This window comes from Veillonella sp. CNR 79/14 (genome assembly GCF_003992185.1).
GTDB lineage: Bacteria > Bacillota > Negativicutes > Veillonellales > Veillonellaceae > F0422.
Window position 1 is genome coordinate 1 of the sequence record NZ_RQVH01000004.1, and the last position, 57,671, is coordinate 57,671.

55 protein-coding genes, 1 tRNA gene, 1 other RNA gene, 1 pseudogene and 1 riboswitch (1 of these 59 running past the window's edge) are annotated in these 57,671 nt (G+C 40.3%); of the genes and pseudogenes, 4 read left to right on the plus strand and 54 right to left on the minus strand.

What is annotated here, in order from left to right:
• A pseudogene (locus EO119_RS08140) lies at window positions 1-248 on the plus strand (hypothetical protein); the annotation flags it as partial.
• Between the two features lie 149 nt (window positions 249-397).
• Window positions 398-1,015, plus strand: coding sequence for an ATP-binding protein (locus tag EO119_RS02235; RefSeq protein ID WP_126940524.1), 618 nt, complete (start codon window positions 398-400; stop codon window positions 1,013-1,015).
• A gap of 200 nt (window positions 1,016-1,215) precedes the next feature.
• Here EO119_RS02235 and EO119_RS02240 read toward each other — a convergent pair whose 3' ends face one another.
• The 19 genes from EO119_RS02240 to dat all read right to left on the minus strand — a co-directional run bounded on the left by EO119_RS02240 (window position 1,216) and on the right by dat (window position 15,583).
• A complete protein-coding gene (locus tag EO119_RS02240) occupies window positions 1,216-2,043 on the minus strand; it encodes a thiamine phosphate synthase (RefSeq protein ID WP_164723936.1) in 828 nt (275 codons plus the stop codon).
• The gene (gene thiH, locus EO119_RS02245; protein WP_126940526.1) at window positions 2,030-3,226 is read right to left on the minus strand and encodes a 2-iminoacetate synthase ThiH; all 1,197 of its coding nucleotides are present in this window, start codon (window positions 3,224-3,226) and stop codon (window positions 2,030-2,032) included. Before thiH ends, EO119_RS02240 begins: the two co-directional genes overlap by 14 nt.
• A gap of 16 nt (window positions 3,227-3,242) precedes the next feature.
• On the minus strand, window positions 3,243-4,034 hold the full coding sequence (locus EO119_RS02250; RefSeq protein WP_009352895.1) for a thiazole synthase: 792 nt from the start codon (window positions 4,032-4,034) through the stop codon (window positions 3,243-3,245).
• Window positions 4,035-4,044: 10 nt separating this feature from the next.
• Window positions 4,045-4,620 carry a sulfur carrier protein ThiS adenylyltransferase ThiF gene (gene thiF / locus EO119_RS02255; protein ID WP_126940527.1) on the minus strand — a complete coding sequence of 192 codons (576 nt, stop codon included), beginning with the start codon at window positions 4,618-4,620 and terminating at the stop codon, window positions 4,045-4,047.
• The gene (thiS, locus tag EO119_RS02260) at window positions 4,621-4,812 is read right to left on the minus strand and encodes a sulfur carrier protein ThiS (protein ID WP_009352953.1); all 192 of its coding nucleotides are present in this window, start codon (window positions 4,810-4,812) and stop codon (window positions 4,621-4,623) included. It abuts the gene before it with no gap.
• Window positions 4,813-5,084: 272 nt separating this feature from the next.
• Window positions 5,085-5,184, minus strand: a riboswitch (TPP riboswitch).
• 50 nt (window positions 5,185-5,234) lie between these two features.
• Window positions 5,235-5,891 (minus strand): coenzyme F420-0:L-glutamate ligase, encoded by a 657-nt coding sequence (locus EO119_RS02265; protein ID WP_009352865.1) that lies wholly within the window; start codon window positions 5,889-5,891, stop codon window positions 5,235-5,237.
• Between the two features lie 10 nt (window positions 5,892-5,901).
• Window positions 5,902-6,441 carry a hypothetical protein gene (locus tag EO119_RS02270; protein WP_009352952.1) on the minus strand — a complete coding sequence of 180 codons (540 nt, stop codon included), beginning with the start codon at window positions 6,439-6,441 and terminating at the stop codon, window positions 5,902-5,904.
• Between the two features lie 8 nt (window positions 6,442-6,449).
• Entirely contained in the window at window positions 6,450-7,268 is an 819-nt protein-coding gene (gene murI / locus EO119_RS02275; protein WP_062401321.1) for a glutamate racemase, read from the minus strand.
• A gap of 3 nt (window positions 7,269-7,271) precedes the next feature.
• On the minus strand, window positions 7,272-7,682 hold the full coding sequence (locus tag EO119_RS02280; RefSeq protein WP_062401323.1) for a thioesterase family protein: 411 nt from the start codon (window positions 7,680-7,682) through the stop codon (window positions 7,272-7,274).
• A 52-nt stretch (window positions 7,683-7,734) separates the two neighbouring features.
• Window positions 7,735-8,079: a YkvA family protein gene (locus EO119_RS02285; RefSeq protein ID WP_009352977.1), complete on the minus strand. Its 345-nt coding sequence runs from the start codon at window positions 8,077-8,079 to the stop codon at window positions 7,735-7,737.
• Between the two features lie 17 nt (window positions 8,080-8,096).
• The gene (locus EO119_RS02290; protein ID WP_126940528.1) at window positions 8,097-9,272 is read right to left on the minus strand and encodes a hypothetical protein; all 1,176 of its coding nucleotides are present in this window, start codon (window positions 9,270-9,272) and stop codon (window positions 8,097-8,099) included.
• A gap of 78 nt (window positions 9,273-9,350) precedes the next feature.
• Window positions 9,351-10,121, minus strand: a complete 771-nt coding sequence (locus tag EO119_RS02295; protein ID WP_009352933.1) for an SDR family NAD(P)-dependent oxidoreductase — start codon at window positions 10,119-10,121, stop codon at window positions 9,351-9,353.
• A gap of 11 nt (window positions 10,122-10,132) precedes the next feature.
• The gene (locus tag EO119_RS02300) at window positions 10,133-10,909 is read right to left on the minus strand and encodes a TSUP family transporter (protein WP_126940529.1); all 777 of its coding nucleotides are present in this window, start codon (window positions 10,907-10,909) and stop codon (window positions 10,133-10,135) included.
• 52 nt (window positions 10,910-10,961) lie between these two features.
• Entirely contained in the window at window positions 10,962-11,249 is a 288-nt protein-coding gene (locus tag EO119_RS02305; protein ID WP_009352920.1) for a YerC/YecD family TrpR-related protein, read from the minus strand.
• 175 nt (window positions 11,250-11,424) lie between these two features.
• A complete protein-coding gene (locus EO119_RS02310) occupies window positions 11,425-12,234 on the minus strand; it encodes a MetQ/NlpA family ABC transporter substrate-binding protein (protein ID WP_052847057.1) in 810 nt (269 codons plus the stop codon).
• Window positions 12,235-12,244: 10 nt separating this feature from the next.
• Window positions 12,245-12,898 carry a methionine ABC transporter permease gene (locus EO119_RS02315; protein ID WP_126940530.1) on the minus strand — a complete coding sequence of 218 codons (654 nt, stop codon included), beginning with the start codon at window positions 12,896-12,898 and terminating at the stop codon, window positions 12,245-12,247.
• Complete coding sequence (locus EO119_RS02320) at window positions 12,879-13,925, minus strand: methionine ABC transporter ATP-binding protein (RefSeq protein ID WP_126940531.1); 1,047 nt, start codon at window positions 13,923-13,925, stop codon at window positions 12,879-12,881. The genes EO119_RS02315 and EO119_RS02320 overlap by 20 nt, the downstream gene beginning before the upstream one ends.
• A 282-nt stretch (window positions 13,926-14,207) precedes the next feature.
• Entirely contained in the window at window positions 14,208-14,729 is a 522-nt protein-coding gene (locus tag EO119_RS02325; protein WP_009352874.1) for an ECF transporter S component, read from the minus strand.
• Window positions 14,729-15,583, minus strand: coding sequence for a D-amino-acid transaminase (gene dat, locus EO119_RS02330; RefSeq protein ID WP_009352893.1), 855 nt, complete (start codon window positions 15,581-15,583; stop codon window positions 14,729-14,731). Before dat ends, EO119_RS02325 begins: the two co-directional genes overlap by 1 nt.
• Window positions 15,584-15,625: 42 nt before the next feature.
• On the opposite strand from dat, the gene EO119_RS08250 reads away from it, so the two are divergent.
• Window positions 15,626-15,796: a hypothetical protein gene (locus EO119_RS08250; protein WP_371666317.1), complete on the plus strand. Its 171-nt coding sequence runs from the start codon at window positions 15,626-15,628 to the stop codon at window positions 15,794-15,796.
• A 142-nt stretch (window positions 15,797-15,938) separates the two neighbouring features.
• Here the strand turns inward: EO119_RS08250 and EO119_RS02335 are convergent, their stop codons facing one another.
• The 20 genes from EO119_RS02335 to EO119_RS02430 all read right to left on the minus strand — a co-directional run bounded on the left by EO119_RS02335 (window position 15,939) and on the right by EO119_RS02430 (window position 37,234).
• Entirely contained in the window at window positions 15,939-17,042 is a 1,104-nt protein-coding gene (locus tag EO119_RS02335) for an acyltransferase (RefSeq protein WP_126940532.1), read from the minus strand.
• Between the two features lie 52 nt (window positions 17,043-17,094).
• The gene (locus EO119_RS02340) at window positions 17,095-18,825 is read right to left on the minus strand and encodes a DUF4127 family protein (RefSeq protein ID WP_009352870.1); all 1,731 of its coding nucleotides are present in this window, start codon (window positions 18,823-18,825) and stop codon (window positions 17,095-17,097) included.
• Between the two features lie 62 nt (window positions 18,826-18,887).
• Complete coding sequence (locus EO119_RS02345) at window positions 18,888-19,526, minus strand: trimeric intracellular cation channel family protein (protein ID WP_126940533.1); 639 nt, start codon at window positions 19,524-19,526, stop codon at window positions 18,888-18,890.
• A 212-nt stretch (window positions 19,527-19,738) separates the two neighbouring features.
• Window positions 19,739-19,829 (minus strand) — tRNA-Ser (locus EO119_RS02350).
• A gap of 456 nt (window positions 19,830-20,285) precedes the next feature.
• A complete protein-coding gene (locus EO119_RS02355) occupies window positions 20,286-20,849 on the minus strand; it encodes a manganese efflux pump MntP family protein (protein ID WP_126940534.1) in 564 nt (187 codons plus the stop codon).
• A 112-nt stretch (window positions 20,850-20,961) separates the two neighbouring features.
• The gene (locus tag EO119_RS02360) at window positions 20,962-22,380 is read right to left on the minus strand and encodes an Rne/Rng family ribonuclease (protein ID WP_062401234.1); all 1,419 of its coding nucleotides are present in this window, start codon (window positions 22,378-22,380) and stop codon (window positions 20,962-20,964) included.
• 9 nt (window positions 22,381-22,389) lie between these two features.
• Window positions 22,390-23,079 carry a TIGR03936 family radical SAM-associated protein gene (locus EO119_RS02365; RefSeq protein WP_062401257.1) on the minus strand — a complete coding sequence of 230 codons (690 nt, stop codon included), beginning with the start codon at window positions 23,077-23,079 and terminating at the stop codon, window positions 22,390-22,392.
• The gene (locus EO119_RS02370) at window positions 23,051-24,934 is read right to left on the minus strand and encodes a TIGR03960 family B12-binding radical SAM protein (protein WP_062401236.1); all 1,884 of its coding nucleotides are present in this window, start codon (window positions 24,932-24,934) and stop codon (window positions 23,051-23,053) included. The genes EO119_RS02365 and EO119_RS02370 overlap by 29 nt, the downstream gene beginning before the upstream one ends.
• A gap of 37 nt (window positions 24,935-24,971) precedes the next feature.
• Window positions 24,972-26,075 carry a rod shape-determining protein RodA gene (rodA, locus tag EO119_RS02375; RefSeq protein ID WP_126940535.1) on the minus strand — a complete coding sequence of 368 codons (1,104 nt, stop codon included), beginning with the start codon at window positions 26,073-26,075 and terminating at the stop codon, window positions 24,972-24,974.
• 9 nt (window positions 26,076-26,084) lie between these two features.
• Complete coding sequence (gene mrdA / locus EO119_RS02380) at window positions 26,085-27,983, minus strand: penicillin-binding protein 2 (RefSeq protein ID WP_126940536.1); 1,899 nt, start codon at window positions 27,981-27,983, stop codon at window positions 26,085-26,087.
• A 12-nt stretch (window positions 27,984-27,995) separates the two neighbouring features.
• Window positions 27,996-28,487 carry a rod shape-determining protein MreD gene (mreD, locus tag EO119_RS02385; protein WP_126940537.1) on the minus strand — a complete coding sequence of 164 codons (492 nt, stop codon included), beginning with the start codon at window positions 28,485-28,487 and terminating at the stop codon, window positions 27,996-27,998.
• Entirely contained in the window at window positions 28,484-29,401 is a 918-nt protein-coding gene (mreC, locus tag EO119_RS02390; RefSeq protein WP_126940538.1) for a rod shape-determining protein MreC, read from the minus strand. Before mreC ends, mreD begins: the two co-directional genes overlap by 4 nt.
• Window positions 29,401-30,435, minus strand: coding sequence for a rod shape-determining protein (locus EO119_RS02395; protein WP_126940539.1), 1,035 nt, complete (start codon window positions 30,433-30,435; stop codon window positions 29,401-29,403). Before EO119_RS02395 ends, mreC begins: the two co-directional genes overlap by 1 nt.
• 114 nt (window positions 30,436-30,549) lie before the next feature.
• Complete coding sequence (gene guaA, locus EO119_RS02400; RefSeq protein ID WP_126940540.1) at window positions 30,550-32,085, minus strand: glutamine-hydrolyzing GMP synthase; 1,536 nt, start codon at window positions 32,083-32,085, stop codon at window positions 30,550-30,552.
• Window positions 32,086-32,169: 84 nt separating this feature from the next.
• Window positions 32,170-33,588, minus strand: coding sequence for a [FeFe] hydrogenase H-cluster radical SAM maturase HydG (gene hydG / locus EO119_RS02405; protein WP_126940541.1), 1,419 nt, complete (start codon window positions 33,586-33,588; stop codon window positions 32,170-32,172).
• A gap of 296 nt (window positions 33,589-33,884) precedes the next feature.
• On the minus strand, window positions 33,885-34,172 hold the full coding sequence (gene rpmA, locus EO119_RS02410; RefSeq protein ID WP_009353004.1) for a 50S ribosomal protein L27: 288 nt from the start codon (window positions 34,170-34,172) through the stop codon (window positions 33,885-33,887).
• 12 nt (window positions 34,173-34,184) lie between these two features.
• Entirely contained in the window at window positions 34,185-34,499 is a 315-nt protein-coding gene (locus EO119_RS02415; RefSeq protein WP_126940542.1) for a ribosomal-processing cysteine protease Prp, read from the minus strand.
• Window positions 34,500-34,504: 5 nt separating this feature from the next.
• Window positions 34,505-34,816 carry a 50S ribosomal protein L21 gene (rplU, locus tag EO119_RS02420; protein WP_009352881.1) on the minus strand — a complete coding sequence of 104 codons (312 nt, stop codon included), beginning with the start codon at window positions 34,814-34,816 and terminating at the stop codon, window positions 34,505-34,507.
• A 353-nt stretch (window positions 34,817-35,169) separates the two neighbouring features.
• Window positions 35,170-36,354: a multidrug effflux MFS transporter gene (locus EO119_RS02425; RefSeq protein WP_126940543.1), complete on the minus strand. Its 1,185-nt coding sequence runs from the start codon at window positions 36,352-36,354 to the stop codon at window positions 35,170-35,172.
• A complete protein-coding gene (locus EO119_RS02430) occupies window positions 36,341-37,234 on the minus strand; it encodes an epoxyqueuosine reductase (RefSeq protein WP_126940544.1) in 894 nt (297 codons plus the stop codon). The genes EO119_RS02425 and EO119_RS02430 overlap by 14 nt, the downstream gene beginning before the upstream one ends.
• A 426-nt stretch (window positions 37,235-37,660) precedes the next feature.
• On the opposite strand from EO119_RS02430, the gene EO119_RS02435 reads away from it, so the two are divergent.
• Window positions 37,661-38,608, plus strand: a complete 948-nt coding sequence (locus tag EO119_RS02435; RefSeq protein ID WP_126940595.1) for an L-lactate dehydrogenase — start codon at window positions 37,661-37,663, stop codon at window positions 38,606-38,608.
• 431 nt (window positions 38,609-39,039) lie between these two features.
• On the opposite strand, the gene EO119_RS02440 is transcribed toward EO119_RS02435, so the two are convergent.
• From EO119_RS02440 to aspS, 15 genes are all read right to left on the minus strand, one after another.
• A complete protein-coding gene (locus tag EO119_RS02440) occupies window positions 39,040-39,822 on the minus strand; it encodes a basic amino acid ABC transporter substrate-binding protein (RefSeq protein WP_009352866.1) in 783 nt (260 codons plus the stop codon).
• A gap of 303 nt (window positions 39,823-40,125) precedes the next feature.
• The gene (rpoD, locus tag EO119_RS02445; RefSeq protein ID WP_126940545.1) at window positions 40,126-41,352 is read right to left on the minus strand and encodes an RNA polymerase sigma factor RpoD; all 1,227 of its coding nucleotides are present in this window, start codon (window positions 41,350-41,352) and stop codon (window positions 40,126-40,128) included.
• Window positions 41,353-41,373: 21 nt separating this feature from the next.
• Window positions 41,374-43,137, minus strand: coding sequence for a DNA primase (gene dnaG, locus EO119_RS02450; protein WP_126940546.1), 1,764 nt, complete (start codon window positions 43,135-43,137; stop codon window positions 41,374-41,376).
• A 205-nt stretch (window positions 43,138-43,342) separates the two neighbouring features.
• Window positions 43,343-44,926, minus strand: a complete 1,584-nt coding sequence (gene rny, locus EO119_RS02455) for a ribonuclease Y (protein ID WP_369813333.1) — start codon at window positions 44,924-44,926, stop codon at window positions 43,343-43,345.
• Between the two features lie 106 nt (window positions 44,927-45,032).
• Window positions 45,033-45,536 carry a regulatory protein RecX gene (locus EO119_RS02460; RefSeq protein WP_126940547.1) on the minus strand — a complete coding sequence of 168 codons (504 nt, stop codon included), beginning with the start codon at window positions 45,534-45,536 and terminating at the stop codon, window positions 45,033-45,035.
• Window positions 45,536-46,645, minus strand: coding sequence for a recombinase RecA (gene recA / locus EO119_RS02465; protein ID WP_369813334.1), 1,110 nt, complete (start codon window positions 46,643-46,645; stop codon window positions 45,536-45,538). The genes EO119_RS02460 and recA overlap by 1 nt, the downstream gene beginning before the upstream one ends.
• A 4-nt stretch (window positions 46,646-46,649) precedes the next feature.
• On the minus strand, window positions 46,650-47,885 hold the full coding sequence (locus tag EO119_RS02470) for a competence/damage-inducible protein A (RefSeq protein ID WP_126940548.1): 1,236 nt from the start codon (window positions 47,883-47,885) through the stop codon (window positions 46,650-46,652).
• A gap of 12 nt (window positions 47,886-47,897) precedes the next feature.
• Window positions 47,898-49,238, minus strand: coding sequence for a 30S ribosomal protein S12 methylthiotransferase RimO (rimO, locus tag EO119_RS02475; RefSeq protein WP_126940549.1), 1,341 nt, complete (start codon window positions 49,236-49,238; stop codon window positions 47,898-47,900).
• Complete coding sequence (locus tag EO119_RS02480) at window positions 49,235-50,278, minus strand: ABC transporter substrate-binding protein (RefSeq protein ID WP_126940550.1); 1,044 nt, start codon at window positions 50,276-50,278, stop codon at window positions 49,235-49,237. The genes rimO and EO119_RS02480 overlap by 4 nt, the downstream gene beginning before the upstream one ends.
• A gap of 30 nt (window positions 50,279-50,308) precedes the next feature.
• A complete protein-coding gene (locus EO119_RS02485; protein ID WP_126940551.1) occupies window positions 50,309-52,270 on the minus strand; it encodes a YgiQ family radical SAM protein in 1,962 nt (653 codons plus the stop codon).
• 18 nt (window positions 52,271-52,288) lie between these two features.
• On the minus strand, window positions 52,289-52,735 hold the full coding sequence (locus tag EO119_RS02490) for a helix-turn-helix transcriptional regulator (protein WP_126940552.1): 447 nt from the start codon (window positions 52,733-52,735) through the stop codon (window positions 52,289-52,291).
• 53 nt (window positions 52,736-52,788) lie between these two features.
• Window positions 52,789-55,515, minus strand: coding sequence for a DNA translocase FtsK (locus EO119_RS02495; RefSeq protein WP_126940553.1), 2,727 nt, complete (start codon window positions 55,513-55,515; stop codon window positions 52,789-52,791).
• 115 nt (window positions 55,516-55,630) lie between these two features.
• Window positions 55,631-56,929, minus strand: a complete 1,299-nt coding sequence (locus tag EO119_RS02500) for a replication-associated recombination protein A (protein ID WP_126940554.1) — start codon at window positions 56,927-56,929, stop codon at window positions 55,631-55,633.
• A 279-nt stretch (window positions 56,930-57,208) separates the two neighbouring features.
• A non-coding RNA gene (gene ssrS, locus EO119_RS02505) (6S RNA) lies at window positions 57,209-57,381 on the minus strand.
• Window positions 57,382-57,479: 98 nt separating this feature from the next.
• A protein-coding gene (aspS, locus tag EO119_RS02510) for an aspartate--tRNA ligase (protein WP_126940556.1) crosses the window boundary here: on the minus strand, window positions 57,480-57,671 show its end. The gene runs 1,605 nt beyond the window's last position; only the last 192 of its 1,797 coding nucleotides appear in the window; the start codon falls outside the window, past its right edge — the gene reads right to left on this strand; its stop codon occupies window positions 57,480-57,482.

The window sequence follows — 57,671 nt, forward strand, 5'->3', positions numbered from 1 at the left end:
AATCAATACTATCTAAGAGATATCCCAGTTTAAACTACTCAGAAATGGACAACCAAAGCTTCTTAGAGAATATCGGCGTATTTCGTAAAAATCGAAATACTAATAAGATACACCTAACGGTTGCTGGATTATTATTCTTCGGCAAATACAACTCTATTATCGATCGATTCCCACATTATCATGTAGATTTTTTGATAAACGCGGTAATTCACAAAGATGGAGTTTCCGAATTGAGTCAGGCAATTTAGATTTTCCAGATTTAAATTTATTTAATTATTATCGCTTAGTAAGTGAAAAACTCTTATTATCTGTAAACAGAAATTTTGAACTTGATGAGTACACGATCAGAAAAAACCCTACAGATTTAACAATTGCTTTACGCGAAGCATTTGTCAATATGATAATCCATGCGGACTACTTTTTAAATACAACCGCTTTAATTGCGGAAATTCATGAACCTTTTTATATTTTTATTAATCCCGGAATTATGAAAATCCCTGTAAAAGAATTTTTCACTGGAGGCGCTAGATCCTTGGTCAGAAATCCTCTTCTCGTTAGCTTATTCACTAGAATGGGCGCCTCTGAACATGCTGGTAGCGGCAGTCAAAAAATAATTGATGTTGTAGTAAAAAATAGATTCAAAGTTCCTGAATTAAAAAGCGACTTAGAAAGAACGCACTTAAAATTATGGATAGCAGAACCTCTAGTAGACGTTTCTAATCTAAAAGAGGATGAGAAAAAAGTGTATACATTTATCTGCAATCCTCCAACTTCAAATAAATCATCTATTAAATTTACAAAAAAAGAAATTGCCAATGCTCACCCTGATATAACCTCTGCTCGCTTAACAAGAATACTTAACAAGTTATCTGAACAAAATTTAATTGTAAAGATGGGCGCATACAAAAACAGAACTTATGTTAAAGCAGTTTCTTCAGTAGAAGTGATTCATCATTGGGGAGAAACTTATGATATTATAAAACATCTATTTTATAAAGATAAATCTGATTCATAGCAGATATCTTCTTTTTTTACCCATATGCACTTTTTACTAAAACATTAAATTTCATTATAATCATCTTCTACTTATCATACGGTAGAACATAAAAGAAGGTCTTCTTTACAATAATTTCTATTCACTCATTGTAATAAAAGATGACCTTCTTTTTCTATTTTATTTCTCTCAATAATTTTATACTATTTTTACCTTCGTTCTTATGTGTCGATATTGCTATGCACTCGCTTCATGAAATCAGACATAATAGCTACGCCAGTGAAAGAATGTTGCAAACACGTTTGGTAATTGTGCTCGTGGATACCTCCCAAAGCAATACCTTGTACTTGTGGGTAATGTGTCCGAATTAGTTTCAACAGTTCCTTCCCCCGCTTAACGCCAATGCCAGGGTGTCCTGTTTTGCATTGTGTGGGAAAGATGGGACTGATTAAGACGTACTCCAAATTAGGGATTCCTAGGGATGCTAATAACTTGATGTCATCTTCGTTGTGAACGGTGCTCCACATAGTTATGTCCTGAAAATGTTGTTGCAAGATAATCCATAGTTCTTCTTGTTCGGATTGCCAATAGCGTATTAGATTAGTGGGTAGATGGATTCGTTTTGCTGTTGCCAAAACAATAGCTAATTGCTCTCGATTCGTAATAACTTTTCCATGGTGTACTACGGTATCCCCGATGGCATCGCAGAGTTGGAGATACTCCTCAAAGGGTAAATCAGTGTCACGGCACAGGGTGTACAGACTACTGTGATTTCTCATCCAGTTGTCTGGTTCAGCACTATCTGCCCTCGCATCAGGCAATTTAGTACTATGAAGATTCGCTTTTACTGTAGATCTATATGCTCTACGTATATTATACGTTAAACTGCTTTCTTCTGTATGATTAATACAATGCTTGCCATACTTTTGTATTCTTTCTATCCCTCTAGACAGTGCTACACCATATGTGGCTAAGCTAATGTCATCTTTCAGTAACTGGCGATTTGTAATCAACACTAAGGTGTCTATAGATTGGTTATTTTTCTTCATAGAGCACATCGATATAATCACTCATCACCACTTGCATTCCTAAGGCTTTCACATCTTCCATGGCTTCTGCTACAGTTCTACTGTCAGCAATTTCAAATTGTGCATCCCCTTCTTCTTGTTTCTTTTCTTCTGAGGAATGTTCACCAATACCTGTGCTGACACCTGCTGACAGTTTCGTCGCTGCTAATGGTAGGACCCCGTTGCGGAACCTGGCTGTTTCTCTAGTGGAAATCGTAATATTTGCATAAGGTAGGAATAAGCGATATGCCAAGATGACTTGCAATAATTGAGCTTCTCCTACGTCCCCTGCATTGATGGTATCATCATTGACGATAGGCCGCAGGCGTGGACAGGAAATACTAATTTCTCCATGAGGATACGCACGTTGTAGCATATGGGTATGCAAGGCTGTGGCAAAGGCATCTTTTCGGAAATCATCCAATCCCAATAAGGCTGCTAAACCTACTCCCCGCATACCCCCTCGCAAAGCTCGTTCTTGCGTTTCAAGTCGATAGGGAAATACGCTTTTATTTCCTAACAAATGCAATGTTTTATAATTTTCCCAATTATACGTTTCTTGGAATACGGTCACATAATCACAACCGCATTCTCGTAGGTACGCATAATCGTCTACATTGGCAGGATAAATTTCTACGCCCACTACCTTAAAATATTTTTTTGCTAATTCACAGGCACGCCCAATGTAAGAAATAGGACTATGGCGTTCACTTTCCCCAGTCAAAATTAAAATATCCTGTAATCCTGTTTTGGCAATATTTTTTAACTCTTCTTCAATACCTGCTTCATCTAACTTCGCCCGATGGATCTGATTTTTACAGTTGAAGCCACAATACACGCATAGGTTATCGCAATAGTTTGAAATATATAACGGTGTAAATAAATACACAGAATTGCCAAAGTATCGTGTTCGTACGGCCTTTGCTTTTTCCGCTAGTTCTTCCAAAAATGGTTCTGCTGCAGGAGATAATAAAATTTTCAGTCCTTCTACATCAATGGTATCTTCTTGCAACACACGGTGCACATCATCTGCTGTGTATCGATCGTACGTATATTGCTCACGTTCTCGCAATACCGTCTCTAAAATAGGACTTTCAATTTGATCCATGTGGGGGCGATACTTCCAACATGGATCATCTATATGGTATCTGGTGGTACTAGACATGGCTATTCCTTTCCTATTATCTCAAAAATCCAGTCAACGGAGATGAAGCGCTACCACCGGTTTCAAGAGTAGGCCCTAATTTTGACAAATATGCCAATCTTCCTGCTTGGATGGCTAAACCAAATGCTTTCGCCATACCTCGAATATGGCCCGCAGAAGCTACGGCTGTATTTGCCATGATTGCAGCTACGCCCATTTCCATTGCTTCTGCTGCTTGGGATGGAGCACCAATACCAGCATCTACAATGATAGGCAAATCAATTTCATTCACTAAAATTTTGATAAATTCCTTTGTCTGCAATCCACGATTAGATCCAATTGGCGCCGCTAACGGCATCACCGCAGCGGCTCCAGCATTCACCAAATCACGAGCCACTTCTAAGTCTGGATACATGTATGGCATAACGATGAATCCTTCTTTTGCTAATATTTCTGTAGCTTTAATGGTCTCCCCATTATGTGGCAATAAATATTTTGAATCTTTCATAATTTCTACTTTTACAAAATCTCCACAACCTGTAGCTCGGGATAATCTTGCTATACGCACCGCTTCTTCAGCATCTCGAGCGCCACTCGTATTAGGGATTAAGATAGTATCCTTTGGGATAGCATCTAGGATATTTTCCACTTCTCCACCTACCGCACGACGTAGGGCTAAGGTAATCATTTCTGCACCCGCTTCTTCTAGGACAGCCTCGATTAAGTCGATAGAAAATTTTCCAGACCCCAAGATAAATCGAGAATGTAATGTATGTCCCCCTAAGGTCCATGTATCTTGTGTTTCCATATCTTTTACTGAACGTGTCATAGGTTCCTCCTTAATCAATATCTTCCCCATGTAGTAGTTGAATCACAGCATTTGCCATATGTCCGGCGCACACCATGACACGAGCGGCAGTAATTTTTCCGATAGAATCGATATCGCTCACTCCATCGCCACATAGATACCAACGATGATGTCTTCGTTCACGGCGGATACCATTACTATCCCCCCAACCTGCCATACCTGAACAGCCTACTAATAATGGCTCTGCTGGATGGGTCAAAATAACTTCTGTCATCCACGCTTTTGTGACAGCCTTGTCCACTGCTTCTACAACCATATCATAGCCATCGATTAATTCAGATAATCTTTCTGGTGTGAGGCATTCATTATGAACGATAACTTCACAGTTTGGATTCATCCGATTGAGATGGCCTTTCATAGCCTCCACTTTTAAAACTCCTACATCATTCACCTCATAATATTGACGGCCTAAGTTACTTTCATCCACAACGTCAAAGTCTACGATTTCTAACTGACCAATTCCAGCACGGCACAATGCCACTGCCACATGGGATCCAACACCGCCTACACCGATGATCAGAACTTTTTTATCTTGTAAAGATACCATTTAGCCACCTCCTACAAAGGTTACTACTTCCATTGTGTCTGCAGGACTCACACGAGTCGATTCCCAGTCTGCTTTAGAAAGAATCTTCCCATTATATTCCACTACGATGCGATCCATTCGAAACGCTAGGGCTGCCAGTACTTCTTGCACTGTTTGCCCCTCATAATGATACGTTGCTCCATTTACTTTCATCATATCCTCCTAACTATAGCGTATGCTATATACCTATTTCAAACTAGTATCATACCAATTATCCGTCATGGCTCCTTCACCACATACTAGTATAAAAAAACAGCACGAAAAACCATACCCGCGGTGGTATGCCCCTTCATGCTGTAGCACTCTATCGTCTCACTATTCTGTTCCCCTTGTACATCCACTTAGATACACCTTCCATGCATACTCATATACGATATACCATCCTATAAAAGCACAAAAAAGGACATCCTGTTGGATGTCCTCAGTATGACGAATCAAACTTATCCTACGTTGGCATTATCCAAATCAGGTTATGGGTCAAAACTTTCGTTTACTCTCAGCCACTAGGCTCCCCAAAGTTCTCTTTCAGTATACGCTGATACGCCTCAATTTGCAAGTCTAAGTATCAACAACTTTTATCGTCTCCGTGCAGACACAGAGGCATAATTTTTAATCACAACGATAGGTGTCATTTGGCTATCATTGCCAAATGGATTATCGATTAAAATTTGTGCAATTTGCTGCGGTTTCAATCCACGACTATGTCCTAAGATAGCCGCTCGTTTTAAATCATTCACGTCCGCTACACAAGCCCCATAGGCACCTGTTGCTTTCATAATAGCATCGGCTACTGCATGTGGTTGTTTTGGTCCATATACAATGCATTTATCAAATGGAGGCATAGTCCCTGTCACATCATCTGTTAAGGATGCAGTCCGTGCCATTTGATAGAACACACCAGATTTTTTAAACACTTTAGCTACGGCTCCACAGAGGAAGGCAAACATCATTTTCCATTCCCCTTCTTTATCCATAGCTGCTTGCATACCATACACAGATGCCATAGAACCATCAGGATGGATAAAGCGATTTAAAAATTTAGCTTGCCAAGATACTTTTAAATCTTCTGGTCGTGTAAACTCCCCTTGCGTGATAGCCACGACGGATTCTGCTACGCACACAATATCTTCTGGTCCAATATAAGGACCTGCAAATTCTACGATAGCCTCTACGATATCATCTTTGTTCGTTAAAATGCGCGTAGGGATTGGTAATAGTTCTAATTCTGCCATGATGTACCTCCTATTTACGCATTGCTACTTCTAACTCTTCTGCAGTTAGAGTAATTCTAGTTTTTGAAATACGGTATGCCTCACGACCTACTACTTGATGGTAGATATCGATAGGCATGTCTGGGAATCCCACTAAGTCTTTACGAATATTACCACTATTAGCCGTCATCACTAGACGCAAACGAATGGTACTGCCTTGTCGTTGTTTATAGACTAACGCTTCCCAATAGCCATCATGACGTTCTGCCTTTGCATCGGTTAACCACGATTGAATTCGCACATTGTCAAATTGTTCTTGTGGTAATAAATGACGAGGGAACATATCCATGATGGTTCCGTATTGTTTACCTCTGTTCACAAATGGAATATCCGTAGATAACACTACTTGATCAAAACTAATGTCTTCTACCACAAATGGAGTGCGACGTTTCACCATGATCACAATGTCTTCATTGCCTTGGCGCCATGCAAATATGCGGTAGGCAATATAAATGATAGCAATGATACAGGCTATCCACACTAGGGTATCTATTAATGTGTAAATATACATAGTTCCTCCTATAGAGTAATGAGCTTAGCTGTTAAGCTAGTATCCTTGAAAATATCTTGTACGATAGACGTTACTCGATCCGCATGGCTAGTAACACAAACTTGTATAGAACCTTTTCTACCTGATGTCTGCTCCAAATCTTCTCCGTACAAAATAGCTCCTACAGCATCAGATGTTTCCCACGCAGGGTCTACAAAGCAAATTTGTTCTTTAGCCAACTCACGCAGTATGGGTTCTACTAAGGGATAGTGGGTACATCCTAAAATGGCCACTTCCACATTTGCCTCTACCAAAGGCTGTACATATTCTTTTGCACAATGTCGTAAAACTGCATCATCTAAATGACCTTCTTCAATACAGGCCGCCAAATCTTTACAGCCTTGTTCTACTACTTTTACATGAGGCTTCAAGGTATGGACTGCATCCATATGTTTATGACTATTAATAGTCGCTACCGTAGCCATAATGCCTAAAGGTCCTTTACGTTTCTGTTTAACCTTAATACGCAGAGCATCATGAATCCCCTGTGCCATCCCCACAATAGGTACATCAAATTGTTTGGATAGTTTGTCCAAGGCTACCACAGAAAATGTATTGCAAGCGATGACTATTAGTTTCACTGGTTGGGCCACTAAAAACTCTGCAATTTTCGTAGCAATGCCTTCAATTTCCTCAATCGGCCTATTGCCTACTGGATTGTTTGCACTATCTCCAACATAAATAAAATCTTCTTCCGGAAATTCTTGTGCTAGCACAGATAATACAGACAATCCACCGATTCCAGAGTCGAATACTCCAATAGGTAATTCCTTCTGTATGGGCGTCATTCCCTACTCCTCCTCTGCTACGGCTTTCATGGGTTTAAAAAATATATCTGGCAAGCGAATAATTTTACCTGTTTCTTTAGCAGTAAACACATTTTGTGTTTCCCCTGTACATATCAATGCATTATCACTGTCACGGATAATCCGATATGTGAAAGTACATTGCGCCCGCGACAAAGAGGCTACTGTTAATTCCACCCGCAATACATCATCAAAGCGTGCCACTTCCTTATACTCACAGCTCACTTTTGTAATAGGAAAGACGATGCCCTCTTGCATCATGTCCCATAGACTAATACCACAGCGGCGAAAATATTCAATTCTCCCCATTTCAAACCACCGTAAATGATTCGTATGATGGGCAATCTCCATCATATCCGTTTCATAAAATCGGACACGTAAAGATGTAGAAATCATCGTATACTACCTTTCCTATGCAATAAGAGGCTCCAAAGAGCCCCTTTACTGATTAATCAATTGATCCGATAGGCACAAATTTTTGTGCTTTTTCCTTATGGGAAGCCTTAATATAGCGATTTGCTACTTTCATAGCAATTGCTAATACTGCCACATCATCCACCCAACCAAGACCTGGTACGCTATCTGGGATAAAATCAATAGGCAATATCAAGTATCCTAAAGCGCCTGCAATAACGGCCTTTACAAATGCTGGTGTATCTGTATCACGTAAACAATAATATAACATAACAGCTTTTCGTGCAAACATAATATTACGACCCATGCGATTCACAGTGGACATAAAGGCATCAGATGTAAAGGTTTTTCCATACTTAAGGATTTGTAAGATATTCATAGTTATAACCTCTCTGATTATTGTTTGAACTTGTCTTTTGCTTGTTCTGCTAAGTCGATGGCTTTTTCTTTTGTTTGTTCTGCCAATTCCACTGCTGTTTCCTTCACAACTTCCGCTTTTTCACGAATGTCTTGCACCGCTTCTTGTGCGTGATCAATCGCTTTGGCTGTCAATTCAGAAGCTTTTTCTTCTACTTGCTGTAATGTCGGCTCTACCACCTCTTTTACCTGTTGAAGTTTTGGTTCTACCTTTTCTTTTACTTGTTGTAATTTTGGTTCTACCACTTCTTTTACATCTTGCATAACAGCTGTGGCTTTTTCCACCACTGGTTCTACTTTAGTTTGTAAGGAATCATTTAATGTTTGTCGCACCGTATCTGCTTTTTCATAAGCGGCTTTTGTATATACGCTTGCTTTAGATGCTGATGTACCTGCTACGGCACCAGTTAAAGATAATGCTTCAGTTGCTAAAATTTTAAGCAAAGAGCCTACGCCTTTTGCAGCATGACGAGCATTATCTAGTAATTCTTCATTACCACTTTTCTCTAATGTGTCTTTCACCGTAGCTGCCAAGATGGATACGGTTCCTACTGCTAGATCTTTTACAGCACTTACATTAGCCAACAAATCAGATCCAACAAAAGAACCTGCAAAGCCTTTGGCACTTGCTAAGTAATCATTACCAGACACCTGTACATCATCTAAGAAATCTACAGTTTCATTACCCAACGGCTTATCCCGAAGTGGTGTATTCGCCAATGTGATGACTGTTTCTTTATTATGTTCATAAATATCTACTAAACGTTGACGATATTCTTCATAGTTCGGACATGCTGGCATACCATCTTCAATCCATTTGGCAGCCATTTTACCAATACCATAGGTAATAGCCGCTGCCACAGGGACGCGAAGAATCACTGTTGGCACGACTGTACATACTAACGCTGCTACAGCACTACCACCAAGACCCACTAAAAATCCAGTCACCCCTTCTTTAGCAGGGCATACGCCATATACTTGAGCAATGCGTGATACCATGTACACATCATTAGCCAATAAACCTACATAATTAAATTTTGGTAATGCCGCGATACCAGCTACACGAGCTGCTGCCCAACGGCAAATCATTTCTACTTCTTCTTGTACATTCGTTGCTTGAGGAAGTGTTGCATTATTGTATTCCAACTGCTCCATATTTGTCTCCTATATTGACCACAAAACATTAAATGTAAATGTACTTATTACCCTTATTGTATCAAATTTCTCAATGAATTACCAACTTGTTAGTCCACCGTCTACAGTCCAAGCTGCACCCGTCACGAAAGATGCTTTCTCACTGATAAGAAAAGCAATGACTTCGCCAACTTCTCGCGGTTGAGCAATCCGTCCTAATGGATAGTGTAAAGCCATTTCTTCCTTAGCTTTCACAATATCACCCGATGGTTCATTGGCTAATTGTTTTGCCACTAATGAAGTATCTACATCACCAGGACACACACAATTAACGCGAACACGATGAGGTGCCATTTCTAAGGACAGTGATTTCGTAAAACTCACTACAGCCCCTTTGGATGCTCCGTACACAGTGCACGCCACATTACCTTGTAGTCCTGCATCACTTGATATAGTCACAATACTACCATGCACTTGTTTCAAGTACGGTGCTGCGGCTTGGCATAAAAAAACGGTACCTTTTACATTGGTTCCAAACATCTCATCAAAGTTTTGCTCATCCACATCTTCCAATAGTCGCTCTTCATAATACCCAGCTGCCGTTACTAAGGCATTTAAATTGCCAAACAAACGAATCGTATCTTCCACAATACGACGGCAATTCATAACCTTACTTACATCTCCTTGCACAAATCGTACTTTCGAGGAAATACGGCGCAATTTTACCACCGCTTCTTGTCCATCCCATTCATTGCGGCCGTTAATCACCACACACCAGCCTTGCTTTAACAACAATTCTGCAGTAGCAAAGCCTATACCCGATGTGCCGCCGCTAATTAATGCTACTTGATTATCACTAAATTTTTGCATAGTTACTCCTACTATATAATCCCCTGTGAAAGTAAATAGTCATAGGACAATTTCATTAACATTGTCAGAGACATAGCGATAAACAAAAATCTCACTAGTCCTGCGCCTTTCACCATGGCTAACTTTGATCCCGCAGTAGCGCCAATAATTTGTCCCGCTGCAACTGCTAAACCATAGCCATAGTTCACTTGATCCATATAGATGAACACCATCAAGGACCCAAAGTTACTCACTGTATTTAGTACTTTGGCATTTCCTGATGCGCCTAAGAAATCATAACCCATAAACAAGAAATAGAATATTAAAAACACCCCTGTGCCAGGTCCAAGAAATCCATCATATAAGCCGATAACAATAGCCACTGCTACATAAGCAAGTAATTTCCATCCTGATTTACGTTCCACTTGTGCTATGGTACCCCAATCTTTTTTGGTAAGCACCACAATGAATACTGCCAACAATAATACAATAATCAGGGGTTTTAAAAATGTGCCTGGCACATAGACTGCTATATAGGCGCCTACCATAGAGATAAGCAGAGTGAATGGCATGATCCATTTCACTAATGTCCAATCTACCAATTTGTTTCTGGCGAAGTTAATCATTGCTGTGCCAGATCCAAAGACACTAGATAATTTATTGGTCCCTAAGCACATGGCCACCGGCATATTCGTCAGCATCAAAGCGGGTAACGAAATCAACCCACCTCCACCTACAATAGAATCAATAAACCCCGCTAGGGCTCCTGCAAAAAATAGTATAATACCTATGAGTAAATCACCTTCCATAGTATGAGCCCTCCTCTCTTATATACATCACTTTGATGTCTTATTGTATCTTCTAGTCCTCAATACGAGGCAAAATTTTATTATATCCATCGGCACCATAATTTAAGCACCGTTTCACACGGCTTATGGTCGCCGTGCTAGCTCCTGTTAATTCTACAATTTGCTCATACCCTGTACCTGCTTTTAACAGTCGTGCCACTTCTAAGCGTTGAGAGATAGATTTTAATTCTCCAATGGTACAAATATCTTCAAAAAATTCATAACATTCTTCTAGTGTTTCCAACGACAAGACCGCCCGAAATAACTGGTCATGTATTGGATTCTTAAGTTTTTGATTCAACCTTCTACTCCTTCATAATTCTATTCAGAATGTACTTTACTTCACTACCATTATACCATAGGAAATATCATACATATATCATTAATTCATTGTTCTTGTACAAAAAAACAGAGGGCAGTTGATACTCGTATATCAACTAACCTCTGTTGTATAATTGTTTGCTGATTCTTTTCACTTAGAACGCTGGGATAATAGATCCTTTGAATTCTTCTTGAATGAATTTACGTACTGGTTCAGATTGGTAAATGGACAATAATTTTTTATATGTTTCATTATTTACATCTTCTGTGCGAACAGCAATTACATTAGCATATGGAGAATCTGTGCTTTCCACTACAACAGCATCTTTTTGTGGGTTCAAACCTGCTGGAATTGCATAGTTTGTATTCACTGCTGCTACATCAACATCATTTAGGGAACGAGCAATTTGTGCCGCTTCTAATTCACGAATATCAATGTTTTTAGGATTGCTTGTAATATCTGCTACGGAAGATTTTACAGTGCCACCGTCTTTCAATGTAATCAAACCTGCTTGTTGTAATAATAGCAAGGCACGACCACCATTGGTAGGATCGTTAGGAATCGCTACAGTAGCGCCATTTGGCACATCTTTCAAATCTTTATATTTGTTAGAGTAAATTGCCATTGGTAACAAAATAGTTTTGCCGATAGATTGAATTTTCAAACCTTTATCTTTTACTGTATTATCCAAGAATGGTTGATGTTGGAAAGAGTTCACATTTAATTCTTTTTGATCTAAGGCAATATTCGGCTGAATATAATCGCTGAACTCAACGATTTCGATGTTCAATCCTTGTTTTGCTGCTTCACCTTTTACAAATTCCATAACTTTTGCATGAGGACCTGCTGTTACACCTACTTTAATTGGTGCATCTGCTGCTGGTTTTGCTTCTTCTTTACCGCATCCTGCTAATAGTAACACTAAAGATGCAATGGCTAATAAGCCGACTAAAATACGCTTCATAATATCTCCTTTATTTTTTATTTACTTTACGGGATAAATAGTCACCTACACTTTGGATGACTTGCACTAATACAATTAAGATGATGATAGTGGCTAACATCACATCTCCTTGGAAACGTTGGTATCCATAGCGAATCGCAATATCCCCAAGACCGCCGCCACCGATAGCACCTGCCATAGCAGAATAGCTAATTAAGTTAACGATTAAGACCGTAATATTATCGATTAATGTTGGTAACGCTTCTGGCAACAACACTTTCCAAATAATCTGCAATGGTGTAGCCCCCATGGATTGAGCTGCCTCGATAACACCTCCATTCACTTCTTTAATCGCTGTTTCTACTAAACGAGCCAAGAATGGAATGGCCGCCAATGTCAATGGCACGCAAGCTGCAGTCGTACCAATAGATGTACCTGCTACTAATCGAGTAAATGGAATGATAGCTACCATTAAAATGATGAACGGAATGGAACGTGTGGCATTTACGATAGCACCTAGCACTTTATTCACCGCTTCATTCTGCATGATATGACCACGGCTAGTGATGACTAAAATTACGCCCAATGGAACCCCTAATAGAACGGCTACTACAGTGGAAATCACCGTCATTTGTACGGTTTCTAAGAAACCTTGTAGCAATAAATTAATGATTTGCTGTGACATAACCGATCACCTCGCTTCCAATTGGTAAATTATGTAAGTAGTCGATAGCTGCTTCTGATTTAGCGCGCTCCCCTTTTAATTCTACGATCAAATGACCAAAGCTCATATCTTGAATATAATCTACACCGCCAAACAAGATACTTACATCTGTATCAAATTTACGAATAATGCTTGCCACTACAGGTTCATCTGTTACATTGCCTTTGAAAGTCAATCGTACAATCGGATTAGCTCCTTCTACCCAAGCTTCATTCAACGTCAAGTGAGCTAACGCATCTTCTGGCAAATCACGCCTGATAATAGCAGACACGAATTCTTTCGTTGTGGCTTGTTTTGGTTCTGTAAATACATCCACTACAGGACCTTCTTCAATAATCGTACCACCTTCAATAACAGCTACACGATCACAAATCTCTTTGATAACATTCATTTCATGAGTAATCAAGACGATAGTCAAGTTTAATCGACGATTGATGTCTTTCAATAAGGCTAAAATAGATTTTGTTGTTTGTGGGTCAAGAGCTGACGTAGCTTCATCGCATAATAACACTTTTGGATTACTTGCTAAGGCACGGGCAATACCAACACGTTGTTTTTGACCACCGGACAATTGAGACGGATAGTTGTCTAAACGATCCGACAGTTTCACGATGTCTAGAATTGGTAAAATACGTTCTCTAATTTCTTCTTTTGATAATCCTTGCAATTCCAATGGAAATGCTACATTGTCGTACACTGTGCGGGATGAAAGTAAATTAAAGTGTTGGAAAATCATACCAATGTGTTTACGTTCTTCACGTAATTCTACTGTGTTCAACTTCGTTAAATCTACACCGTCCACAATAACGGATCCAGATGTAGGACGTTCCAACATATTGATACAACGAATCAAGGTAGATTTACCGGCCCCAGATTGACCAATAACGCCAAAAATTTCGCCTTCTTCTATAGTTACATTAATTTCTTTCAAGGCTTCCACGCGGACAGCACCTTCATAGACTTTTCGAATCTGTTTAAGTTCTATCATGAAATCCTCTCCTTTTCAAACTAAATAAAAAAGAGCCCTCAGTTACCTAAGAGCTCTCGGGTATGCATAAATTGTACAATGTGAGTAGACAGACTGTCAATAATTCCCACTATACTACTTGCCTATCGTCTTTTATAACTTAAATCTATAACTCCATATTTAGAGGTGCTTACTCTTTATAACAAACGTGCTCCCGCCTAGGTAGGGGCCCCTATGTTAACTCACTATATACTTATTATATAATGATGAAATACACTCCCTTACATACAATTCACATACTAGCTAGTCTTGTTTCTGTAGCTTAATACCACCACGTTTTGCAATAAAAGCAGCCAAGAAAATGCCGCAACTACCAGTAATCAGCTGTGGCCAGCCCATGCTGAACAAGATGCCTTTTTGCATCGCTTCAGGAATGCCCGGCATCAACTGGAATAAAGCCAAGAATAGTCCATAAAGAACTACACTCTTTACAATGGCCCCTGTAATTGCTGTCATCCATACACGTTTTGTTCCTAATACCTTTACAGTAATTGCATATGCCATGCTACCAATAGCCACCACAGGTACAAATAAAGGTATGGTCAACATACCTTGTAAAAATGCCATGAGAGGCGTTACACAAGCTACAACGAATCCACTCCACAAACCATAGCGCCAGGTAGCCAATGCCGTACAAGCACCTACGATGGAGCCTACTAAAAATTGCACTAAACCGTGCATAGGAATAATCATGCGAAGAAATCCTTGGCTTAGCAAAGCAATAGCTAAGAGCAAGGCACTTCCTGTTATCGTTTTGACTGACATTATGCTAACCCTTCTTCCATTAAATGTTGTAATTGTTCAGCTAATACTTTTGCTGCTTTACCTGGTTTACCATCACCTACAGGTTCACGATTCAAGGTGGTAATCGGAATAATGCCACCAATGGTATCGGTGAAGAAGATTTCGTCTGCATCTTTTAGGAAAGCTTCATCAAATTCACGCTCAATAATCGTAATCCCTGCTGTTGGTGCTACACGAGTTACCACTAACTGACGGGTGATACCCTTTAAAATATGATGGTTGGCTGGATGCGTATAACACACACCATCTTTCATCACAAATACATTAGATGTAGCCCCTTCTGTAACAATGCCATCACGCACTAAAATAGCTGTATAAGCACCTTTTTTCTCGGCTTTTGTTTGTGCCAAAATATTAGGAATTAAGTTTAGTGTTTTGATGTCTACACGAGCCCACCGTTCATCCGGCAAGGTAATGGCTTTTACACCTTCTTGCAAGGCCCCTAAATCCGTTGTAATCGGTTTAATAAACATATACATTTGCGGTTCTAATTTAGAACGCTCAAACGCATGATGACGTGGTGTTACCCCACGAGTAATCTGTAAGTAAATATATCCATCAGTAATTTCACTTTGTTCAATCATGATTTCGTGCAACTCTTGCAACTCATCAGGAGGCATGCGCACAGGAATATCCATTTCACGCATCGAACGATACAAGCGATCTTGATGATAGGAAAAGGCAAAAGCGCGACCATTATACACCCGCACTACCTCGTATACACCATCACCAAAACAATATCCTCTATCATCAAGACTAACCACCTTGGCGCCAGACTCTACCATCTCGCCATTAAAATATGTTAATTCTTTCATAGTAACACCTCATAGTATACATACGAATCAAGTATTATCTTCATTATAGTACAGACAACTATAAAATTCTACACCTTTTACATCAAATCTCCTGTAGAAGCAAACAATCTACCACTGACGCAAACTAAGCAACGCGCAAGTTTGCAAATAACGTCCCTCCACCTGAGGAACGCGTTTACGAGTAGCAACCTTGTGGCGTTCCTTATTACCTAAATCACACAAACACAAGAAGAGCACGACATGTTCCGGAGCAAACCTAACCACTGTATCAGTTTGTGGAGGAATGTGTCGTGCTCTTCCCTTTGCAATATTCAGTAAAGAACAATACAGGCTGCATAGTGTTACAAGAAATGACTTACTTGCCTAACACATAAGCCCGTACTTGTTTCGGCAATGTTTCTAATCCTTTTGTCACGCCAAAAGACAAGATGACTGCGCTCACATACATAAGCACGACTGTCGTTGTTGTATATCCTAATCCGCCGATTTGCAAAACTTTATCTAACAGAATCAACATAAATGGATGTACCAAATAAATCCCATAGGATGCATTTCCCAATTCTGTCCAAAAGGTTTCCACGATGTCACTCATGGATGACACGGTGAAAGCCCATACAAAAAAGATACATCCCATCCCTGTGTATACCAATCCTTGTGGACTTAGCTGATGCACTGTGTAGATAGCCTCTAATCGAGTATATCCCCACTCTGCCATTACATAGTAATAGGAGCCTAACATAGCCACTAAGGATAAAATAAATCCAACCGTGATGCCGAAACCATGGGAGTCAATCCATTCCAACATCGTATCAAAGCGTTCTGCTAATATTCCACCTAATAGGAAAATCCATATATAAAATCCTACAAAATAATTGAGACGCATGCTAAAGATATACTGCAACCATTCTTGCGAAAATTGTACAGAGCCTGCCATATAAGAGGACCAATAATTCACTGCCATTTGCACAAAAAACAATATAGTCATCAGCACTATGGGAGCTTTCAGTATAGACCGTAGGGCCCATCGCCAAAGTGGCATCAAAGCGTAAAACCAAAGAAGTATGACTAGAAAATACAGGTGATACATACCATTTCCAAAAAGTAGAGTCAACCCTAACACATGTGGCATCAGTCCCCATGCGTTATGAGCTAATACCGCATTGTAGGCCGTATATAGGATAGTCCACACAATATAGGGATAGAGCACCACCTGCGTGCGACGGCGCAAAAAGTCAGAATAAGAAAAATCATCCTCCACCGATGTATGATAGAACAACCCGAAGGCAGACAAGAAGAAAAAGGCAGGCACTGTAAAGCGAGACACAATTTCTAACAGTCCTAATAGATGTATATTAATCGTAGGGTTCGCTAATGCATAGGACCCTACATGGATACCGATCACACCTAACATACATAGTCCCCGCATATAGGTAATGGCCGGTATAGCTGGTTTTCTCATAATTCCTCCAAAAAAGAGGGGCTACGCCCCTCTCTCCTTGTATTGTATTACCTTATTGAGCCTTTTGTTTTGCTTTTGCAGCTGCTGCGTCTGCTTTTGCTTTATTAGCTCTTGCCTCTGCTTCCGCTTTTGCTTTTGCCTCAGCTTCTGCTTTAGCTCTTGCTTCTGCTTCACGGCGTAAACGCAACTCTTTTTGTAACGGAGCTACAGGTTCACGATACACGGTAATATCTGTTTCGAATAATCGTCCCCATGGGAATCGAGCGGATACAGTGCGTGGATCCAACTTTAAATAAGTCGCTGCAAAGTCTTGCACTCGCTCACCCATATAACTTTCCAAAGTTTCATTTAAGGTTCCTGTATATTTCACATTATCTGTACGAATGGAATCTTGCATACGATACACATCTTTACGAATATTTGCTTGGTATGCCCAATTATCCAAATATTGTTGTGTCAACATATTTCGATGACTTTGATCATCCATATGCACTCCTAAAATACCCTGTGCTATGGCATAGCCAATAGTATTACTTGCCGTATTCCATCCATTATAAGCACTAACTTTATACAGTAAATCCCGTTGATACAATCCATAGACCAATGTATTATCCGATCCATTGGAATAGGCAATATCTGCAATACTAACAGGTACTCCTTGATTCATAGCTGCTTGAATATGGTCTAAAAATTCATTGGTACTTCTAGAAATCATAGGGAAGTTTTCAAAAGCTTCTGACTCACCTGTCACTGTACCTAATGGCGTATTTACTGCTAGTAACACAGATGGTTTTCCTTTAGTTTTCATCGTGCCACCTACGGCCACTACATGTTCAGCAATTGTTTTTTCTACTTTTTGGTCCTCATAATGTGGTACTGTCTCACCACCACCACCTAATGGATAAATAACCTCAAATGTCGGTGTCAAGTGATTGCGATCCACATGGTCACGAGCGATTAATAACAATCCTAATTGATCTGCTCCTGGGAAACTACCATATTGCGTAGGGGAAAGTCCTTTACTATATTTTTGTAAATAACGACCTTCCATAGCCGATTGAGATAAACTACTAGTATCGTCATGACCTAATGCAAAATATTTAAATACACCTTTTTTAGTGATATCAATTAATTGACGATTAATTTCCATATTTTTTTGACGACGATGGAACCAGTCCTGTAAAAATTCCACTGGCACCGTAGCTTGCAACATGAACAACTCTTTTTGTTCATCTGCCGTCAATTTTTGACTGTCCAATTTATCTTGTAAAGCAGCAATACGGAAAATAGTCGGGCCATATTGATCATAATAGGCTGGCTCCACACCGCCACCACTAGCACGAGGAGAGCGCATCACCGTACCAAATGCATACATTGGTATATTAGGATATTTTTTGTGCAAATCTTCAATATGATGTACTCGATATTCCAAAGTATGTAAATCTAAATTGTGTTTTCTAGAATCTACAAGGCCTCCATAGATTAAGGAGTCTGTACTTAACACAAGCACATCTGCTTTACTAATATTCTCATCAACCCATTTCCAAATCGCTTCTGCATTTCCTTGAAAGTTACGACCTGAAATGTAATATTGAGGTGGTGTTAACACCGTATATCCTGCATCTTGAGCCGTAGCCACCGTATAAGCCAAACTCACTGGGCGGTCATCTTGTGGTACATAGAGTACTGTCGTAGCCTCTGCAGTGATCGCATGGCTCAATACCGCAGTTGCCACCGCTGTAGCCATAATCGCAAACTTATGTCGCCATTGTTGTTTTCTCATGTTTTATATATCTCCTATTTTATAGTATTCTTTGCTTATTATCTTGATTAGTCATATGTAAATTATCGATGAATCCGATCAATACGCGGCAGATTCCAATGATACTCAATGGCTATCATGCGAATGATAAAAACGATAAGGAATGTCACATAGGATGCCACTATTTGATGTCCTATACCATACACTACGAAGTAGGCAATCCCACCTAATAAAGCTGGCAAGGCATACACTTCTTCTTTCAACACACTCGGCGTGCGATGTGCTAAAATATCTCGGATAATACCGCCACCCACAGCTGTAATTCCACCTAACACAACGGTGAGCACCAAGTTAGTTGGATCTGTAGCTATCCCAATAGTCGCTCCTGTCACTGTAAACGAAGCCAAACCTAAAGCATCTGCTATCAGATACACTTTCGTCGCACCTTTACCTTCAATATAACGATTCCAGCCATAACGATACATGATAAACATGATCCCAACCGTAATTAACGTGATAGAAATATATAAGCCCGTTTGCAAAGATGTGGGCGGTATGCGTCCTACCATAACATCTCGTACAATCCCACCGCCAATAGCAGTTACCAGCGCCAAAATCAGTATACCAAAAATATCCATACGCCGTTGAATCCCCAAAAGTGCGCCAGAAATCGCAAAGGCAATTGTTCCAATAATGTCAAATAATAACCATAAAAAATCCATACAAAGCCTCCTCATACGGAATTATTGTACCATTCTTTTGAGCAAGATACTAGACATTTTATAAAGCGAAAAGGACGGTTGTATCCGCCCTTTTTTATTACCCTCATGATGAGGAATTTTACACTCTATTCCAGAGTTATAAGTATCTTGTCACAAAATACAATGATATAACAATAAAAGCGTCTATGCAGTGCATAAACGCTTTTAAACCTTGGCGGAGAGAGAGGGATTTGAACCCTCGGTACGGTATCACCGCACACATGATTTCCAATCATGCTCCTTAAGCCGCTCGGACACCTCTCCAAGTGAATACTTAACTATTATAAACCACTAAATATATTCCGTCAAGCACTTTTTTCTTCCGCGCAGAGGAACACCATGTCGCGTAGAACGTCCCGTGGCACTGTAATTACCTAAATAGCACAAACACTAGAAAAGCGCCGCATGTTCCGAAACAAACCTAACCACTGTATCAGTTTGTGGAGGAATGCCATTAGGTGTAGTAGCCTTGTGGCATTTTTTACACCTAAATCACAAAAATGCAAGAAGAGCACGGTGTACCCCCATCCCGTGAGGAACGCCATGTCGCGTAGAACGTTCCGTGGCACTGTAATTACCTAAATAGCACAAACGCTAGAAAAGCGCCGCATGTTCCGGAACAAACCTAACCACTGTATCAGTTTGTGGAGGAATGTGCGGCGATTTTCCCTTACACTAACAATAAAGAGCCACGGACAGAATAGCAACACAAGAGACGATTTAGCGAGGCAAGTACCCCAAATGCTGCAGCAATATTTTGACTCCAATCAGAATCAATATAACTCCTCCTGCCATTTCGGCTCTTTCACGAAATGCTTTCATCATATGATATCCACTAAATATGCCCACGAGACATACCAAGAAGGTAATCACTCCTATGGTGAGCGATGTAAAATATATATCCACATGCAATAGTGCAATGGTAACCCCTACAGCTAAAGCATCGATACTAGTGGCAATGGACAATGCTAACATCTCTTTCCAATCCACGGAAGATGTATCCTCTTCCTCATCGCTAAGAGAGGTACGAATCATATTAATACCCAAATAGCCTAAAGTCATGAAAATAATCCAATGGTCCCACTCATCAAAATTCTGCGAAAATTGAGCTCCTACAGCTGCCCCTATGATCGGCATTAAGCACTGGAATGCACCAAACAAGAATGCCAAAGTGATTTTTTTCATCTTTGGATCCGCTTTCATCTGCGATGATTTACAAATAGAAACCGCAAAGGCATCCATGGCAAGACCTACCGACAAAATCAATATTTCAAGGTATGACACAAGTCCCTCCTGCAAATAACAACAAAAGTGCTTGGCAATCCCAAGCACTTTTTCTTAAAAACATTACATTTCATATAGAGAACTGTAATTGTTTTTAGTACTAATTTTATTATTATACATCACCTAAGGCTAATAGGGAATAGGCTTCTAATCCCATTGTGGTATCATTTTCAATCTGTATAGTTCGTTGCAACTCTGTACGTAACGATTCCAATACTTGTTTTGTAAAGAATTGCCCCACATCTGGATGCACCACAATGGACACATCCGTTTTTAATCGACCAAAGCGATACAATTCCCGCAGACGTCGTAAGATTTGCAAATACACAGTTTCTCCTTTTAGTACATGTCCAGTACCACCACAACTGGAACAAGTATCAAAGAGGATAGATGGAATACTTTGGCGCTCCCGTTTCCGTGTCAACTCCAACAAACCTAAGGAAGTAATACCACATACCACGGTTTTAATAGGATCCTTTTTCACTAAGTGGTTCATCAACTGTACTAGTTCTTCCATATCCTGTTTAGGCATATCTATAAAATCGCAAATAATGATTCCTCCAAGATTTCGCAATCGCAATTGTCTGGCAATCATATGGGCCGCTTCTTGATTCACTCGTTTTGCCACCTGTCCCACTTGTTCATTCTTACCACTGTAATGAGCAGAGTTTACATCAATCACAGTGAGTGCCTCTGTTTGATCAATCTGTAAGGAGCCACCAGAGGGTAGATCAATGCGATGATTTAAAAGAGCATCAATTTGTTCTTCAATACCATGTGTTTTAAAAATATCTTCCTTTTGATTCCAAAAGCTGACTTCTACAGGCTTACCAAATCGTCCTGCTCCTAATAATTGTTGCAACTCTTCATAAGCAGCTGCATCATCCACCATAATAGAACCTACCGTAGGTCCTACGTAGTCACGAATGACACGATACCATAGGTTGGCATCTCCATAGATTTCCGTTCCATTCTGTGCTACCTTGTAGCGCTTTTGCAAGTGTTCCCAAGTCTGATGTAAATAGGCCATATCACGAGCAATTTCTTCTTCACTAGCCCCCATAGCTGCGGTGCGCAAAATAAATCCTACACCTCGCTCTAAATAAGGTTGTGCCATATCTTTCAAAAACTGACGCAACTCTGGGTCTGTAATCTTTTTAGAAATATGAATCTGTTGATCTTGTGGCAATAATACCATATAATGACCAGCCAAACTAACATCAGTAGTGACACGAGCGCTTTTTCCCAGCATGGCATCCTTCACAACTTGAACTAATAAGACTTCCCCTACATGTACTTTTTTTTGTTTCCCTTGTTCTTGTAGGTTTAGGTACACATTTTGCCCGATGCCAATGTCGAGGAAAGCTGCACTCATGCCAGGCAGAACATTTTTCACTACCCCTTTATACATATGATTTACACGATTTGATTGCTGTGGTCGTTCATATATAATTTGTTGTAAATCCCCTGTCTCATCCACAATGGCAAGACGGGTTTCCTCTTTCATCACATTGGCATATAATCGATTCATAGTCTCTCCTTATTCCACTTCTAGAGGCGTAATACAAGCCCCATCCGTTTCAATCAAAATCGCTTCACGGTGAATAGAATAACTATCTGTTACGGGCCAACCGTATTGCTCTTTGCCCAATTTCCACATATCCCCTGGCTTCATAGTCCCTTCTGGATATACGCCAATAGCCATACGAATTGTTACCATATCTCTGTCTACCTTTGCTACCAAGGGTTCTTTAATGAAATGTTTCACATCAATCATTCTTGTTTTCTTCGGTGTTACCTTTTCATATAATACTTCGTCTGCACTATTAAAAGGTTCCAGCAACTGTTCCCAATTTGCGTATTCTACAGTCGGACCTGTCACCTCATAGACTGCATAATTGCATATGGCCATCATTTTTTTCACTTTATCCGGCATGAATCGTCCATCCAACACTTCTAAGCCTTTTGGTGCTGATTGTGAAAGTCGGCTCATCAATTCTTCTAATGACCCTTCTGCTAACACATCCATATCACAGTATTCAGCACTGGCCGTGATACCCAAGGCAAGGGCAGAGGAAAAGCTAATCTTCATATGTGGATTAAATCCCTCAGAATAAGCCATTTTAATCCCACTACGACGAATCATACGCTCTATGGCGGAAGCATAATCTAAATGGGATAAAAAGCGAAGTTCTTCTCCCTTATGTAAGGCCAAACGTAACTTTCTCAACACGTCCACCCTCCTTATAATCAATAATCGGTGTGCCTAGCTCTGGGCAAGCATTACAGCCATTACATGGCTTACGACGGCAATCCCACGTCAACGTACCTTCTACAGCACGCTCCCATTCACGTTGTAAAAAGGCTTTACTTACGGTGTCATCAATATGTTCCCAAGGCAATGCCTCTTCAAAGCTGCGGTCACGGCGAGCATAATAATCTGGATCAATATTCGTATCTTTGAAAGCCTGCATCCAGGTATCGTATTTAAAATACTCTGTCCAGCCATCAAATTTACAGCCCTGTTTCCAAGCCTCTATGACGGATGGCGCTAATCGTCTATCTCCACGAGCAAAGATAGCCTCTAAATACCCTGTATGTCCATCATGATAATGATAGGAAATATTCCGATTGTTGATAAGGGATTTTAAATATCTCTGTTTACGATGAATTTCCTCTACATCTTGTTGACCATACCATTGGTAAGGGGAGTGTGTTTTCGGTACGAAGAAAGAACAACTCACTGTCACCTTGCCATTGCGTTTGCCTGTAATATCTCGGTGCAAATCTAATACTTTATAAGCTAAGTCAGCAATGCCTGCTACGTCTTCATCGGTTTCCGTCGGTAAGCCCATCATAAAGTATAATTTCACTGTGTTCCAACCAGATTTGAAAGCATTTTCACAAGCTGCCATCAAATCTTCTTCACTAACACCTTTGTTAATCACATCACGCATACGCTGAGAGCCTGCTTCTGGAGCAAAGGTTAAGCCACTTTTACGCACTTGCTGCACTTTTTTTGCAATATCAATAGAAAATGCGTCAATACGCAAAGATGGTAGACTAACACTGACTTGTTTATCTTTAAATTCTTCCATCAGCATATCTACTAATTCTGGCAATTTAGAATAATCTGCAGAACTTAGAGACATTAAAGAAATTTCATTATATCCGGTATTGGCGATAATATCCTTTGCCATTTGTAATAACCGTTCCGGCGTTCTTTCACGAACAGGACGATATAACATACCAGCTTGGCAGAAACGACAGCCTCGCAAACAACCACGGAATAATTCTAATACAGCCCGATCATGGACTACGTCTAAATATGGCACAATAGGTGCTGTCGGATAATAGGAGTGTTCTACATCTTCTACGATACGTTTTTTTACAACTGCCGGCGCTTCCTCTGCCAAAATTTTTAACCCTTTAAAATGACCGTCCTCTGTGTATTCTGGCTCATATAAAGCAGGTACATAGGTCCCTTCAATTAAGGCTGCTTTGCGCAAGAATGCCCCTTTACCGCCTGGAAAACCTTTCGCTTTTTCTGTTTTAAATAGTTCTACAAATTCCACAAGCCATTCTTCCGATTCACCGATAGACACGATGTCAAAAAAATCTGCAATAGGCTCAATATTATATACACAAGGTCCCCCTGCTAATAGCAATGGGAAAGACATATCTCGATCTTTGCTATAGAAAGGGATCTCTGCCATATCCAGCATATTCAAGATGTTGGTATAGCTCATTTCATATTGCAATGTAAATCCCAATAGATCAAATTCGCGAATTGGCGTTTTGGTTTCCAAAGAAAATAAAGGAATCTTACGGTCTCGCATTTCCTTTTCCATGTCGTGCCAAGGCGCAAAGACACGCTCAGCCACCACATCTTGACGTTCATTTAACAAACCATATAAAATTTTTATTCCTAAGTGGCTCATACTTACTTCATATACATCAGGAAATGCCAAGGCCATTGTCACATCCACTGTACTGTGGTCTTTTACAATGCTATTCCATTCCCCTCCGGTATAGCGAGCCGGTTTTTCCACATGTTGTAACCATGATGGATCTAAGTGAATCATACAACCTCACTAGAGGCATAAGCCTCATTTCTAACAATTAAAACATGCGTTTTTTCTGACGCATTACTATATTCAATAATAAACCTATACTCAATAAATTGGTGGTCAAAGCACTAACACCATAACTGATGAAAGGCAATGGGATTCCTGTTACTGGCATAATCCCTGTCGTCATACCTACATTGACTAAGACTTCAAACAAAAACATAGACCCAATACCTGTAGCAATTAGCATACCAAAGGGATCTACTGATCGTTTGGCAATTAAAAAACTACGATATACCACCACTAACAATAATCCTAAGACCACACAACACCCAAAAAGACCCAATTCTTCTCCGACCACGGAGAAAATAAAATCTGTATGGTTTTCTGGCAAAAAGTTCAGTTGACTTTGGGTTCCTTCAAAAAGGCCTTTTCCAAATAGCAAACCTGAACCAATTGCAATTTTAGATTGGATAATATGATATCCTGCTCCAAATGGGTCTACATTGGGATTCAAAAATACCATAATCCGTTGTTTTTGATACTCTTGTAAAACAAACCAACTTAGCGGAGCTAATGCTACCATGGTACCTACCATAATCTGCACTAATCGCATTCGAATACCACTAACAAAAAGCATGCCTGCCAAAATAGCCACATACACTAAGGATGTTCCCAAGTCAGGTTGCTTAAATACTAGTAGTGCTGGAATTCCTAAAAACAAGAATACTGGCAACAGTTCTCTAAAGGAATTTAATTTTTCTACCCGACTTTCCAACATATTGGCAAGGCTAATGATCATCATCAGTTTTGTAAACTCTGATGGTTGGATAGTAATCGGACCAATCTGAATCCAGCGCTGCGCACCCAGTGCTGATGTACCCACGATCATAACAGCCAATAACATGAGGATGGTAGCTGCATAAATCCATTTAGCATAGGGACGCAAACGCTCATAATCTAGCCATTGTAGACCTACAATGGCTATGATATTTAATCCAAAAAATAGTAATTGCTTTGATACCAGTCCCGTTAGTTGTAAACCTTCGCGATTCACATGCGTAGCACTACCAATCACAATGCATCCTATGATGATAAGGCTAATCGTAGACAGCATCAAAATCCAATCCCATTCTCGTATAATTCTCTGCCACATAGTATACTCCTAGTCTACTTTTTGCTCTTTTATAGAAGATGTGCCCGTTTTGGAATCACCTTTTTTCCCGTTCACTGGTGCAACAACCGGTTTAGGAATATGAAAATATTCTTCTAAAATAGGGCGTACAATAGAGCCGGCTGAGCTAGCTCCAAAGCCACCTTGCTCCACAAGAGCTACCACAACAATACGGGGTTTGTCATAAGGTGCATAGGCGACGAACCAACCGTGGTCAGTACCAGTAGCATTCTCTGCAGTTCCTGTTTTACCAGCTACTGCTAGGGATAATCCTTTAAAAATTTCCCCTGCTGTACCGCCTTCCAACGTTACGTCTCTAAGACCATTACGAACAATATCCATAACTGCTTTAGACACTTGTAAAACGCCTAGCTTCTTAGGTCCAAAGATTTCTTCTGGCGTTCCATCTGCATTATCAATGCGGCTCACCACATACGGTTGGTAACGAATCCCTCCATTGGCAATTTCAGACATAACCACTGCCATCTGTATAGGCGTGACTAAGGTAAAAGACTGACCTATAGCAGCATCAAAAGTTTCCCCTAAATACCAATCTTGATTAAATACTTTCCTCTTATATTCTGGACTAGCTAAGTTACCACGACCCTCATCATAGAGCTTAATACCTGTCTTTTCTCCTAATCCAAAGATTTTAGCATATTTATCAATATTTTCTATCCCTAAGCGATTACCCATTTCATAGAAATACACATTATCAGATTTGGCTAAGGCTTTATTAAAATCAAGCCAGCCCAAGGCTTCTCCCTCTGCATTTCGCTTATCAATTAACCAGTGTTTACCACTATCGTAAATCATTTCATTAGGAGTTACTTTTTTTAATTCTAATGCGGCTGCGCCAGTAATAATTTTAAAAGGAGATCCTGGTGGATATTCACCAGTAACTACTTTATTTTCAAAAGGATGATTCGCATCAGTATTGAGTTGATTCCATTGTTCTGTGGTAATCCCTTTGGCAAACCAATTCGGATTAAATCCTGGGGCACTAACCATCGCCAATACAGCTCCTGTGTTAGGATCTAGGGCCACAACGGCAGCACCCTTTGCAGGAATACCTTGCGATCTAAGAGTAGCTAATTGATCATACACAGCTTTTTCAGCCACTTTTTGCAAATTCAAATCAATTGTTAAATGAATATTTCGCCCTGGTACTGTATGTTTACGGCCTACTTCTTCCACAGGTCGTCCGCTGGCATCTACCTCTACTTGACGACCACCATCAACACCGCGCAAGACAGAATCATACATTTTTTCAAGGCCCGATCTTCCTAAAATCGTGCCCGCTCCAATAGGACCTCCAGAGTTTGTTCCTTCCAATTCTGCTTGCTTTACTTTTGCCAATTCTTCTTCGCTCACTTCTCCTACATAGCCCAATAGTTGGGATGCCATTGTATCATAAGGGTAATAGCGAAGTGGTTCTACATCTACTGTAATACCTGGTAATTCGTGGCGATGTTCTTCAATTTTTGTAACCTTATCTAAGGTTACATCACCAGCCAGTCTAATTGGTTCATAGCCACCTTTATGAGCTTCTATTTTGTCTGCTAAGGTTTTCACTGGCACTTGCAAATAAGCAGCCAATTGTTCTAACACTTTTGGATCTGCCTGTTTTCCAGTGGGCAACATAGATACCATATAAGCAGGTCGTGAGCCGACGACAATTTGACCATTTCGATCATACATCAAGCCCCTAGTGGCCGTCATAGATAAGATACGTAACCGGTTCCCCTCTGCTTTTCCACGGTAATAATCACCTTCAATGGCTTGTAAGTAAAATACACGTCCTAATAAAACAGCAAAAACGAGGATGACTATGGTTAACAACACATCAAAGCGTGTAGTTTTTTTCTTTTTATATAGTGCTTTTAACATAGTCTCTCCTTTCTACCACATGTATTCATCTTTTTCTTCCCAGCGCCATACTAGTTTATGCACTAAGATTCCCACTAAGGCATCAATACCTATCGAAGGAATACCATGATTCCAAATATAGGTAGTCAATACGATAGGCTCTTGCACAATCCACAATAAGCCTATTTGTACTAGCATCACTAACGCCGCTCCTAGTCCAATCCACCCAGCACTGGCATACCATTGTTCTTCATAAATAGTCAACTGTATGGACCCTAAGGCATAACTCACTGCGGCATAGGATACCACATGTAATCCAAAATAATTACCAATCATCACATCTTGGACAATACCCCCTACAACAGCTAATAGCAGTCCAGAGGAACGCCCTTTCAGTATAGTAACGACTAAGGCAATATCTAGCAACAAATGAGGTGCCCAAGAGTAGGGAAACCATCTAGGTACGACTAAAGATTGGATAATAATCACACCTACTAACATCAATGTCCAGGCAAATCGCTTCATTGTTGCACCGTCCCTTTAGCACCTTCTACTTGATCTCGTTGCGTGCGAGGAATCAATTTTGGCTCTAATTTTGGCGTTTCTGGTCGCGCTGTAAAGGATTTGGTAATGACGAATACTTCTTCTAAACTTTGAAAGTCTACCGTAGGCTCAATGATTGCATGTTTCACAAAACCTTCTTCATCAGTCACAATATCTTTCACATGACCTAATAATAATCCCTTTGGATACATACCTCCAAATCCTGAAGTTACAATTGTATCGCCTTTTAGCACATCACCATTTAAGGCAATGTTCACCATTTGTGGCTCCATAGGGCGATTCCCATTCCCTTTCAGTATAGATGCAATTCTAGATTCTGGTCGTTGCACGATAACACCAGTAGCAGATCTTGGATCTAATATACTTTGTACCCGTGCAGAATGTTCATATACATCTGACACAAAGCCTACGACCCCACGAGGAGCAATAACTGCCATATTAGGCTCTACCCCATCTACACTGCCTCTACTAATAGTGAATGTATCCGTCCAAGCCCCTCTATCACGAGTCACTACAGAGGCTGCTAATAAAGCAAATTGGGGTTGCTCTCCTTTAAATTGTAACAATTGGCGTAAACGAATATTCTCTGCTACCAATTCATCATAGGCCACTTGCTTTTGCTCTAATTCTGCATTGCGTTCCTCTATATCAGACATATCTTTCACACGTAGAATACCATCATCCATAATCGCAATCCCCGTATGTATTCCTTCTAGGAAACGACTAGCTCCATAAGTAAATGGGGCCATCAAATTTTCTAGAGTTACTGTTACTACTGGAACTTGTGTTCTTTGTTTCCACACATAACCAAAAATACCTAGTACAGTACAAAGAATGACGATCATAGTCAACCATTTGCGTTCAGATTGTTGCATTAAGATCGCCCCTTTCGTAATTTACTTGCCACTAACAATCGTTCTAAACGTTGCACATCTGCGGCAGCTCTTCCTAAACCAAGTGCCACCGTATCGCCTGGCGTATCTGCAATGCGTACAGGAATGCCTAGTTCCTCTTGGATGTGGCGGTCTAACCCTTCAAGTAAGGACGTACCTCCCGTAAGGAGCATGCCACTTTCCATAATATCTGCCACTAATTCAGGTGGTGTTTTTTCCAATATACTGCGTATAACAGCCACCATATCTGCAATAGGTTGTCGCAAAATTTCATAGACTTCGCTTTTACGAATGATACAGCGTTTGGTGAGTCCCGTTTCAGAGTGACGACCTACGATAGTGTATTCCCCTTCGATAGATGGAGCGATCGCACAACCAAGAGTTTGCTTAATGTCTTCCACTGTTTCATCGGATACCATAATAGAAAACTCATTACGTATATAATGGTAAATAGCTTCGTTTAATTCATTACCACCAATCCGTGATGTGCGGCTCGCTACTTTACCCCCCATGGATAAAATAGCTACATCCGTAGTACTACCGCCAATATCGACAGCCATACTACCACGGGCCTCAAAGATAGGAAGCCCTGCACCAATCGCTGCTGCTACTGGACTTTCCAGCAAATGAGCTTCCCGAGCTCCTGCCTGAATGATGGCATCTGTCATCGCTCTTCGCTCTACATCGGTAATCCCACAAGGTACTGCCATGACGACACGAGATCTGCGAACCGCCTTGGACGCTTTGTTCATAAAATACTTTAACATGGACAACACAATGCGATAGTCCACAATAAAGCCCTCTTTCAGAGGACTCATAGGCGCCAATGTTTCTGGATTACGCAATAACAAGCGTTGTGCATCTTCCCCAACGGTGACAATATTCTCTTGCTTTGCATCCGTTGCCACGATGGATGGTTCTGATACAACCACCCCTCGACCTTCCACAAAAATATGCGTGTGAAAGGTACCAATATCTATTCCTAAATCTCTTCCTAATGAAGAAAATAATTTCATCGAATCTCTCCTTATAAAGAATTCCGTATTCTATTAATTGTAACATACTTTAAGGAGATTATAAATAAAAAAGCCAGCAGTTCCTAAGTTCTACTGGCTTTCAGTCTATTTACTTTATTCCCACTCAATGGTTGCTGGTGGTTTACTTGTAATATCGTACACGATACGGTTAATGTGGTTTACTTCGTTCACGATGCGGCGGGAGATAGTATCCAATACGTCATAAGGGATACGTGCCCAATCAGCTGTCATAAAGTCAGTTGTAGTTACACCGCGCAATGCCAATGTGTAATCATAGGTACGGAAGTCACCCATAACACCTACTGTGCGTGTACTTGTTAACACCGCGAAGTATTGATTAATGGAACGATCTAAACCAGCTTTTGCGATTTCATCGCGAAAGATGTAATCCGCGTCACGCAATACATCCAGTTTATCTTTTGTCACTTCACCCATGACACGAATCGCAAGACCTGGTCCTGGGAATGGTTGACGCCATACTAGGTAATCTGCCAAACCAAGTTCAGCACCTAATTGACGAACTTCGTCTTTGAACAAGTTGCGAAGTGGTTCGATTAAACCTTTGAAATCTACTACTGCAGGTAATCCACCTACGTTGTGATGAGACTTAATGACTTCTGCTTCGCCAGTGCCAGACTCGATTACGTCTGGATAAATGGTACCTTGTGCTAAGTAATCAACGGAACCAATTTTGCGACCTTCGTCTTCAAAGACACGGATAAACTCTTCACCGATAGCTTTACGTTTCGCTTCTGGATCTTCAAGTCCTGCTAATTTTGTTAAGAAACGTTCTTCTGCATCCACACGAATGAAGTGCATACCAGAATCTTTGAACGCCGCTTCTACTTCGTCACCTTCGTTTTTACGCATTAAACCATGGTCAACGAAGATACAAGTTAATTGGTCCCCTACAGCTTTGGAGATTAACGCCGCAGCTACGGAGCTATCAACACCACCAGATAATGCCAATAATACTTTGCCATCACCTACTGTATTGCGAATCTCTTCAATAGCAGTTTTTGCATAGTTTGCCATCGTCCATTGGCCTGTGCATCCACATACTTCATACAAGAAGTTGTGCAACATTTCTTTACCATGTTCTGTATGTAATACTTCTGCATGGTATTGCATAGCATATAAACGACGCTCTTCGTTTTGCATAGCTGCTACAGGGCAATCTTTTGTATGTGCCACGATTTTGAAACCTTCTGGCACTTTTGCCACATAATCTACATGGCTCATCCATACGATTTCTTCTTCTGAAAGTCCTTTAAATAATGGTGAGGACACATCTACATGAGTTGGAGTTTTACCAAATTCACGTGTTTCCGCAGACGTTACATGACCACCTAATGTATGTGCCATAAATTGCATACCATAGCACATACCCAATACTGGAATGCCAAGTTCAAATACTTCCGCTTCCATTTTGGGAGCACTGTCTTCGTATACGCTAGCAGGACCACCTGTGAAGATGATACCTTTTGGCTGTAATTCTTTAATTTTTTCTAATGCTTTATTGTACGGATATACCTCACAATACACATTATTTTCACGTACACGACGCGCGATCAGTTGGTTATATTGACCACCAAAGTCAACGACAACAACCATCTCTTTTTGTTCCATTCTGTCCTCCCACAATCTTCTGTTTATAACTTCAATATATAAACACTATATATTAAATATTATACCCTATGCACTAAGTTTTGACTAGAATCGGAAGTCACGTTCTCCCTCTTCCATTTGCGCAATATAAGCTTTGGATTTTTCTTTCACTAGATCATTTTTAATGGAGTCTAATTGCACGTCGATAACAGCCGCACCAACAGCTTTTGTTTCCTCATCTGCATAGTCTAGTAAATACTCTTTCAATGTCATCAACGCATTCGGTTGACAACAGTTAGAAATTTGTCCACTCTTAGCCAGTGCCATAAAGCGGTCACCTGTACGTCCTTCACGGTAGCAAGCCGTACAGAAGCTTGGTACATATCCTAATTGCAATAACCATTCCACAATTTCATCCAAGGAACGGCGGTCGCTCGTATCAAATTGAGCAGAATTTTCTTCTTCTGGTTCTTCTTCTACATAGCCACCGACAGATGTACGAGACCCTCCAGAAATTTGCGAGATACCTAAGGCTAAACCACGCTCACGCATAGCTTGACTTTCACGAGTAGACATAATCATACCTGCATACGGTGCAGACACACGAATCAAAGCTACAATTTTTTCAAAAATATCGTCTGGTACAGCATTACTGAAATCATCTACATCGATATCATCAGCTGGACAAATTCGAGGCACACTGATCGTATGCGGGCCTACACCAAACTTCGCTTCTAAATGTTCTGCATGCATCAACAAGCCTACGAAGTCATATTTGTAGTGTTCCAATCCATAAAGGACGCCAATGCCCACGTCATCAATACCTGCCTCCATAGCGCGATCCATAGCCGTTGTATGGTATGCATAATCGCTCTTAGGGCCTGTTGGATGAAGGGCTTCATAGTTTTCTTTATTATATGTTTCTTGGAACAATGTGTACGTACCAATACCTGCCTCATGTAATTTTCGATAATCTTCTACTTCACACGCCGCAATATTGACATTGACTCGACGTATTTCTCCATTATCTTTTTTGATGGAGTAAATCGTATCAATACATTCCAAAATATATTCCAGTGGATTTTCCAATGGATGTTCGCCAGATTCGATAACAATCCGTTTATGCCCCATGGCTTCTAAGGCCATCACTTCTTCACGGACTTGATCTTGGTTTAACTTTTTGCGAGTGATGGTTTTATTTTTTGCATGGTATGGGCAATAAACACAACCATTGATGCAATAGTTTGATAAATACAAAGGAGCAAATAATACAATTCGATTGCCATAAATCGCTTGTTTAATCTCTTTTGCTAAAGCAAATAATTTTTCCTTATATTCTGGCAAGGGACATTCTAACAGTACCATCGCCTCACGGTGGTTTAATCCTACACGAGTTTTTGCCTTTTCTAATATAGCATCCAATAAAGGACGGTTTTCCTTATTTTCTTCTGCATATTGTAAAGTGGCTAGAATCTCTTCGTGATTAATAAATTCTTCCGCCTTGGAAGAGTGTACATCATACATAGTAAACTCCTTTTCTACTGACTTAGTAGATCTATGATAGCCTACATCTTTCTAGGCTTTGTCCTAACATAAGCGCTATACCGATTTTATTAGATATAGCCTTTCTTTTATTATACTCCACTTATGAATTGATGTATATAAAATTAGTGTACATTATGAAAGCAAATATTAATACTATGTATGCATAAACAGAAATATACATCTATTCATTTGTTCATTTTGAAAGTTTCCTGCCCTATGCAAACAAAAAAGGCCACCAGATATTACTATCTAGTGACCTTTCATATGTGTTATGATTAAGCTTCTACAGGGTATACAGAAACTTTACGGTTATAACGACCAGCACGTTCAAATGCTACACGGCCAGGAACCAATGCAAACAAAGTATCATCTTTGCCGATACCTACGTTAGCGCCTGGATGGAAATGTGTACCACGTTGACGAACTAGGATGTTACCACTTTTTACAGTAGAACCGTCATGGCATTTAACTCCAAGACGTTTGGACTCGGAATCACGACCATTTTTTGTACTGGAAGCACCTTTTTTAGATGCGAATAGTTGTAATTGGATATTGAATAACATGTAGTTCACCTCCTATTGTTCACTCACTCTAACAAAATCACTATATTGATCCGCCACATTCTTGATACCAAGAAGCATCGTTTCTAATATAGTTTGTCCTCTTTCAGTAACAGGTTCTGAAAGTAGGATATGTAACTCACCGTCTTCTATTTGGTACTCCATGGATTGCTTAGCCACCTCATGAAGACCTAAGATCGATGTCTGTGAAAGCATAGATATAGCGGCACATACAACATCTTCTCCGTAAGGACCTGCTTCAGCATGTCCTCGAAAATGACATTCTATAATATGCCCTTCTACATTGCGTTTCACATCAATGTGAGTCATGATACTTACGCCTCGATTTTTTCGATGCGAACTTTAGTGAATGGTTGGCGATGGCCTTGACGACGACGATAGTTGGATTTCGCTTTGTATTTGAAAACCAAGATCTTTTTCGCTTTACCATGTTCAAGTACTGTACCAGTAACTTTTGCACCGTCCACAAGTGGTGTACCAACTTTAACATCACCGTCTTTAACTACAGTTACAACTTCGTCAAAAGAAACAGTTCCTTCAGCTGCTACATCCAATTTTTCAATAGTGATTACATCGCCTTCGGAAACGCGATATTGTTTACCACCAGTTTTAATAATTGCGTACATTATGACACCTCCTTGTATTCGTACTCGCTGAATGCGGTTATCTAGCCGAAGCCAAATATTATTGACCTCTTCATGCGGCTTGCAATAGTTGGGCGTACCCAAACTATGACTCAATTATTATACATGACAAGCACCGCTTATGTCAACGAAAGAAACCTCTTTTCTATCTATATTTTTGAAAGAAACCTTTCCTCTTTACACCTTGCAAGATCTTGCTTAGCCACCAAGCATATACTAATGTAGAATAGCCCGCCTATATACATCTGTAATCGTGTTCTCATTCTTTCCAATACCGATATACATGCTAGCACTAAAGTTATATATTTGTAAGTACTAGTATGATAATGAAATCCCTATATGGTAGGTCGTGCAAATCGATAATAACAGAGCAACGCCGTTAACGAGCAAACCACCATTGTGATTCCCATAGGAATTGCCGTATATGACCCTCCGATCCCCACGATAGGTGACACAACACCCGCAGACATCATGGAGAAAAACCCTAATAAGGCAGATGCACTACCTGCTAGGTGACCGTAATTTGCCATAGCCATAGAAAAACTAGCCGCCCCGAATAGAGACACCGTCCCTACGGTAAAGAATAAAATTGTGGTCACCACTAAGAATGGTATATTCAGTGCCATAGCTCCTAAGAACAAAGTGGATCCTAGGAATAGCACACACAAGCTACCGTGCAACAATTGGTAATCCTTAATAACATTACTCAAACGAGAGCTAATTATACTAAACAAAATGATACCACAACTGTTGATGCCAAATATATAACTAAATTGTTGCGCATCCAACCCAAAAATATTTTGATACACAAAGGATGATCCACTAATGTAACAAAAAAAGGCTCCAAAAGCAAAGCATTGAATACCGCATTGTCCTAAAAAAGCTTTGTCTTTTAATAGCATCTTATAGTTTTTGATGGCCTCTTGAATCCCCCCTGCTACGCGCTGTTCTGTTGGTAAGCTTTCACGGAATAGAATGGACCCCACGAGAAGAAGAATCGCAAAGCCTGCTAAAACGACGAAAATAAATCTCCACGTTTCATATGCCAAAATTTGTCCTCCCACTAATGGAGCGATAACAGGCGCCAAGCCATTGACCATCATCAATGATGCCAGCAACTTAATCAGAGCCGGTCCCGATGCATGGTCACGAGCGATAGCCTTAGAGATAACTACCCCAAAGGAACCCGTCACACCTTGCAAAAATCGACCCAACAAGAGTACTTCAATATTTGGTGCATAAGCGCAAACCATGGTAGCTACTACGCAAAGTAAGTTTCCCACAATGAGCGGTCTCTTGCGACCTAGCACATCGCTGATAGGTCCTGCAAAGAGTTGTCCCACTGCAATACCGATGGTCATAATGCCGATGGTCATTTGAATATTTGATGCCGATGTATCCAATTCTCCAGGCATAATCGGCAAGGCTGGCAAATACATATCCGTCGCCAATGGCGTTACCGCTGTGAGCAATCCTAAGAATATAATTAAAAACAATGAAACAGACTTACTTTCCTTCATGCTTTTCCTTTCTAACAATCTCCGCATTGCGAAGCAACACTTTTTTTCCTCGCCAAGCCCATGCTTTGTGGCCGTACTTCGCTTTAAACTCCTTATTCGTCATTCCTTCTAATTCCTCCACCTCAATGTAGGATGTAACCTGTTGAAACTCTGGTATAGGCGTCATAGGAATATCTCGATTGTGGGGGCACACCTCCTGGCATACATCACACCCAAAAATGAGAGGTGTTTTACCAATAATTCGTTCTTCTTCCTCTGAAAGTTCCCCTTTACATTGGGTAAGATAACTTTTACAGGTTCGATAATCTAAATGATCTCCTTGTAAGGCCTTACCGGGGCAAGCACGCAAACAAGCACCACATTGCAGACAGCTCTGTGCAAGCGGTACAGAAGGAGACAATTCCAACGTCGTCATAATAGTCCCAATAACAGTATAGGAGCCCCACGTAGGGTTGATAAATGTTTGGTTCCACCCATAAAACCCTAAGCCTGCCAAGTATGCCATATACCGATCCGCTAAAGGTGACGTATCACAATGAATCTCGTATATTTCGTCAGGATAGCGCTCACGCAAAATATCCACCAGTCGTTCCAAATACTGTCGTACCACAACATGATAATCATCGCCCCAACAGTACCTAGCTAAATTCGTCACTCCTTCCCTAGGCATATAATAAGGAAACAAACAGACTATCGCGGACTTCGGTGAAGCAATAGTCGTGGACCCCTGCAATCGTTCTTCAATACTTCCATTCGTAAACGGACAAGGATAGGGCGTATCCAAATGTAACGACGCCTCCGCCGGCAAAGGCCAAGACGCCACCCCCACCGCAGGAATATTTAATTGTATCGCTAATTCTTCAAGTTCTAAATTTGTCATGCATTCATTATACTATACAATCCATAGGTTTTATATATAAACAGCCACTCATATATCATACTAATTACGAACAAAGACTATGTATTTCAAGAAACTTTATTTTAACTCACAGTTTTCTATGGAAGTACTACCAAAAAACTCAAAACTAATCCCGCTCACTAAAGAATGCAGTTAAGCGTAGCAGCCTTGCTGCGAGATTTACTGACCGAATCAAAAAACAAGAAGAGCACGGTGTGCTCCGAACAAACATTATGAAATACCGTTTGTGAGGAGTATACCGTGCTCTTCCCATTGCCCTATTCAATTAACACGCTGCAAGCTGCATAGATTAGCAAGTGACGTATTGACTAAATGAACTCAAAAGTTTTATCCTATAACATATTACTAATTACTTTAATTATTCAACACAGGAGGAACAATATGTCTATAGAACTACGTAAAGTTGCCATTATCGGCACTGGTCATGTGGGCTCCCACGTGGCATTTTCCCTTGCTACACAAGGTGAGGTTGACCAATTATACATGGTAGACATCGATAAAGACAAAGCTATTGCTCAAGCCACCGATATTAATGATGCGGTAAGTTACTTACCACATCGTGTAGAAGCTATCCCTTGCGAACCTGAAGATATCGGAGACTGCGATATCCTCGTTATTTCTGCAGGCCCTCTACCATCCCCAGAACAAGATCGACTAGATACACTAGGGTCCACCATAGAAGTATTGCGTGAATTCCTTCCTCGTGTGAAAGCATCGGGATTCAACGGTTTCATCGTGAGCATTTCCAACCCAGCTGACGTAGTAGCGGCCTATGTACAAGAATATCTAAACTACCCAAAACACAAAATCATCTCTTCTGGCACATCCTTAGACTCTGCTCGTTTGCAACGATTAGTAGCTGAACAAATCCACGTACATCGTCGCTCTTTATCTTGCTATGCTATGGGTGAACACGGTGGTAGCGCTATGGTCCCTTGGTCTCACGTCACAGTATCTGGCAAACCTTTAAAAGAACTCCAACAGGAGCTTCCTCACCGCTTCCCAACCTTTGATGAAAATGCCCTAGTAGAACAAATGAAATACGGTGGCTACCTCGTCCTCATCGGAAAAGGATCCACAGAGTTTGGTATCGCTGCATCCGTTACAGAAATCATCCGTGCTTACTTCCACGATGAACAAAAAGTATTACCTCTATCCTGTAAACTAGAAGGCGAATACGGCGAACACAACGTCTTTGCCTCCGTCCCTGCCATCATCGGCAAAAACGGCATCGAAGAAATCTTGGAATTGCACCTAACCGCTGACGAACAAAAAGCCTTCCACAACTCTTGCGAACGCATTCGGGAATATATTAAACTAGCACACACACTATAATTCCCTGAGGAACGCAGTCATGCGTAGTAGCCCTGTGGCGATCCTTTATGAATACTATATTATAAACCTAAAAGACCGCAATATACCTCCGAAGAAACATTATGAAATACCGTTTCTGAGGAGGTGTATTGCGGTCTTTCCTTTCACTACATCGGATAGAACGCCACGAGCTACATAGCTGAACAAGAGACGACACATTATGAAATACCGTTTGTGAGGAGTATACCGTGCTCTTCCACATCCCCCACCCCTGAGCAAGGCCCTTATGCGTAGTAGCCTTTGTGGTATTCCCTATGCCAAAATAAGACAAATGCTAGAAGAGCACGACATATTCCGGAGCAAACCTAACCACTGTATCAGTTTGCGGAGGAATGTGTCGTGCTCTTCCCTTTGCCTACCAGTCTAGGAATACCACAGGCTACATAGCAGAACTATTTTGCGAACCATTTGGAGTAAATTTTTTGATATGTTCCATCTTCACGCATTGCTTTCAAAGCTTCATTAACTTTGTCACGTAATGCTGTGTTAGATTTATTGAACCCTAATACGAATGGAGGTGCATCTGTGCCTTCTCCTACCAATTTAAGATCTTTGTCTGCACCTTGTTTCAAGTAATACATAGCCACTGCTTGGTCAATGATAGCACCATCAATCGTACCTGCTTGTAATGCCATGAAGATATTGCTATTAGAATCCATTTCTTTTACATCTGTACCAGGGATTGCTTTTGCCATTTCCACAGGTACTGTACCAATTTGAACCCCTACACGTTTATTAGTAAGGTCGTCCATTTTTTTGATATCCGTATTATCTTTACGAACGATAGTGATGAAACCGCCTTCTTTGAAGTATGGCTCAGAGAATGCTAATGCTTTTTCACGTTCTGGAGTTGCATTAATACCAGCTGCAATCATATCAATATTGCCAGATTGTGTAGCAGGAATCAACGCATCGAATCCCATGCTGACAAACTCTAATTTTAAGCCTAACCGTTTGGCTACTTCTTCACTTAAATCTACATCAAAACCAATATATTTATTAGTATTTTCTTCTGCAAATTCAAATGGAGGGAATGTGGTTTCAGAACCAACTTTCAACACCCCTGCTGTTTGTGTTAACTGCGCTTCTTTTTTATCACTACCACAACCAGCTAGCAAACCTACACTAAGAACAGCTGTACATAGGATAAGACCTAGTTTTTTCATGCTAATCATAATTACCTCCCAGAATATATTCACTACTTATGATTATTTATACATAAATTATACCACACAATTATTAAATAGCAAGTATTTTTTATAAAGTTTCTCTTTATAAGTATATCACTATTTTTATTTTACTCTACAAAAGATATTTACTATAATACCATCAAATACATCAAAGGAAAGTTGAACAAAACCTATCAACTTTCCTCTAGGTTCATTATTTTAATACGTAAGACTATAACAGCATAATTATTTCACAATTAGTTACAATCCCTACCTACAATACTAACTACTATTACTTAATATTAGGCATTATAAAAAGTCTTTAATTTTATCTCGTTTCCCACGATTCCGCAGTTTTGTTAAAGCTTTTCCTTCAATTTGACGAATCCGTTCCCGTGTCACATTAAAGAATTGACCAACTTCTTCCAATGTACGTGGCTTCCCATCTTTTAAACCAAAGCGTAATTCTAACACTTGTTGTTCTCGATCTGTTAAGCAACTAAATACTTCAACAATTTGTTCTCGCAACAAAATAAAGCTAGCCGCATCATCTGGAGCTACCGCATCTTTATCTTCTAAGAAATCTCCTAAATGGGAATCTTCTTCTTCCCCAATTGGCGTTTCTAAAGAGACTGGCTCTTGAGAAATTTTTTGAATTTCTCGAACACGCTCCACTGTAATGCCCATGCCTTCAGCAATTTCTTCTGGACTTGGTTCACGGCCTAAGTCTTGTAATAATTGACGCTGAATACGTACTAATTTATTAATCGTTTCTACCATATGTACTGGAATACGAATGGTTCTAGCTTGGTCAGCAATCGCTCTTGTAATGGCTTGACGAATCCACCATGTGGCATAGGTAGAAAATTTATATCCCTTTGTATAGTCAAATTTATCTACTGCTTTAATAAGCCCCAAATTGCCTTCTTGAATTAAATCCAAGAACAACATACCACGGCCTACATAGCGTTTTGCAATACTTACCACAAGACGTAAGTTAGCATCAATCAATTTCTGTTTCGCGCTACTACCTAAACGAACTTCTTTATAGGTAGCTCCTTCTTGATTACCTGCCTCAATTTGTTGTGCCAAAATGATTTCTTCATCACCAGATAGCAATGGAACACGTCCAATTTCTTTCAAATACATACGCACTGGATCATCAATATTCATCCCCTCAGGAATAGATAAATCAAGATTAATCTCTTTTTCTTCATCATCTTCTTCCGTAGCAATATCGATATCACTAGTTAAATGTTCCACATCTACATCAACTTCGACTTCTATATCCTTATCTAATAATTCATCATGTAGATGCAAGTCACTTTCAGAAGCATGTTCATCATCAGGAATGACTTCAATATTTAAATTATTAAATATAGCATACATACTATCAAGCTGCTCTGCTGTTACTTCCATTTGCTCTGAAAGTGCATCAGAAATTTTCTTAGCTGTAATGACGCCTTCTCGTTTCGCATCTTCTAATAAAACCGCGATAATTTCTTGCACTTGCGATTCTTTTTTCTTCTTTGCCACTGTGCTCTTCCTTTCACTACATCAAGACCACTGTTTAATCAATTCTTGTAAATCCTGACACATTCGTAACTCTTCTATAAATCTAGGATCATTAGCTCTACTTAATTGGTCTGCCAATCGACTATGTTCCTTATATTGATTGCGAAGGGATTTTAATCGCACACTTCGAATTAAATTGTGCAATAATTCCTCATTCATTTCACGGTCAATTAAGACCGACCATTTGCCAAACATATGCCAAGATTCTGCATCTAAAGCTCCTTCTAAAAGGATGTCCGACAATGTTTCACCTCTAGTTACCAAGTCACCAATCTTTTCATAATAGACGCGATACATAGGATGCGATATATCTTCTACTCCTATATATTGGCTCACTAAGGTATAAATAGTACTATCCTTACCTACCCAGTACAGCAATTCTTCTTCATCTGTGAAATGTTCCTTAGGCACATTAAGATCCTGCTGTTTTAATTCTATATTTCCTTGTCGAAGAAACTGCCTAAAGTAAGTAATGATAGTACTCACATCTAACCACAAAGGTAATGCCATAGCTTTTAAATATTCATCACGGCGCACTTGGCTTTCATGGCCCGCAATAAAGGGGAACATATCTCCCAAAACAGATCGCTTTCCTTCTACCGAATTAGTATCGTGACGACGTAAGCTTTCATTCAGTAAAAACTCAAAATCTCTTGGCGATGTATCCACCAATTCTTGCCATGCTTCAGGACCGTGATTTTTGATAAAATCATCTGGATCCTTTCCATCAGGCATAGATACTACCTTAACAGAAAATTCTGTATTTTGCAATAATTCGATAGCCCGCTTAGCCGCTGTACGACCAGCTCCGTCCATATCATAGGCAAGAACAACTTCCTCTGCTTGACGCATTAATAACCTACCATGGTCTTTCGTATAGGCCGTACCCAACGATGCCACTACATTCGTAATGCCTGCATTATGACAACTCAGTACATCCATATATCCCTCTACAAGGACTGCTTGTTTCTTTTCACGAATGCTACGGTAGGATTGATAAAAGGCAAATAATAAATGTCCTTTATTAAATATTTCCGTTTCCGGGGAGTTCAAATATTTCGGATTACTGTCGTCAAGAACACGACCACCGAAGCCTAACACACGCCCCTTTCCATCCATGATAGGAAACATCACACGTTTTCTAAAATAATCGTATATCTTACCTTGCTCATTTTTACGGCATAGCCCTAACTCTAATAACAAATTAGGGTCCACTCCACGCCCAATAAAGGCACTGTATAACTTATCCCATCCATCAGGAGCAAAACCTAAGCGAAACTTTGTTATAGTCTCCATGGATAGACCTCGTTTTAGTAAATAGTCTAAACCCTGTTTTCCTAACTCTGTTTTTACTAAACAATTATGAAAGAAATTTGTAGCTAGTTCATTCACTTCATACATAGATTCCATACGGGCCATACGTTTTCGTTCTGCTGATGATACGGTCCGCTCTGGCAAAGCAATGTTAGCACGATTAGCTAATCTTTCTATCGCTTCTGGAAACGTTAAATTATCATATTTCATTAAAAAACTGATAACATTCCCCGATTCTCGACAACCAAAACAATAAAAAAAGCCCTTTTCAGGGGTCACACTAAAAGAAGGCGTCTTTTCATTATGAAATGGACAACAACCCCAATAGTTTTTCCCTTTCTTCTTTAATGGAATATGCTCAGAAATGACAGATACAATGTCATTGGCATCTTTGACTTGTTCAATTATATCATCATCGAAAAACTTGCTCATGTCATTCTCCTAAGCTATGTACTACAGTGTATTTACTAAAAAGTATAAATTATATATACGTTCTCTATCTATACTATTCTACACAAACAAAAAAACTCCTACTTACAGATACTTTCTTTTTTTTCACACTATATATGCAATTCATATATAGTGTGAAAAAAAAGAAGTTAGAGCAGCCAAAGGCTGCCCCAACCACTTATGTAGACTATTTTTTCGCGTAATCTACGACTCGTGTTTCACGAATAACCACAACTTTAATTTGTCCTGGATATTCTAATTCATTTTCGATTCGTTTAATGATGTCACGCACCAACAAGTTCGCTTCCACATCATCCACTTTATCTGGTTTTACCATAACGCGAATCTCTCGACCTGCTTGGATAGCAAAGCATTTTTCAACGCCTTCAAAAGATTCAGCGATTTCTTCCAACTTAGATAATCGTTTTAAATAATTTTCTAATGTTTCGCGTCTAGCTCCTGGTCGTGCTGCAGAAATAGCATCTGCTGCCGCTACCAATACAGCCTCTACAGATTTAAACTCTTCATCACCATGATGAGCGCCAATACAATTTTGTACCAATGCGCTTTCATGATATTTTTTAGCAAGATCTACGCCAATTTCCACGTGAGATCCTTCAATTTCATGTGTTAAGGCTTTGCCTAAATCATGTAATAAACCGCCTCGTTTAGCTAGTACTACATCGCAGCCTAATTCCGCTGCCATCATACCTGCTAAATGAGATACTTCTACAGAATGTTTTAGTACATTCTGTCCATAACTAGTACGATATTTTAGTCTACCTAAAATACGAATCACTTCTGGATGTAAGCCATGTACATCTGCTTCAAAAGTAGCTTGCTCGCCCGCTTCTTTTATAGTTGTTTCCACCTCACGGCGTGCTTTTTCAACCATTTCCTCGATACGAGCTGGATGGATACGTCCATCTACAATGAGTTTTTCTAAAGCAATTCGTGCTACTTCGCGACGAATTGGATCAAATCCGGATAAAATAACTGCTTCTGGTGTATCATCAATAATTAAGTCGATACCCGTCAACGTTTCTAAAGCGCGAATATTACGGCCTTCACGACCAATAATACGGCCTTTCATCTCATCATTTGGCAATGTCACCACAGACACTGTAGATTCTGCTACATGGTCAGCTGCACATCGTTGAATGGCCATAGAAATAATTTCTCTGGCATTCTTTTCCGCCTCTTCTTTTGCTTGTTGCTCAAGATCTTTAAGCATCACAGCAGTGTCGTGACGAATCTCTTGTTCTACTTTTGTCAATAAAATTTGTTTTGCTTCATCAAAGGTTAAGCTAGAAATTCGTTCTAACTCTTCCATTTGTTGTTGATGCAATACCTCGATTTTTTCTTCCGCTTTTTCTAGATTGCGTTCCTTGTGGTGCAAGGACTCCTCTTTGCGTTCAATACTGTCTAGTTTTTTGTCTAATTGCTCTTCTTTTTGTAAAATCCGTCGTTCAAGACGTTGTAATTCATTACGTCTATCCCGATTTTCTTTATCAACATCAGCACGCAATTTATGAATTTCTTCTTTTGCTTCCAGTAACGCTTCTTTTTTCTTAGACTCCGCTAAGCGCTCGCCATCAGCAACAATACGTGCAGCTTCTGTTTCCGCTTTGTTTAGCTTACCTTCTGCAATATTGCGGCGCAATAAATAGCCTACTCCAAGACCAATTAATACCATGACTACGGCAATAATGCTGTATTCTAAAATCGTGTTCACCTCCCACTTGCATAAAAAAAGGAGAAGTCGATACATCCGCTTCCCCGGTTTCTCGCCCATTTTGCTTTTAAATTTTATTTTGCTTATTATTAAGGCTATTTTAATTTTAGTTCATACACCGTGGAATGTCAAGACAAAGCCCCTACTCTAAGTAGGGGCCCCATTCATAACAGATAGATTGAATTGTACTCACAGCGAATCCACGATTCTTCAAAAAATAAATTATTTTTTTCTTGCTAAACTTATCTTCTTCACCCTCTTCGATGGCTGCTAACCGCTCCTCATCGGATATGTGAAATCGTTGCTCTAATAGCTTTACCGCTACCGACCATTCATCATAGTCATCTAATACATAAGATACAGCAAGACCTCGTTCGCGCATTTTTTCACGAATGTAATAGGTACTATGCTTTTCTGCCTCCATATAGGCACGCAACGCTTCTTCCGACAATTCTTCATCATCTAAGTACGATAAGGATAGAAGTTTTTCTTCTACATCCTGTATTAGCTCACTAGGCACAGACCGTTGAGACAATTTACGCCGTAGCTCTAAGGTGCTTAAGGACCGTGGCCCTAATAAGCGCAAAGCTTGCTCCATAGCTGATGCAAATGTCCATTCCTGCTCTTTCGATGTACGAAATGCCATTATTCCATATCCACAGTTTCAGTAGTTGCTACTTCATCCACTTCTTCATCATGACCAAGCACATTCAATGGTTCTGCTGCTAATGTATCACGAATAATAGCATCAATTTCTTGAGCAATTTGAGGGTTTTCTTTCAAGAATACTTTGGCAGCCTCTTTACCTTGACCCATACGCTCTCCATTATAGGAATACCAAGCACCAGATTTTTTGATCACTTCAATATTCGCACCGATGTCAATCAATGTACCTTCGTAGGAAACGCCTTCCCCAAACATCAAATCAAATTCTGCTACTTTGAATGGAGGAGCTACTTTATTTTTCACAACTTTTACTTTTGTACGATTACCGACATGTTCTTTAGCTGAAGTCAATGCTTCCCCTTTGCGTACATCTAAACGAATCGTAGAGTAGAATTTTAAAGCACGGCCACCCGTAGTTGTTTCTGGGTTACCAAACATAACGCCTACTTTTTCACGCAATTGGTTAATAAAGATAATAACCGTTCTAGTTTTACTGATGGAGCTTGTTAATTTACGTAATGCTTTACTCATCAAACGCGCATGTACCCCAACGTGAGCATCTGTCATTTCACCATCAATCTCTACTTTAGGTGTTAAGGCCGCTACGGAGTCCACCACAATTAAATCTACCGCACCGGAGCGAACCAAAGCCTCTGTAATCTCTAAACCTTGTTCACCATTATCTGGTTGAGAAATCAACAAGCTATTGATATCTACACCTAATTTTTTCGCATACACTGGATCCAATGCATGTTCCGCATCGATGAAGGCAACAACGCCACCATTACGTTGTGCTTCTGCTGCTGCATGTAAAGCCACCGTAGTTTTACCCGAAGACTCTGGACCATAGATTTCAATAATACGGCCCCGTGGGAATCCACCTACACCGACCGCCAAGTCTAAGGCCAACACACCTGTAGAAATGACTTCAATATTCATTTTATCAGCTGCTTCACCCATGCGCATAATCGCACCTTGACCGAAATCTTTTTCAATTTGTTTTAAAGCCCCTTCTAAGGCCCTCATACGGTCTTCTTGAGATCCACTTTTCATATCAATTGCTGCTTCTTTTGCTTTATCCTTTGCCATTGTTCTACCTTTCTATTAATTCTTTATATACATATTGAATCGCTCGTTCCGCTACACTATTACGGATACTAACACGATCCCCTATAAATATCTCTTTATGTACAGTAATACCTTTCGGCGTGCCAATACCAATATACACAAGACCCACTGGTTTTTCCTGACTACCACCGCCTGGACCGGCTATCCCTGTGGTAGCAATGGCATAGTCTGTACGCAATACACGAAATACACCTTCTACCATTTCTGTAGCTGTTTCTTCACTGACAGCACCATGTGTTGCCAATGTATCTGATGATACACCTAATACTTGTTCTTTCACCGAATTCGCATAGGAAATAATACCGCCTTGATAATAGCCACTGCTACCACCTAAATCAGTCAATGTTTTTCCTACTAGACCTCCTGTACAGGATTCAGCAGTTCCTATGGTAATACCTGCTTCTAGCGCTACCTTGTGAAAGTTTTCCAACACCGATGTATCTAAACTACGGATATTTTCCAAGCGTTCTAAGAGGATAGACCTCCATGGGCCTAGTTTTTCCTGACAGTCTGCTTTTGACTCTCCTTTGGCAGTTAAGCGAATTTCAATGTATCCTGATTTAATCAGTAGTGCTATGGTTGGGTTCTGCTGGTTTTGAATCAAGTCTTGTAATAAACTCTCTAATTGCATTTCACGATATCCATACACAGCATACCGTTCAGAATAAATCACCCCTTGCTGTCCAAAACGTTGTTCTAAAAAGGGGCTGACGCTTTCTTGAAATGTTCCTTGTAATTCTGATGGAGGGCCTGGTAATAAGATATATACCGTCTTATCCTGTTCCACTACTACTGCTGGTGCTACCCCTACTGGATTATGTAGTACCTGTGCCCCTTCTGGTAAATACCGATCTCGGTCAGATTCGTAAGGTTTTACCCGACCTTGGTTCTCATAAAAGGAATCTACCTCACGACCTGCTTCTTCGTGAAATACCAAAGGCAATCCCAAGGCATCTGCCAAAGCTTTTCGAGTAATATCTCCTTGGGTAGCTCCTAAGCCTCCAGAGCTTATCACAATATCGGCTCGTTCCCCTGCTCGTTGAAATACTTCTTTCATACGTTCCGGATTGTCACCTACCGTCGTTTGGTATGATACAGAGTATCCCCGATTGTTCAGTTCTTCGCTAAGCCATTTTACATTTGTATTGACAATATGTCCTAGTAATAATTCTGATCCTGTAGAGATTAATTCTACGATCATGCTATCACCATCCTATACAGTTTCTACTACCACGTCATAGGCAAAACCTTGTGATACTTTTACCGTCACAATATCGCCTTCAGACAGTCCTGTTACATCTTCTACATACATATTACCATCCACATCGGGAGCCTGCATTTGTAGACGACCACGGGCTAGGAATTTTCCCGGTTCCACTTCATCGATAGATTCTATCATACCTTGATGAATCGTTCCCTCCAAGTCACGATTATGCTCCTCTGAAACTTGTGCTTGAATGGCCATCAATGTATGGTATCGTTCTTCTTTCACTTCCTCTGGGATTTGCTCATCCATCATTCCTGCTGGTGTACCATCCTCTTGGGAATACGTAAATACCCCCATGTGATCAAATCGGATGTCTTTTACAAAATCTGCCAATTCTTGGAATTGTTCTTCTGTTTCCCCAGGGAACCCTACGATAAGGGATGTGCGCAGTGTAATATGCTCACTGCGATTACGAATTTTATGCAACAAGGCTACAATATTTTCCCGTGTATCTTTACGATTCATGCGTTGTAACACAGTATTGTTAATATGCTGTAGTGGCATATCGATATATTTACATACCTTTGGTTCTGTCATGATTGTTTCTAACAATTCATCAGAGAAGTGTTTTGGATATAAGTACAACATGCGAATCCATTCGATGCCTTCAATTTTTGCCAATCGTTTCAACAACTCTGAAAGTAATGGCGTACCATCGTTCAAATCAGCCCCATAGTAGGTAGTATCTTGTGCAATTAATACCACTTCTTTCACGCCTGCTTCTGCTAGCTGTTGTACTTCTCGTTCAATGGACTCCATGGAACGACTACGATAGGCCCCACGTACTTTTGGAATGATACAGAAAGTACAACCATTATTGCATCCTTCAGAAATTTTTACATATGCACTGTAGTCCGGTGTGGTCATCATCCGTGGCATACCTTCATCATACATATTTGTCATGCTATCCATAATACAAATACGTTGACCATTTTGAATAGCCTCCACGGCTTCCATAATACGATTCCAAGATCCGGTACCAATAAGTGCATCAATTTCTGGAATTTCGGTAAACAATTCTTCTTGATATTGCTGACTTAAACAGCCTGCCACGATAAGGCCTTTGCAGTCTCCATATTGCTTATATTGACCCGCCTCTAATATGGTATTAATCGATTCTTCTTTTGCTTTCTCGATAAATGTGCAGGTATTGATAATAATGATGTCCGCCTTTTCCAGCTCCTCTGTGATTTCATAGCCATTATCTTGTAAAGCTCCTAGCATCACCTCTGTATCCACCAAATTCTTGGCGCAACCTAAACTAATATAACCTAACAACTTACTCATGGTGTATCCTTTCTAAAACGCACTTGTCGTATCCATTCTTGTAATATTTTATCTTGCTCTTCTTTTACAATCCCTGCATTCCATAATACAAGGTGATTGCCTTGGCGGTCCTTCTGAGACTCCACCGTTTCTATGGTCGGCAAATAATACATATCTGCCTCTTTCAATACGGCTTGTACCCGTTCTGAAAGTAGCCAGCTCACAAAAGCTTCACTTTCACCAATATTACTGGAACCTTTCAAAATCCCTACGCCCATCATATCATACGGAGTTCCCTCCCTAGGATATAAGATGGTCAAAGGATATTTATGAGCCTCATACAATTTGGCATCTGAATAATGTCCTACACTGATCTGTACATCTCCAATAGCCGCCATGCGCACTGAAGATGGCAAAGCTTTTGCATACTGCACAATCCGTGGTCGCAAACTATCAAAATAGGAGATTGCACCATCCAAACCATAGATAGCACCAAAACTATTCAATAAGGTAATCGACGCTGCATCGGCTACAAAGTCGGTGACCGCTATACGCCACGGACCGGCATAAGCTAAAGAAAACCAAGTATTTACATATTTCCCCTGACTACTATAGAAACTATCATGTAAGGCGAATACATAAGGATCATACCATATCCCTACCCACTGCTCATCTGGACCATGAAATACCGTATCTACCATATGGGTTAAGGTAACCGGCAATCTACGAAAGGCTCCATGTTCAACCCCTTCACTGAGATTGGATTTTGTAGAAATCACAAGATCCCCCTGCTGCTCTGCCTCTGGCAATGCTAGACGCGTACCCATTTGGTTCGGCGGTATAGGGATAACATGCACTCTTACTTGTGCCTCTCTTTCGTAAGCCTGACCTATCGCTGTCATGACTTCAGGGTCTCCATCTGTATAGATAGTAATTTCTGCTCTTGTAGAAATCACACGTCGATCCACTTGTTCTTGCTTCATATCATTGAGCCACAATCCTACACTGAAGATGCCTACCACTACCAGTAAGTACACCATGAGCAATCGTAACCGTTTCATAGATTCACCTCCTTTACCTATTAGAGATACCTAACCAAAATTCCTTTTTTTCATTCCTTTATTTTTTTGATTTCCTATACCAATTTTAGAACCACTATTTGCACGTTGTCCCCCTTGTATAGGTCCTCGTCTTCTACCTGCTAGTTTTACTCCACCTTTAACTGAAGATTTACCACCATTAGTTTTTGGAGTATTTCGTTTTATATTGCGCGGAGGAATCAAGCATAATGGTCCAAATCCGATTAAATCTCTGCGATTCGCTTTGATTAAAGCTTCTTTTACTAAGTCGTAATTTTCTTCTCGTTTATATTGCATCAAAGCCCGTTGCATAGCTTTATCTCTGCCTTTTTTAGCCACATATACAGACTCACCTGTAAGGGGATTGATACCTGTATAATACATGGCAGTCGATAAGCTACCTGGAGTAGGGATAAAATCTTGTACCTGTTCTGGAGTCATATTTTGATCTCGCAAAAATTCTGCCAATTCAATAGCATCTTCTAGGGTACAGCCTGGATGAGAGCTCATAAAATAAGGCACCAAAAATTGTTGTTTACCTAATTTGCGATTCGCCTCATCAAACCATGATTTGAATTTTAAGAAGTAACTTTTATTGGCTTTCCCCATGATAGTCGTTACATGCTCCGACACATGTTCAGGAGCTACTTTTAGTTGACCACTTACGTGATGTTCGCACAATTCTCGAACGAAGTCTTTGTTATTATCATCCAATACATAGTCATACCGTAAGCCAGATCGAACAAATACTTTTTTTACACCTTTTATGTTACGTACTTTTCGCAAAATGCTCACATAGTCATCATGATTTGTGTTTAATTGAGGACATGCTTTGGGCGCAGCACATGTTTTCCCCTTACAAGCACCTACTTTCAACTGCTTATCACAAGCAACATGACGAAAGTTTGCCGTAGGCCCCCCTACATCATGAATATAGCCTTTAAATCCATCCATAGCCGTCATACGGTGAGCCTCGTCTAAGATGGACTGATGACTACGATTTTGAATAATTCGCCCTTGATGACTTGTAATAGCACAGAAAGAACAACTACCAAAACAGCCACGATGGCTAGTAATACTAAATTGCACTTCCGTTAAAGCAGGTACTCCGCCGGCTGCATCATACATAGGATGCCATTTTCTCGTATAAGGTAAACTATAGACATGGTCCATTTCTTCTTGTGTTAATGGTAAGGCTGGACTATTCTGCACAATATAGCGATTGCCATGCCCTTGCACCACTGTTTTCCCATAGTATGGATCTTGCTCATCAAATTGCATCTTAAAAGCTTTGGCAAAAACTTCTTTATCTGCTGATATCGCTTCGTAAGATGGACATTCAATGGCATTCTCTGGCACTGTGTTAGCAATATAACAAATCCCTTTAATCATTGGTAACCGTTTTTCTAATTGATCTCTATCCAAGGCTTCGGCGATTTCACGAATTTGTTTTTCTCCCATACCATAGATAAGAACATCTGCCTTACTATCCATCAATATAGAACGACGTACCGTATCTGACCAATAGTCATAATGGGCAAACCGTCGCAAACTCGCTTCAATGCCGCCAATGACAACAGGAACCCCTTTGAAAGCCTCTCGCATACGATTGGCATATACCACCGTAGCTCGGTCTGGGCGACGTCCAGATTCTCCTCCTGGAGAATACCCATCATCACGACGATGTTTCTTGGCTGCTGTAAATTTATTGAGCATACTATCTAAATTGCCTGCTGTCACCAAGGACGCCAATCTAGGCTTTCCTAAGACCTTAAAGGCGTTTACATCATTCCAATCTGGTTGAGCTATGATACCTACCCGATATCCATAGGACTCTAATAATCTACCAATCACAGTAGGTGCAAAAGAAGGATGATCCACATAGGCATCTCCGCTGATAATGACAAAATCAAGTTCAGCCCACCCTCGTTCGTCCATTTCTGCTTTTGTAGTAATTAAATATTGTTCTTTCATAGTATTCCTTAAACTGTATTACACGAAAAATAGCCAACCTAAAAACAGAATGATGAGTAGCAAAATACCACCTACTACAAATCGTTCTATCATCATCGTTTTTTGTCGTTTTGCCTTGCGACTTTCATAGGTTAACCGTTGTTTCGGCGCCTCAATCAACTCCTGTTCTCGAAACGTATCATTTTTATCTTGTTCTTTTAACACCATTCTGCGTTTGGGAATTGTCAAGGATTCGCCCATTCTATTTTTGAAAGTATCTACCAATCGACGACTATCTAAGCCCAGTAGTTCACTATAATTTTTGATGAACCCTTTCGTGTACACACTTCCCGGTATACGTCTAAACTCATCATGCTCTAAGGCATGTAGGTAAGCTACTTTTATATGTAATACATCTTCAATTTGTTCTAATGTTAAGCCGCGTCGTTGACGCTCACGTCTAAGTTCTTCGCCAATCGATGCCATAGAACCTCCTATACATATAGGTGCCATCTACATAACGCAAATGGCACACTACTCTAATCTACTGTAAAATTTGGGAAATATAATTCTCGAATTTGATCTTCTCCCATTAAAATATCGCGACCTTTACTACTATTCGTAGGAGGTCCAATAATTTTCATATCTTGCATGGTATCAATTAAACGACCGGCTCTAGAAAAACCAACTCGCAATCTACGTTGCAAAATAGAGGCTGACGCACTACGTTGTTCTAGTACAATTTGTACAGCTCGTTCCAACAATTCATCTTGTTCCTCATCACTGCTGACGGCATCAGAACTTTCAGCACCTTTATCGGTTTCTGCCATCATCACTTCATCATATTCTGGCTGACCTTGCCCTTTGACAAAAGCAATCAATTCTTCCACTTCTTCATCAGAAATGAAGGCCCCTTGAATACGAATTGGTTTATTCGCTCCTATAGGATTAAATAACATATCGCCACGACCTAATAGGCGTTCTGCTCCTGCTTGGTCCAGAATGGTGCGAGAATCAATTTGAGTAGCCACTGTGAAAGCAATACGACTCGGTACATTGGCTTTAATTTTACCTGTAATCACATCCACCGATGGACGTTGCGTTGCCAATACCATATGAATCCCTGCGGCACGTGCTTTTGCGGCTAATCGGTCAATGGATTCTTCCACATCTGGATTAGTCATCATCAAATCAGCTAACTCATCGATAATAATTAAAATGAGAGGCATCGATTTGGTTGGATTTTGCTTATTATAGCTAGCCACATTACGCACGCCTGCTGTGGCTAATGTCATATAGCGGGCATCCATTTCACGAACTGCCCATCGTAATACAGCAGCTGCTTTATTCATATCTGTTACCACTGGCAACATCAAGTGTGGAATACCGTTATACACGGATAACTCTACCATTTTAGGGTCCACCAAAATCAGTTTCACTTCATCTGGCTTACGACTAAACAAGATGCTAGAGATCAATGTATTGACACAAACAGATTTACCAGACCCCGTGGATCCAGCCACCAATAGATGTGGCATTTTAGCCAAGTCCGTAATAACCGGCATGTCTGCAATATCTTTACCAAGTCCTACCGGAATACCACCACTCGCTTGTTGGAACTCTTCACAGTCCAATACATCTCGTAAATGAACAGCAGACACATTTTTATTAGGAATTTCAATGCCTACTGCAGACTTTCCTGGTATAGGTGCTTCCATACGAATATCAACGGCTGCCAAGCTCATTTTTAAATCATCTTGTAAACCCATAATTCGGCTTACTTTTGTCCCTTTCGCAGGTTCTAATTCATAACGTGTTACCGTTGGACCTTGGGTGGCATTCACCACTTTTGCTGTAATACCAAAATTATCTAATGTTTCTTCTAGCAAGACTGCATTATGAGCCACTTCTTCACTGGTTACAGGATTAGATTTTCCCTGTGAAAGCATCGTCAACGGAGGATATTGATAAGGCTTTTCTATCGTCCTAGGACGCGCCACGCCATCCGTGTTCACAGCTACTGCTGCAGTATCTTCTTTCGTAGTTTCAATGGTTGGTACTTCTACCAAGGATCCTACATAATTAGTAGTTTGCAAAAATGATGGAGGTTTTATAGGTTCTAAATTTATAGACTCTTCTGGTACATAAGAGTCTTTGTCCACATCTGTGGTCTCCCTATCTTCCCCTATATCCTGCAAAGAAGCATCGTCTGTGATAGGTTCCTCTGCTCGATCTACCACTAGAGAATCCTCTAGTGTCTCCACCATAGAAGTACTAGTCACTATCTCATCTTCAAGTAGTTCTGGCTCTGGAATATGGTTATGTGTAGTATCATATTCTTCCATTTCATTAAAATCTGCTTCCTTCTGTGCATTAGAAGCGATTACTTCTTCCACTGGTGTGGAGTGTACCGTTTCTTCTAGGTTTGATACCTGTGTTCTCTGAACTTCTTCAATCGCTTTTTCAGCAGATTCAGCACCAGTTTTTTCAGTAATTACATCAACATCAGATTCCAATTCTGTATCAAACATATCCTCTTCTATTTTAGGATACCTCGTATCTTTTTCACGATCATAGGCCTTACGACGTTCTTCACGCCATTCATGTACTTGTTCACGAATGGCACTAGCTGTTTCTGTTGCTTTTTCTTGCGCTATTTCGAGACCCACACTAGCCTTATCCTTCGCTTTATGCAAGCCTTCACGAAGAGATAATTTTGTAATCCCCAATACACAAGCAAGGCCCAAAATAGATGTCACTAAAATGCCGCCAATATTCCCTAATAAGTTTCTTAAAAAAACTCCTAATAAACCACCTAGTACACCGCCATTATTTGCTAATGTTGTAGTTCCTAATTCATCTCCATTATCGACATTCCACAGTACCAGTTGCACTAATACAACTAGCAATAACGCTGTATATAGCAATCCTTTTCTTGTAATTGATGCCAATGCCCCTTTATAAAGCCAGCACCAGCCATTGTATAGAACCCATATAGCTACAACCCAACCACCTAGGCCAAAACCATAAGAGAAAATACCACTGATAATACTTCCTAAGGCTCCCAGTTCAATGCCGGCCATACCTACAAGTGCTAATATAGCAAAACACATGAGAAGTAAGCCTTTCACCTCAGTGCGAATTCCCTTAGGCTGTGCTTTAGTTCCCCTAGTGCTACCTCGTTTATCTTCTTTAAGAGGCGTAGAACGTTTCGATTGTATCTTTTGTCCCCTTCTTGGGGCCTTACCTTTCTTTTCCTCTACCATCTTCCACTCCAAAACTCTGTTTCTATCATATACCTTAGCACTTTATTATACCATTTTCACCTATGAAAGTATATCGAATATTCTCAAAGCTGAGCCTTCTCACAAGAAAATAACCTTATCCTTTACGTGTTTTCCAAGCTTTCACAATTTCCCCTTCACAACCCCGTTCTAAAGGGGTATAGAATGTCTCACCTACTAAGGTATCTGGTAAATACTGTTGCTCCACATAACCATTAGGATAATCCTGTGCATAGCGATAGCCAACTCCATGTCCTAATTGTTTAGCACCTCCATAATGAGCATCTCGTAAATGTTTCGGCACCTCACCTTGCTCCTTATGGCGCACCGCATGGATAGCTGCATCAATTCCTAGGTAGGCACTATTGCTCTTAGGTGCTAAAGCTACATATACAGCAGCCTCTGATAATATAATGCGCGCCTCTGGTAGACCCACCATATGAGATGCTTGGGCCGCTGCATTTGCCACTACCAAGGCTTGTGGATCTGCTAGTCCTACATCTTCTGCTGCACAAATAACAATGCGTCTAGCAATAAATACAGGATCCTCTCCTGCCTCAATCATACGAGCTAAATAATATAACACCGCATCTGGATCAGAGCCACGCATACTTTTAATGAAAGCAGAAATTACATCATAGTGATTATTCCCCTTCTTATCATACCGATACACTCGTCGACCTAGTACTTTTTCTATAATTTCTATGGTAATTTCTCCACCAGATCGAACCATAGCCCCCACTTGCTCCAGAATATTTAGAGCCATACGGGCATCTCCATCTACAAAGCGGCCTATATCCTCTAATAGATCGTCTGTCACAATCAGTGCTTTCTTACCTAGACCATACTCTTCATCTGTTAAAGCACGACGTAAGATTGCCATTAATGCCGTAGCATCTAATCGCTCTAGGGTAAGCAAGCGCAATCGAGATAAAAGAGGTCGATTCACTTCAAAAAAAGGATTCTCAGTGGTGGCACCAATTAAAATGATTTGACCACTTTCCACTGAAGGCAACAATACATCTTGCTGACTTTTATTGAAGCGATGAATTTCATCTAAGAATAAAATTGTCCTCTGGTGCAAAGATGTACGAATACGCATCGCTTCTTCAATAGTGCTTCGAAGTTCACCAATCCCCACATTGGTCGCATTAAGCATAACAAAACGACTACTAGTTAGCTCCGAAATGATTTTGGCTAACGTAGTCTTACCTGTTCCAGATGGCCCATATAGCAATAAAGAGGGTACCTTATCTTCTTCAATCATAGAGCGAAGAAATGTTCCAGGCCCTACTACTTGTTCTTGTCCAAAGAAATGGTCCAATGAACGTGGTCGCATGCGGACCGCCAAGGGTTCAAATGGATCTACTGGTTCCATATTCTCAAACAAATTCATCCTTACACCTCCCTATATTTACCATCATATATTGATAACTACTACCGTGCATGCAGTAGTACATACATATATACTTATACATAGTTGATGCCCGAGCTTCCTTCTTAGTAGCCTTATCTAACAATTCCTGTATAGTTTACAAAATCACGTTGAGCAACAAACTTGTAGAAACCTGATGTTACAACAAATATTATCTGTACATTATTATACATGCATCCAGTTATATAGTCTATATGTTCTTATTAATGCAAAAAAAATAAACCACCATAAGGCGGTTATAAAGGCCCCACTATGCCGTATCCATACCGTGTTTTGATCCTGCAAGGGCAGGTGGGTTTCCTCCTTGTAAGATTACAGTCCTCGTAGAGGCAGAGCGCCCTTACAAGAGTGAGAATCCCTAAGTTAAAATGTTGGCTCAAAACTGCGATATAACACGCACATAGCAGGAATTTCTTTACTCATAGTATAGCAGAAAGGAACGGTCATTTCAAGAAGAAATACACCGTCCCTTTCCTTAAAAGTATATCAATTTTCTATTGGACAAATTCGATTATACTAATTTTTCTTTTGCCACATCTGTTTTGATATGTAATTCACGCAATTGTTTTGGAGCTACCTCAGATGGAGCTTGGCTCATCAAGTCGGATGCACTTTGTGTTTTAGGGAATGCAATCACGTCACGGATGGATTGACGTTTCGCCATCAACATTACCAAACGGTCTAAGCCAAAAGCACAACCACC

What these genes read in the sequence shown, in the direction of transcription:
- EO119_RS02235 (WP_126940524.1), top strand. Translation starts at nt 398, where the DNA reads ATGATAATCCATGCGGACTACTTTTTAAATACAACCGCTTTAATTGCG.
- EO119_RS02240 (WP_164723936.1), bottom strand. Translation starts at nt 2,043, where the DNA reads ATGAAGAAAAATAACCAATCTATAGACACCTTAGTGTTGATTACAAAT.
- thiH (WP_126940526.1), bottom strand. Translation starts at nt 3,226, where the DNA reads ATGTCTAGTACCACCAGATACCATATAGATGATCCATGTTGGAAGTAT.
- EO119_RS02250 (WP_009352895.1), bottom strand. Translation starts at nt 4,034, where the DNA reads ATGACACGTTCAGTAAAAGATATGGAAACACAAGATACATGGACCTTA.
- thiF (WP_126940527.1), bottom strand. Translation starts at nt 4,620, where the DNA reads ATGGTATCTTTACAAGATAAAAAAGTTCTGATCATCGGTGTAGGCGGT.
- thiS (WP_009352953.1), bottom strand. Translation starts at nt 4,812, where the DNA reads ATGAAAGTAAATGGAGCAACGTATCATTATGAGGGGCAAACAGTGCAA.
- EO119_RS02265 (WP_009352865.1), bottom strand. Translation starts at nt 5,891, where the DNA reads ATGGCAGAATTAGAACTATTACCAATCCCTACGCGCATTTTAACGAAC.
- EO119_RS02270 (WP_009352952.1), bottom strand. Translation starts at nt 6,441, where the DNA reads ATGTATATTTACACATTAATAGATACCCTAGTGTGGATAGCCTGTATC.
- murI (WP_062401321.1), bottom strand. Translation starts at nt 7,268, where the DNA reads ATGACGCCCATACAGAAGGAATTACCTATTGGAGTATTCGACTCTGGA.
- EO119_RS02280 (WP_062401323.1), bottom strand. Translation starts at nt 7,682, where the DNA reads ATGATTTCTACATCTTTACGTGTCCGATTTTATGAAACGGATATGATG.
- EO119_RS02285 (WP_009352977.1), bottom strand. Translation starts at nt 8,079, where the DNA reads ATGAATATCTTACAAATCCTTAAGTATGGAAAAACCTTTACATCTGAT.
- EO119_RS02290 (WP_126940528.1), bottom strand. Translation starts at nt 9,272, where the DNA reads ATGGAGCAGTTGGAATACAATAATGCAACACTTCCTCAAGCAACGAAT.
- EO119_RS02295 (WP_009352933.1), bottom strand. Translation starts at nt 10,121, where the DNA reads ATGCAAAAATTTAGTGATAATCAAGTAGCATTAATTAGCGGCGGCACA.
- EO119_RS02300 (WP_126940529.1), bottom strand. Translation starts at nt 10,909, where the DNA reads ATGGAAGGTGATTTACTCATAGGTATTATACTATTTTTTGCAGGAGCC.
- EO119_RS02310 (WP_052847057.1), bottom strand. Translation starts at nt 12,234, where the DNA reads ATGAAGCGTATTTTAGTCGGCTTATTAGCCATTGCATCTTTAGTGTTA.
- EO119_RS02315 (WP_126940530.1), bottom strand. Translation starts at nt 12,898, where the DNA reads ATGTCACAGCAAATCATTAATTTATTGCTACAAGGTTTCTTAGAAACC.
- EO119_RS02320 (WP_126940531.1), bottom strand. Translation starts at nt 13,925, where the DNA reads ATGATAGAACTTAAACAGATTCGAAAAGTCTATGAAGGTGCTGTCCGC.
- EO119_RS02325 (WP_009352874.1), bottom strand. Translation starts at nt 14,729, where the DNA reads ATGTCAGTCAAAACGATAACAGGAAGTGCCTTGCTCTTAGCTATTGCT.
- dat (WP_009352893.1), bottom strand. Translation starts at nt 15,583, where the DNA reads ATGAAAGAATTAACATATTTTAATGGCGAGATGGTAGAGTCTGGCGCC.
- EO119_RS02335 (WP_126940532.1), bottom strand. Translation starts at nt 17,042, where the DNA reads ATGAGAAAACCAGCTATACCGGCCATTACCTATATGCGGGGACTATGT.
- EO119_RS02340 (WP_009352870.1), bottom strand. Translation starts at nt 18,825, where the DNA reads ATGAGAAAACAACAATGGCGACATAAGTTTGCGATTATGGCTACAGCG.
- EO119_RS02345 (WP_126940533.1), bottom strand. Translation starts at nt 19,526, where the DNA reads ATGGATTTTTTATGGTTATTATTTGACATTATTGGAACAATTGCCTTT.
- EO119_RS02360 (WP_062401234.1), bottom strand. Translation starts at nt 22,380, where the DNA reads ATGAATCGATTATATGCCAATGTGATGAAAGAGGAAACCCGTCTTGCC.
- EO119_RS02370 (WP_062401236.1), bottom strand. Translation starts at nt 24,934, where the DNA reads ATGATTCACTTAGATCCATCATGGTTACAACATGTGGAAAAACCGGCT.
- rodA (WP_126940535.1), bottom strand. Translation starts at nt 26,075, where the DNA reads ATGTGGCAGAGAATTATACGAGAATGGGATTGGATTTTGATGCTGTCT.
- mrdA (WP_126940536.1), bottom strand. Translation starts at nt 27,983, where the DNA reads ATGTTAAAAGCACTATATAAAAAGAAAAAAACTACACGCTTTGATGTG.
- mreD (WP_126940537.1), bottom strand. Translation starts at nt 28,487, where the DNA reads ATGAAGCGATTTGCCTGGACATTGATGTTAGTAGGTGTGATTATTATC.
- mreC (WP_126940538.1), bottom strand. Translation starts at nt 29,401, where the DNA reads ATGCAACAATCTGAACGCAAATGGTTGACTATGATCGTCATTCTTTGT.
- EO119_RS02395 (WP_126940539.1), bottom strand. Translation starts at nt 30,435, where the DNA reads ATGAAATTATTTTCTTCATTAGGAAGAGATTTAGGAATAGATATTGGT.
- guaA (WP_126940540.1), bottom strand. Translation starts at nt 32,085, where the DNA reads ATGGAACAAAAAGAGATGGTTGTTGTCGTTGACTTTGGTGGTCAATAT.
- hydG (WP_126940541.1), bottom strand. Translation starts at nt 33,588, where the DNA reads ATGTATGATGTACACTCTTCCAAGGCGGAAGAATTTATTAATCACGAA.
- rpmA (WP_009353004.1), bottom strand. Translation starts at nt 34,172, where the DNA reads ATGTTATTCAATATCCAATTACAACTATTCGCATCTAAAAAAGGTGCT.
- EO119_RS02415 (WP_126940542.1), bottom strand. Translation starts at nt 34,499, where the DNA reads ATGACTCACATTGATGTGAAACGCAATGTAGAAGGGCATATTATAGAA.
- rplU (WP_009352881.1), bottom strand. Translation starts at nt 34,816, where the DNA reads ATGTACGCAATTATTAAAACTGGTGGTAAACAATATCGCGTTTCCGAA.
- EO119_RS02425 (WP_126940543.1), bottom strand. Translation starts at nt 36,354, where the DNA reads ATGAAGGAAAGTAAGTCTGTTTCATTGTTTTTAATTATATTCTTAGGA.
- EO119_RS02430 (WP_126940544.1), bottom strand. Translation starts at nt 37,234, where the DNA reads ATGACAAATTTAGAACTTGAAGAATTAGCGATACAATTAAATATTCCT.
- EO119_RS02440 (WP_009352866.1), bottom strand. Translation starts at nt 39,822, where the DNA reads ATGATTAGCATGAAAAAACTAGGTCTTATCCTATGTACAGCTGTTCTT.
- dnaG (WP_126940546.1), bottom strand. Translation starts at nt 43,137, where the DNA reads ATGAGCAAGTTTTTCGATGATGATATAATTGAACAAGTCAAAGATGCC.
- rny (WP_369813333.1), bottom strand. Translation starts at nt 44,926, where the DNA reads ATGTATCGACTTCTCCTTTTTTTATGCAAGTGGGAGGTGAACACGATT.
- EO119_RS02460 (WP_126940547.1), bottom strand. Translation starts at nt 45,536, where the DNA reads ATGGCATTTCGTACATCGAAAGAGCAGGAATGGACATTTGCATCAGCT.
- recA (WP_369813334.1), bottom strand. Translation starts at nt 46,645, where the DNA reads ATGGCAAAGGATAAAGCAAAAGAAGCAGCAATTGATATGAAAAGTGGA.
- EO119_RS02470 (WP_126940548.1), bottom strand. Translation starts at nt 47,885, where the DNA reads ATGATCGTAGAATTAATCTCTACAGGATCAGAATTATTACTAGGACAT.
- rimO (WP_126940549.1), bottom strand. Translation starts at nt 49,238, where the DNA reads ATGAGTAAGTTGTTAGGTTATATTAGTTTAGGTTGCGCCAAGAATTTG.
- EO119_RS02480 (WP_126940550.1), bottom strand. Translation starts at nt 50,278, where the DNA reads ATGAAACGGTTACGATTGCTCATGGTGTACTTACTGGTAGTGGTAGGC.
- EO119_RS02485 (WP_126940551.1), bottom strand. Translation starts at nt 52,270, where the DNA reads ATGAAAGAACAATATTTAATTACTACAAAAGCAGAAATGGACGAACGA.
- EO119_RS02490 (WP_126940552.1), bottom strand. Translation starts at nt 52,735, where the DNA reads ATGGCATCGATTGGCGAAGAACTTAGACGTGAGCGTCAACGACGCGGC.
- EO119_RS02495 (WP_126940553.1), bottom strand. Translation starts at nt 55,515, where the DNA reads ATGGTAGAGGAAAAGAAAGGTAAGGCCCCAAGAAGGGGACAAAAGATA.
- EO119_RS02500 (WP_126940554.1), bottom strand. Translation starts at nt 56,929, where the DNA reads ATGAATTTGTTTGAGAATATGGAACCAGTAGATCCATTTGAACCCTTG.